Genomic DNA, 57,671 nt, shown 5'->3' with positions numbered 1-57,671 from the left:
ATGATGTTTTTTATTTCTATTCTTACTATACTCGGTCTTTGAGAAATTTACAAGAAAAAAGCGAACGTTCATTCGTTTATTTTTTATAACTATTTAATTTTGAGTGTGAAAAACGACTCAAAATTAAATTTTGGGCCGTTTTTATAAATCAAAATTAAATTCCTGATAATTTTAGTTCCCGCAACAAACGTATCAAATAATAGATTGTAAACTTCACTGTTCTAATTCTATTCGTGTTTCGTAAACCTGATAGATTAAGCTTATATGTTACTGGCTTAGTATCGCCTAATGCGATTCCAATCCAAATTGTACCTGCCGGTTGACCCCCATGACCATCAGGACCCGCTGCCCCGGTAATGCCCACACCGATATCCGTCTGAAACTTTTCTTTAACTCGAAGAGCCATTTGCTCAGCACACTGACTAGAAACAACGCTGTATTTCTCAATAATATCAGCATCAACACCTAATTGGTTAATCTTCACATCTTCTGTGTAGGTAATCATTCCACCCACCAATGCTTCTCCCATTCCTGGTACTGCAGCAAGCTCCGATTGGAAAAGTCCCGCCGTCATACTCTCTGCTGCTGAAATAGTTAGGCTATATTCAATAAGGATTTCTCTCAATTTCGATGGTAGAGAGTCATTATTATAACCATAAACAAATTTACCTACACGGTTGAGGATTTCAGCTTGTAACATTTCTATCTTTTTCCAAGCTTCTTCTTCAGAATTACTTTTTGAGGTTAAACGAAGGGTAACCTCACCATCAGATGCAAGTGGAGCAAGTGTTGGATTCGTTTGGTTCTCTAAGAGATCCTGCACTTCTGTTTCCAATTCTGCTTCTCCAATTCCATAGAAACGGATAACATGGGACAAAATAACATTTTCATCCAAAAGGAGTTGAGGTAATAATGGCTTCGCTTCGAATTGGAACATTGGCTCCATCTCTTTCGGCGGTCCAGGAAGTAGCATATATGAATGACTATCCGTAGAAAGTAACATCCCTGGTGCCATACCATGTTTGTTTTCCAGCACGGTGCATCCTTCTAAAACAAGTGCTTGTTTTTTATTGTTTTCCGTCATTTTACGATCCATACGCTTAAAGAAATCTTCAATATACATGATTGCATGATTATCTAGCACTAAGTTCATACCTAGATGCTTTGCAATAGTTTCTTTCGTCAAATCATCTTTTGTCGGACCTAATCCCCCTGTGAAAATAATAAGGTCTGCTCGTTTCTCTGCAATTTTAATCGATTCTAACAGCCGATTCGCATTATCTCCAACAACCGTGTGATAGTAAACGTCCAGACCAATCTCTGCTAATTGAGTGGAAATAAAACGGGCATTTGTATTAGAAATCTGCCCTAGTAATAACTCTGATCCTACTGCAATAATTTCTGCCTTCATGAAGAACTTCCTTCCTACTTAGAATCTAGTAACACTTTGCGGTTCAAATAAAAATAATCCCATCCAGACCAGACCGTAAAGAATAGACATACATACAGCATGATCATATCAAATGGTATATGGAACATTTCAAAGAATATATTACCCAATAAAAGGGAGGAAATCGCAACAATTTGTGTCCACATTTTTATTTTACCTAATTGATTGGCAGCTACTACCTCGCCTTCATTCGCTAATATCAATCGAAGACCAGTAACTGCAAACTCACGGCTGATAATTAATATTACTACCCATGATGGTGCCATTCCAAACTCAACTAAAATGATTAAAGCAGCTGAAACTAATAACTTGTCTGCTAAAGGGTCAAGAAATTTCCCCATATTCGTAACTAAGTTATATTTTCTAGCGTAGTACCCATCGATAAAGTCTGTAATCGAAGCAATTATAAAAATAATAGCACCAACTAGATGTCCAACCGGAATAGTTGCTCCCAATAAAGTAATATCTCCCCAATTGAAGTCTACAAGCATAAAAAACATAAAAACAGGTATTAAAAATATACGAAACAAAGAAATTTGGTTTGGTATATTCATTTTCATGGAAAAAACTCCTTTCAATTTCAAATAAAATAGCCATCACTAAGATGACTATTTGTTGAACTGTATTACTACATTTTGAGCAACTTCTGTGCTTTTAAACTCTACCACTTCTTCATTTATTGTAACAGTATTCCCAGGCGCATGCCCAAGACGTATACGGATTTTAGAAAATGCATTTGCATCAAATTCGAAGGTTTCTCCAGCCTTCACCGATTGATCCACAAGAATTTTGTCATTTTCATCCCTAATATTCAACCATGTAGTATTTGCTGCGACCAATTTTACTGCATAATTTTCTGCATTGGTTAAATTATACGTTGAAGTTACACCTTGTATATCTACGAATGATAACTGCTGTGCAGGTGGTTCTGGCTCTTCCACAACTTCTTCTACAGGTTCTTCCTCAACTGGCTCTTCTTCAGAATCAGGTTGTATATTTTCATTGTCCTCAAAAGTTGGTTTATTCTCTTGCGTTAACTCGTCGTTAGTAACTTCTGTATCCGGATCATCGGCTCTATTTTGGTATAAAAACCAAAACATTACGATAATTGCAATAACAAAAACTACAACCATAACCATTGGGAAAATCTCCATCAATTTACTTGACGATCGTCCTCCTAATGCTCGTCTAGATGGTGTTGTAGGAATATTTTTTGTTACTTCCTCATTTGATGGAGAAGGGATTTCTGATTTATACGTTTCTAATAATTCGTCTCCATTCAATCCAACTGCCTCTGCATATTGTTTAATAAATGCACGAACATAAAATGCACCTGGCATAGTTGCATAATTACCTTCTTCAATACCTGCTAAGTACCGTTTTTGAATTTTTGTTATTTCTTGCAAATCGTCAATACTATAACCCTTTGCTGTTCTCGCTTCTTTTAAGCGAGCCCCAAGTTCAGTCAATTAAAACACCTGCCCATTAAAAATTGAATCCACCAAATCCCGTCATTCCTTTGTCAGACATTCCGTGGTTTTTTTCCATCATTTCATATGTGATTTGCTCGTCCGGACTATGACGAAGCTCGATAATATAGTCAAAATCATCAAGAGAATACTCAGAATGCTGGATGAACATATCAGGATGTTCCACAACCTTGATAGTCGGCATCCGCATCATTTCCCTTACTAACTGTAAATGCTTTTCATCATTTGATTTTCTTGTTACAATACCATCTAATATAAAAATATTACGATCACTAAACTCGTCTCCTGCCAATTGACTTCTAATTGTTTGTTTGATCATCGTAGAGGACAAGAATATCCATTTTTTATTTGCACATACACTTGCTGCTACGACTGATTCCGTCTTCCCTACTCTTGGCATTCCTCTAATTCCAATAAGTTTATGTCCTTCTTGCTTAAAGATTTCAGCCATAAAATCTACTAAAAGACCAAGCTCATTACGAACAAATGTAAATGTTTTTTTGTCGTCTGCATCACGTTGAATATATCTACCATGACGAACTGCAAGACGATCTCTTAGCTTAGGTTCCCTAAATTTAGTCAATTGAATCGTTTCCATTGTTGAAGCGATATGTTCAAAACGTTCAATGTTTTCTTTTTTCTCTGCTTTTATAAGCATACCCCGTCTGCCTTCATCTACACCATTAATCGTTACAATATTAACTCGAAGCATACCAAGTAAAGAAGCAATGTCACCTAAAAGTCCTGGACGATTAACTTGAATTTCATATTCAAAAAACCATTCACTAGCCATGTTATATCTTTCCCTTCTCTATAGATGACGTTTCACTTCATGATTAGTTCTATCATATATGATTTTGTAGTCGAATAAAAGAAAAAAAGAAAAGAGCGTGTAATACTCTCTTTTCTTTTTCTATTTGGTTTCACTATTGTATTTGCGACATGAAGTAGGATATTAAATATACCATCCACCATTAACCCGAATGATTTGACCTGTTATGTATTTGGCCTTTTCACTCGTTAAAAATTCGACGGCATCCGCTATATCTTGTGTGGATCCCAAAAAACCGGCAGGAATTTCTTCAAGAATCAGCTGACGAGCTTCCTCTTCAATATGAGCGTTCATTTTTGTATCGATAAATCCTGGTGCGACCGCGTTTACCCTTGTTCGTTGTAGTGCAACCTCTTTAGCATATGCCTTTACAAAGGCATGCTGAGCTCCTTTTGCAGCAGAGTAGGCAACTTCAAAAGAGGCACCTGTATCTCCCCATATACTGCCAACAAAAATAACTGAACTACTAGACTGCTGACGAAGCTTACTATTTAGTATTCCTAATAATGCCATAGGATGCTCCACATGCACTTGAAATAATAGACGAATATCATCTAAGCTAGTGTCCTCTAAACCTTTGTACAGACTATGTCCCTGGGCAAATACTATCGCTTGAAGTGTAAATATAGAAGCAACTATTTTTTCAATACAATTCGGATTACTCATATCTGCTTGTACTACGATAAACTCTTGTTCAGGATAAGACTTGTTGAGTTCTGTTACTAATGTTACTATGCTTCCTTTATTATTTGCATAGTGTAGGTACATGGACCAACCGGCTTCCGCGAGATTACGACATATTGCGTGACCAATTTCACCGGATGCACCTAACACCAATGCAAACTTTTTACTCATTACTTTTCTCATAAGGCAAGATTGTAAAGACAGTATGAGCATTATCGTCTATTAACGATTGGAATGCTGCTTTCACCTGATCCATTGTTAGTTTCTCTAAAGCAGGAACAACATCAAATAAATTCATGTCATTGAAGGAGTATCGTGTAAATTGATTTGCTATATATTCTATGGAATTTAGTGCTCTTAAGAAAAAGCCAATTTTCTTACGGACGATACGTTGTAAATCTTCATCCTCCACATTCCAATTAGAAGCATAATTTTTAATGGTTTCCTTTATTTTCTCGGTTAGTTCAGTCGGGTTAACGGTATCTGAACCAATCATTGTAAAACCATAGCCTTGCTCCATTGAGAAATCTGCTGAATAAGATTCATCAATCCATCCATTCTCATATATTTCTTGATAAAATGCCGAACTTCTACCGAATATCATTTCAATTGCTACTTGCATCGCTAGTTCATAATTTAACATTTCATCGCCAGAGATGTCGGTATTACTTGCTTTAATTCCAAATAATACCTTAGGTTTTTGAACATCCATCTGAAGAGTACGTTCTTTTTTATCGACTGCTTTTTGCTCCTCAGGGTAGAAACGTTTGATCTCCTGTGGTTCCTCAAATGTTTTTGCCGCTTGATCTGCTTTGATGAAGTCCATCATCTCTTCTGGATCAACTGCCCCCACTACGAATAAAACCATATTTGATGGATGATAGAAAGTGTTGTAGCACTCATATAAATGTTCTGCTGTAATATGGCTAATAGTATCAATTGTCCCTGCAATATCAATCTTTACTGGGTGTTCTTTATACATATTTTCGATTGTCCCAAAGTACAAACGCCAATCTGGCTGATCGTCATACATCGTAATTTCCTGACCAATAATACCTTTTTCCTTCTCTACAGTTTGTTCTGTAAAATAAGGCTGTTGAACAAAATCCAACAAAGTTTTCGTATTATCTAATACATGGTCTGTCGAGGAAAACAAGTACGCCGTTCTTGTAAAAGAAGTAAATGCATTTGCAGATGCACCTTTCTCACTGAACTTTTGAAATACATCCCCTTCTTCTTTTTCAAACATTTTATGTTCGAGAAAATGAGCAATGCCATCAGGAACAATAACAGGTTCATCTTTACCTAAAGGAATAAATTCACGGTCTATAGAACCATATTTTGTAGTAAAAGTGACAAATGTCTTCGAAAACCCTCTCTTCGGCAAAATATAAACATCTAAACCATTCGGAAGTGTTTCGTTGTATAATGTTTCTTCTAATTGTTGAAAATAAGTTTTATTCATTTGCTGCACCTTCCTTGCCTGAAAGGAAATAAACAAATTCCTTTTCAATAGTTAATGCCATTTGTTGTATTTGTTCTTTTGTAACATTCATCCATTTTCCGACCCAATCTTCTACGGTAAAGGATGCGTTCAATTCTTTATATTGGTCGTATATTTCAATTTGAGCACGTGCGGAATCTAAAGCTTCTTTCAGTTGATTGGTAAGCATAGATTTCGTTTGGTTTAATTCTAAGTCGGAAATATCACCTGCTTGCATTGCTTTTAGTTGTTCATCTATTAATGCGACCGCTTTTTTCTGCAAATTAGAATCTATTCCTGCTAACACGAATATTAATCCATAGAGTGAAGAGTAGCTACTCGATGCATAATAGGCCATACTTTCTTTTTCACGCACGTTCATAAAAATTTTAGAATGCGAAAATCCACCTAAAATACCATTTGTAAGCTGCATAACCGGAAATTCTTCCGAGAAAAAAGTGATAGGTGTTTGATAGGCAATATGAAGTTTACCTTGTTTCATATCTTGTATTTCATGAAGAAATTTCTTATCAGTTGTTTCGCTTGGTATATCAACTGGCTTTTCAATCTTTTCTGTTCGATCTACAAAGGAAAAATGACTCTGCATTTTTTCTTTTATTTCCTGTATATTTACATCCCCAACTACATAGATAGATAAATCGTCTTTTGTTAGTAAATCATGATGCATTTCAATTAGTTGCTCGTTTGTAATCGCTTTAACAGCCTCCACTGTACCATTAGATGTAATAGAAGCTGGATTATTTGGGCGAATGTTCTCTAACAAACGTTGCTGCGCATATCTGGTTTTGTCATCATACATGGATTGAATTCGTTCAATTACCTGTTCTTTTTCTCTTTTTACAATTGATTCACCAAATTTGCCATTCTCCAAATTTGGTTTAAAAATAACGGTATGTAATAAAGAAAATACTTCATCGACAATTTTTTCATTGGATAAGTATGCATCGTTTACGGTTTCTGCGTTCAGTGAAAAAATATGGTGGCTCCCTTTTTTCGTTGTATCAAAGTATAAAGCAGTTCCATACAAGTCGTCTAAGCGCTTTCTAAAAGCTGCATTTGTAGGGTATACTTCATTGCTGAATTGTAATATATTCGCTAAAACTGCACGAATAGATGCTTTTTCTACTGTTAAAGGTTGTTTCCATTTGAACGAGATATTGATCGTTTTGAATTGTTCTGTAGGTCTCACAAAAAGCTTAACGCCACTTGCAAGTTCGAATTGTTGAAACATAAGTGATCCCCCTTTTTCTTTCTAGTGTATCTCAGTTAGTGATTCACTATACATTTTCTAATTATATCAGTCCAAACAAAAAGGGACCAATTAATTGGTCCCTCTTCCATTTTCTATTTAGTTTGGTTAAGTATAGACTGGCTTAACTACAAAACTTTAAATTATCGTTTTCCTTTAATATAAGGTATTCCACTCGCTTTTGGTGCGTGTGCTTTTCCTATAAATCCGGCTACTGCCAATATAGTTAGAGCATAAGGCAAGATGTGTAAGAAATAAGTTGGTACTTGATCTACATAAGGAATTTGCCCACCAACAATACTTAGTGCTTGAGCAAACCCAAAGAACAAAGCTGCTCCAAGTGCTCCAAGTGGATGCCATTTACCAAAAATCATTGCTGCAAGAGCCATGAACCCTTGTCCATTAATAGTAGTATGACTAAATTCTCCAGAAATAGACTGAGAGTAAACTGCACCACCTAATCCTGCAAGCGCACCAGAAAGGATAACAGCAATATAACGCATTTTAGTTACATTAACACCCATTGTATCTGCAGCCATCGGATGTTCCCCTACAGCGCGTAGACGTAATCCAAATGGAGTTTTGTAAATAACGAACCAAGCCAACACTGCAACTCCGATTGCTAAAATTGAAGTTCCATATACATCTTTAAATAGCATTGGTCCAATTATCGGAATATCACTTAATAGTGGTATATCAAAGCGAATAAATCGCTCTTGAATATAATCTGTTTGACCTTTATCATAGATCATTTTCACAGAGAAAAGAGCAATTGCAACACCTAGCATATTGATCGCAACCCCAGATATTGTTTGGTCCGCACGGAAGGAAATCGATGCTACTGCATGCATAACTGAGAATAGCCCAGAAACAACCATTGCTGCGATTAACGAAACCCACGGAGTCATCGCTCCAAATGTATCTATAAACATTAAGTTAAATAGAATACCGATAAAAGCACCCATAACCATTAAACCTTCTAATCCGATGTTGATAACACCAGATCGTTCTGAGAAAACCCCACCGATAGCTACGAAGATTAAAGGAGCTGCATAGAAAATCGCAGAAGGGATAATAAAATATAATACATCTAAGAAGCTCATATTATTTCGCCTCCTTTTTCTTGTTCGCTTTTTCAAGGAAATAGCGAATAACGTAACCACATGCTACGAAGAATATAATAATAGCTATTACAATTGAAACTATTTCTACTGGAATACCAGCTTCGTTTGGCATATTGAGAGCTCCATATTTTAATGATCCAAATAGCACCGCACCAAAAATTACTCCCAGTGGAGTATTCGCTCCTAATAAGGCAACTGCGATTCCATCAAAACCAATACCAGTAAATCCACCTTTAACATTTGCGTATTGGAACGTACCTAACGCTTCCATCGCACCAGCTAGTCCAGCAAATGCACCGGAAATTACCATAGAAAGAATAATATTTTTGTTCACATTCATACCTGCGTACTCAGACGCATGTTTGTTAAAACCAACTGCTTTTAACTCGTAACCAGTTGTTGTTTTTTCTAATAAAAACCACATCAATAACACCATTGCTAATGCTATGAAAATACCATAATGCAAACGGGAATAATCTGTAATACTTTCGAAAAATGCAGACTTTAAGGAAGCCGTTGCATTAATCGTTCCTGTATTGTCTCCGCCATCCGATACAACTTTTATCAATGCATTTGTTGTATGTAAAGCAATATAGTTCATCATGATTGTTACTATTACTTCATGGACCTGTAATTTTGCCTTTAAAAGACCCGGAATGAAAGCCCATAATGCTCCAGCTAAAGCTGCTGCGATAATTGCAAATGGTAAATGGATATACATAGGTAGATCAAATGCAATCCCAACATAAGCTGCTGCAAACCATCCTACTAATAATTGTCCTTCAACCCCAATGTTAAATAATCCTGTACGGAAAGCAAATGCTACTGATAAACCTGCAAGTAAATACGGAGTAATTTGACGAATAGTCTCTCCAATTGCATAAGTATCCCCGAAAATACCATTCCAAAGTGCAGCATAACCTTGCACCGGATCATATCCACTTACTAGCATGACAATGGCTCCTACGAGCAATCCTAAAATAACAGAAATTACAGGGACAAGTATATTGACTACTCTATTCGACATGAGTTGTTTCCCCCTGTTTATCTATGTTTGAATTCTTTTTTTGACCTGCCATCAATAATCCTAACTCTTGTTCAGAGGTTTCTTTAGGCAATAATGTATCTACAATTTGTCCATCATAGATAACTGCAATGCGGTCGGATACATTCATAACCTCATCTAATTCAAATGAAAGTAAAAGTACCGCTTTACCCTTATCTCGTTGTTCAATAAGACGCTGATGAATAAATTCAATAGCTCCTACATCGAGTCCACGTGTTGGTAATGCCGCGATTAACAATTCTGGATCACGTATAACTTCTCGTCCAATAATTGCTTTTTGCTGATTTCCACCAGAAAGTGCACGAGCAGGTGTGTGTTCCCCTTGTGTGCGAACATCAAAGTCGTTAATAATTTTTTGAGCTAGCTCGGAAACTTTTGAATAATTCATAATCCCATTTTTCGAAATAGGATCTTGATAGTAAGTTTGTAATGCAATATTATGACCGATAGAGAAGTCTAAAACTAAACCATGCTTATGACGATCCTGCGGAATATGACCTACACCAGACTCTGTAATTTTACGTGGTTTTTTATTGGTCAAGTTGGTTCCATTTATCATTATTGAACCAGACTTTGATTTCCGTAGACCAGTGATTGCCTCGATTAATTCACTTTGCCCATTGCCATCAATTCCTGCAATCCCTAGTATTTCACCCTTACGGACAGTTAAGTTTAATCCTTTAACTTTATCGATTCCACGATAATCTGCTACGACTAGGTCCTTTATAACGAGTGTATCATCTGTAGGATGTGCTTCACTTTTGACAGTCTTAAATTCTACTTGTCTACCAACCATTAATGATGCCAATTCATTTGGATTTGTTTCCGCGGTAACCACAGTACCAATTCCTTCACCTTTACGAATAACGGTAACTCGATCAGATACATCCATAATTTCTTTTAACTTATGCGTGATCAAAATAATTGATTTACCCTCTTGTATTAAGCGCTTCATAATTTGGATAAGCTCATTAATCTCTTGAGGAGTAAGCGAAGCAGTCGGCTCATCAAATATCAGTATATCTGCACCGCGATAAAGCGTTTTCAATATTTCAACTCGCTGCTGCATGCCAACAGAAATATCTTCAATCTTTGCATTAGGGTCTACATCTAATCCATACATTTCTGAAAGCTTTTGAATTTTCTTTGCTGCATCTTTAATATTGACAATGCCTGCTTTTGTTAGCTCATTTCCTAATATTATATTTTCTGTTACTGTAAAATTCTCAACAAGCATGAAATGCTGATGGACCATCCCAATACCTAACTCATTCGCAACATTTGGGTCCGTAACTTTAACAGTCTTTCCTTTTACTTTTATCTCGCCGGCCTCAGGTTGATATAACCCAAATAATACGTTCATAAGGGTGGATTTACCAGCTCCATTTTCTCCTAAAAGAGCATGTATTTCGCCCTTTTTTAACTGAAGGGTAATGTTATCATTTGCAACAAACGATCCAAACTCTTTCCGTATGCCAAGCATCTCTATTACATATTCCAATGAATTCACTCCCCACTATAATACTAGTACTAAATTAATACAGGAAAGACTTTATACTTTGAAAAGTTAAAATCTTTCATCTATTAATTTAAAATATCATAAAGACCGAGAAAATTCGGTCTTTATGATGTTTGGTAATACTATTATTCTACTGTTTCAGGAACAACGATTTCCCCAGCAGCAATTTTGTCTGAGTATTCTTGAACTTGATCTAAAATTTCTTGTGGGATAGCTCCGCGAGAATCAGCAAGCTGAACTCCTTTTTCTGCTAAACCATAAGTTACTGTTTTCCCGCCAGGGAAGTTTCCAGCCATTGCTTCTTTTGCAATTGTTTGAACTGCAATGTCTACACGTTTTTGCATAGATGTAAGAGTTATATTTTTATCGCCAACTGCACCTTCTTCGTATTGGTCAGAGTCAACTCCGATAACCCATACGTTTGCATTAGCATCTTTTGTTTTACGTTCTTTTGCTTCTGCGAATACACCGTTACCAGTACCACCAGCAGCATGGAAAATAATATCTACGCCTGAAGAATACATACGGTTTGCAGTTGTTTTACCAAGTGCAGCGTCATCAAATTTACCAGTGTATTGTACATCTACTTTAATAGATGGGTCTACAGCTTTAACACCTTCTAAGAATCCAGCTTCAAAACGTTCGATTACTGGAATTTCCATTCCACCAACAAAACCGATTTGTTTAGATTCAGACATTAGAGCAGCAGCAACACCTGCAAGGAATGAACCCTCTTGCTCTTTAAACATTACAGATGCAACGTTTGGTTTATCTACGATAGCATCGATAATTGCAAGTTGTGCTTCTGGTTGTTGGTCTGCAATAGTACCAATCGGTTTTTCCATTAAGAAACCAATCCCATAAACTACATCAAAGTCACGACGTACTAAGCTATTTAAGTTTGTGATATAGTCAGCGTCACCAGTTGATTGAAGGTAGTCATATCCACCATCGCCTTTTTCAAGACCATTTTCTTTACCGAAAGCTTCAATACCTTCCCAAGCTAGTTGGTTGAAAGATTTGTCATCAACTCCACCAACGTCAGTTACCATTGCTAAAGAAAAATCTACTGCTTCAGTAGTACCCTCAGAACCTGTACCCTCTGAATCTTTTGGTTTAGTTGTTTCTTCATCTTTAGATCCACATGCTCCTAGAATTGTTCCAGCAGCTAGTACTAGTGATAGACCTAATCCAAATTTACGTTTTGTCAACTTGAAAACCCCCATTATTTTTCTTATTAGCAGGAATTATTACATTTTACACCCTTTTCCGAACAACGTGAAAGCTAAATTTATCTGCTCGAAAATAATTTTTCGAGTACAAAACCACACGATCGTTTTCATCGTAATGGAGTTGTTTTAAAACAAGCAATGAAGTTTCTGGCTCACAATTCAAAGTTGGTGATGCAATCTCGTGGTAACCCACAGGATCTATAAACGTCACCGCGTACGAAATATGTATTTCCCCAGACTCCTCTAATGCAGTAAAAATAGAGCCTTCTTCTCTAATGAGAAAATCATTAGGTAAATAATTTTTCGGAACCTTATCGACACAATATACAACTGGTTCGCCATTTGCAGTACGGACACGTTCCATCGTAACAATCGATTGCTCATCACCGCATTGAAATCTTAAAATATCATCCTCAGATGGAATCGCTTGCATAGAACTCAAGTAAATAGTACCTGGCTCCATCCCAGCTTTACGAATCATAGAAGAAACGCTTGAAAGCTGTTCGATACCTGATGTGAAAATTGGCTTAGAATTTACAAAGGTACCCACACCATGCCGTCTGATTATTACATTTTCTTCTTCCAATAAGCGAAGAGCCTCTCTTAAAGTTGCACGACTTACTCCTAGCGACTTGGCTAATTCAAATTCAGAAGGAAGTTTTTCCTTTTCTTTAAATATGCCCTTATCGATGTCTTGTTTAAGACGATCAATCACTTGCAGATATAAATGACGATGGTCTACTTTTATTGTCATCTAAAACACCACCATTTTGAAGAGATCAGACCTCTGATGTAAAACTTTCCTACTAATCAGTCATACTATACCATTTTTAAAACGTGAAATAAATACTTTTATTTATATTAGGTTAAAAGTCGTTACAAAAACTTTATTGTTTTGTAATGATTTTGTCATACTTTTTTTAGAAAGTGTTATACTATTAAACCTTTTGACTCAAATAAATTCATCATCTACTGAGTGTTTGGAGACTAGAACCTGTCTTGGCTTACTTCCTTCATAAGGTCCGACAACTCCACTAAGTTCAAGCTGATCAATAATTCTGGCTGCTCTAGAATAACCGATTCTAAATCTTCTTTGAAGTAATGACACCGACGCAGTTTGCATTTCTGTTACAAGTTGAACAACCTCATCATATAATTCATCTCTATCTATTTGCCCTTCAGATTCTTCCACTTCGTCAGGAATCATTTCATCTTGATAATTTGCTTTTTGTTGTTCAATAACAAAATCTACAATTCTTTCAACTTCTGCATCTGACAAATATGCTCCCTGTACTCGCACCGGTTTGGAGCTACCAGCTGGGAGAAATAACATGTCGCCTCTACCTAATAGTTTTTCTGCTCCGCCCATGTCTAAAATAGTTCTAGAATCAATAGCTGAGGAAACTGCAAACGCAATTCTAGAAGGTATATTTGCTTTAATAATTCCTGTGATAACATCTACACTTGGTCTCTGTGTAGCAATAATTAAATGAATACCCGCAGCACGAGCCATTTGGGCTAAACGAGTGATAGAATCTTCTACATCATTAGAAGCTACCATCATTAAATCCGCTAACTCATCTACAATTACAACTATAAATGGAAGTTTTGGATGTTTTTCTTCATTTTCTTCATTCCATCTATCAATATGCTCATTATAACCTTCCATGTTTCGGGTTCCAGTATGTGAAAATAGTTCATATCTTCTTTCCATTTCAGATACGATTTTTTTCAAAGCTTGTGATGCCTTTCGTGGATCTGTTACCACCGGCGCAAGTAAATGTGGAATTCCATTATACATATTAAGCTCTACCATTTTTGGATCAATCATCATCATTTTTACTTCATGAGGTTTTGCACGCATCATAATACTTGTAATTATGCCATTGATACATACGCTCTTCCCACTACCTGTGGAACCTGCAACAAGTAAATGCGGCATTTTATTTAATTGTGCAAGAACAGCTTGTCCAGTAACGTCTCGACCAAAACCTATTAGTAGCTTCAGATTCGGTTTATTATTTTCTTCTGATTCTAGGACCTCTCGTAAGCTTACAATTGCTACTTCTTTGTTAGGTACCTCAATACCTATTGCCGATTTCCCAGGAATAGGTGCCTCGATCCTAATATCTCTAGCAGCTAAAGCTAGTGCAAGATCATCATGTAAACTAACGATTCTGCTAACCTTTACCCCAACGTCAGGTAGAACTTCATATTTAGTTACTGCTGGCCCTAAGTGAACTTGAGTAACCTTAGCTTTTACTCCGAAACTTAAAAATGTTTGCTCTAACTTTTTGGCATTTGCTTGAATTGCGTTTAGTTCTCCACTTTGGTCACTATAACCAGGGGAATCTAATAAGCTAATAGAAGGCAATTGATAATCTTCATTTTCAACTGTCACATTTTCCATATTAATCTCTAATGGTTCAACAGCTTCAGATGGTTCCTCAACCACTTCTTTTCTAGCTATTCGTTCAGTGAATGCTGAAATGATTGGCGACGAAGATTGTTCTACTTCTTCTGTTTCAACTGGAATTGCCTCTATTACAGTAACTGCTTCTTCTTGAGCAGCCTGTTTCTTGTTTCGACGGGACTGGCCCTTCGGTGGTGCTGGTGCTGGTTTTACTTTCTTTTTTTTCGTTCTATTTAGGAAACTTTCTTTTAGCTTCGGAAATGTCTCTACTAAGAATGGAACAAGTGCTTTTCCAGTCAGCAGAACGATCCCTATAAATAACATAAGCCAGCCTGCTACTTTTGCTCCTGCCGAATCGAAGAGAACATGGAATGTCGCAAAAAGAATGGCTCCTATTATTCCCCCACCTAACGAACTATTTCTATCGGTAATCCCACCACTTTCAACTAGAACACGATAACTTTCTCTTAGAACGGAATTTGTCACCAATGCTTTTCCTTCAAATAATTGCTGAAATAAAGCGATGTGACTAAACAATAGTAAACTGCTTAATATAAATGCACAGCCTAATAGTAGTCGATGATTCCATGCTGGAACTGATTGTTTAATCATAATTATAAGTGCATAAACGATGAGCATAAACGGAACCGCAATATGCCAATTACCAAATAAGAAATAACTTATATAAGCCAAGAATTCCCCAACAAGCCCATATTCAAAAAAAGAAATGATGGATAATCCAATAATTAGAAGTCCAATAATTTCATAAAGGAGCGGATGCATTGTTTTTTTTACTGGCTTTTTTGTCGGTCTTTTTTTCTTCCTTGCCAAAGTGTCACCTACTTTCTACATTTTATTGATATCACTTATAAAAAACACCCGGTCCTCTCAGAACAGAAACCCAGATATGCCCGTTGATCTCCGCTCCGAGCGGATGCTTTCCATGGGCACGGCTTCAGCCGCTTCCTTTGCTCCTGCGCAAGCTCGTCGCAAAAAAGATTTTCGCTACGCTCAGTCCAGGGTCTTCAGCTCGCGCTGTTCCCACTGGAGTCACCTCTCTGCGCTCCATCAACTAGGTCCACTTTATTTAAACGAATAATTGGATATAAAACCGCCTAAATATACGTGTTTTAGCTTTAAGTAAGTAAGGATGAAGTGAATTCAGATAAAAGAAAATCTATTTTCTTCCTTCATAATAAAATAACATACCTACGGGCAGTCGGTTTTTATCCCTATAATTGCTTTAAATAACCTTGTTATTTCAGCGATATACTTTGCTAAATCTTAAAGTGCAGTACTACCCATTATATTGATTGTAGTGAAATGTGGCGACTCTGAAAGCCCCGCAGGAACGTAGGGACGAGGAGATTGAAGCCATGCTCGCGGAAAGCTTCGACCTGTTTTTACATTGCTGCGCTTGCTTCGAAACATGAAAGTACGTTGTAACGGAAATAACAGTATTATTCATTCTTTCAAATTCCATGAATCCAGTCTTCACACTACATTTTTAAATACTTCCTTTAAGATAAAAAGGATTTCCTTTCGTATTCGGAAAGGAAATCCTTAATTCACATTAATATTCCATAATAATCGGGATGATCATTGGACGTCTTTTTGTTTGCTGGAATAAATATGAATTTAGCGTATCACGGATTTCTTGTTTTATGTTTGTCCATTCAAACGTTTCTTTATTCACATATTTTTCAACAACTGTTCTTACTAAGTTAGCAGACTCGTCCATTAGCTCTTCAGACTCACGAACATAGACAAATCCTCTCGAAAGAATTTCTGGCCCGGAAGCAATTTTCTTCTGTGCTCTGTTTAGCGTTACAACTACAATAAATATACCATCTTGTGAAAGTAGCTTACGATCGCGCAGAACAATATTGCCTACATCACCAACACCAATTCCATCGATTAAAATGTTTCCAGCTTGAACTCGACCACTCATTCTCATTTTACCGCTCTTATATTCAACAATATCGCCTTTATCGGCAATGAAAATTTCCGATTTGGACATTCCAGTTGCTTGAGCCAATTTCGAATGGGCCATCAACATGCGATATTCCCCTTGGATCGGTATAAAGTATTTAGGCTTTGTTAAGTTAAGCATCATTTTCAAATCTTCTTGACTTCCATGACCGGAAACATGGACATTTTTTTCAGAAGTTAGTACTTTCGCTCCAACTTTTGCAATTTGGTTCATCGTGTTATACATCCCTACCTCCATACCAGGAGAAGGAGTAAAAGTGATTAAGACTGTATCTGTATCTTTTATTTTAATATCTTTATGGTGTTTACGAATCATTTTTTCTAAAGCTTCTAATGGTTCTCCTTGCGTACCAGATACAATGATTACAATATTTTCATCATTTTGTTTAGAGATTTCTTTAATAGAAATCATTGTATCCTCTTCTACATTGAAATACCCTAGATCTAAACCAATTTCAAAAATATTTTCTAAGCTTTTCCCTGCAATCGCAACTTTTTTCCCGGTTTCAATTGCTTTGTCAATTACTTGTTGAATACGGATAAAGTTTGATGCATATAGAGCAACAAGTATACGTCCTTTAGCAGCGTGGAATGTTTCTGATAATTGGTTTTCAATTACCGCTTCTGATGTGGTATAACCCGGTCTTTCTGCTTCAGTTGAATCAGATAGAAGAATAAATACACCATCTTCACCTAAACCAGCTATTTTTGCTATGTCCGGTCGATATTTTCCTTTAGCCGATTGATCAAACTTAAATTCCCCTGTGTGAACAATTGCACCTTCAGACGTATGGAAAACAATTCCCAGCGAATCCGGTATACTATGCGTTGTATGGAAAAAGGTTACATATGTACCTTGGAAATTCATCCGACTTTTGTTTGTTACTTCGAAAAACTTGACTGGTTGCTTTGTCGGCAACGCTTTTAAATGTGTTTTTGCCAGAGCTATAGTCAATTTAGAACCATAAACTGGTGCTTGTACCTTCTGTAGTAAATAAGAAATAGAACCAATCGCATCCTCGTGACCATGCGTTAAAAAGATTCCTTTTACACGTTCTTTGTTTTCCACCAAATACGTAATGTCTGGTATAACGATATCTATTCCTAGCATTTCATTTTCCGGGAACATTAATCCACTGTCTACGATAAATATTTCTTCATCTATTTCTACTACATACATTGCTTTTCCGATTTCCCCAACTCCACCGAGCGGTATAATTCGAATAAGTTCATTTTTTACTTTTACCAAATCTTTTCCTCCTATAAATCAATTACGCCTCGATATTACGTCCAGATTTTGAATTGTACTTAGGCCTGCTTAATGCAGGTCAGTTAGCTACTATCGCATGAATACGACGATTTTATATCAGCAACTTCTAAGAGTCTGTTCAAATTCTGTGAGATCCGCCAGAGGCTTAAATTATCAGCAAGTGCTAATACTCACCGAGTTGTTATAACATTTTAGTATTCATCTCTACGCTTTCTCCAGAAGTGAGAGACATCTATTCCTACGTTTGCTTGTTAAATTTTTACTGAAGAAGGTAACCCGACCAACATCCACTAATCTTCATTATATCGGACGTCAACGATTCACACAAATAAAAAAAAGGCTGAAATAGGAAATTTTCAGCCTTTCCACTAAATTATTTAGTATTCAAGTATTGTTCCCATACTACATCAAATTCCCTTTTTTCGCTTTCCGCCATTTCAATAAGCGGTAGGCGTAAACTTCCTGCATCTATCCCTACCTTCGAAAGTGCATATTTTACAACAATCGGATTGGGATGTTTGAATAACGCTTGTATTAGCGGCAATAAGGATTGATGAATTCGTGAAGCTTCCTTATGATTACCAGTTCTAAAAGCTTCAATCATTTCATGCATTTCATTCCCCACAATATGAGAAGCAACTGAAATAATTCCGGAGCCCCCTATCGCTAGTAAAGGAAGAGTTAATGAATCATCTCCACTATATACTTCCAAATTACCTTTTGTTTCTGACAGAATTCTGGTCATCTGTTCTAAATTTCCATTAGCTTCTTTTAGAAATTTAATAGATGGAATTTGACTCAACGTTACCATTGTCTCCAACTCCATATTTATAACTGAACGGCTTGGAATATTGTAAACGACAATTGGTAAAGTAGTTGCATTTGCGATTGCAGTAAAGTGGGCAATTAACCCTCGTTGATTTGGCTTATTATAATATGGTGTAACGATCATAAGACCATTTACTCCAAGAGCCTCCGCCTTTATAGACAAGTCAATAGATGCTATTGTACTATTACTTCCTGTACCTGCAATAACAGGAACTCTATTATTCACTTTCTCTACAACGAATTTCAGTAAACTTAGCTTTTCTTCGGTTGATAGGGTAGGAGATTCCCCTGTTGTACCGGTAATGACAAGGGAGTCAGTCCCTGTCGCAAGTAAATGTTCGATTAATAGTTCTGCCTGTTCATAATTGATAGAACCGTCTGACCGAAATGGGGTAACCATTGCCGTAGCAATAGAACCTATATTCATTTTTACACCTCTTTTAATATACCTTCAGAAATAAGTGCTTCTGCAATTTGTATAGAGTTCAGAGCTGCACCCTTCAATAAATTATCTGATACAATCCACATATGAAATCCTTTATCATTCGATGGGTCTTTTCTTAAACGGCCTACAAATACACCGTCCTTATCCTCAGCGTAGTACGGCATAGGGTATAATTGTTGATCAGGAGCATCCTGTAACGTAATACCCTCAGAATCTGCAAGAAGTTGCCTTACCTGATCAAGAGTGACGTTATCTTGTTCTACTTCTATATATACAGATTCGGAATGCCCCGTCACAACTGGTACCCTTACACATGTAGCTGCGATTGAAAGATTCGGTAAAGACATAATTTTTTTCGTTTCATTCATCATTTTATGTTCCTCAAATGTGAAACCATCTTCGGTGAATACATCAATTTGTGGAATAACATTTCCGGCAATAGGATAATGCTTTTCAGCACTTTTCACTGGTAAAATTTCTGGTTTTACTTGTTTATCTTTTATACTTTTGGATTGTGTAGTTAGTTCGTTAATAGCAGCTGCACCTGCACCAGACACTGCTTGATAAGTAGACACTATAACTTTGTTCAAACCAAATTTCTGTCTAATAGGTTCAAGTGCGCAAACCATCTGAATAGTAGAACAATTCGGGTTAGCAATAATCCCTGTTTGTTCATGCAACGCTTGTTTATTCACTTCTGGAACTACTAGTGGCGTATCTTTATCCATCCGGAAGGCGCTTGTATTGTCGATAACTATTGCTCCTCTATTAGTAGCTTCTTTTGCTAAAGCTTTCGATATAGAACCACCAGCAGAGAAAAATGCTACGTCAACACCTTCAAAAGCCTCCGGCGTCGCCTCTTCAATTGTATAAGTGCTCCCATTTACTTCTACTTTTTTTCCAGCTGATTTTTTGGAAGCTAATAATTTTAAAGTTGTATATGGAAAACTTCTTTCTACCAATTTTTCGATAATCTTTTGACCGACTGCACCCGTCGCTCCAACTATTGCTACTGTATACCCCTGTGACATGAAAAGCTCTCCTCCTAGAACAATGCTATTTTTCGATATTGTATTATATTATACATGAAAATACATCGTCATCAATATTTATAATTCGTGAGAAATTAGTAAAGGCTGTAATTGTTTAAATTGAATTGCATGTTCTACTGTTGGGACTATTTTCGTAAAATCAGCAATAAGTGAGTTTGGTTTGTTATGAGGGCTATCTTGGCCGAAGGGGATAAAGTATATATTTTTGGTAGAAAGTAGTTTCATAATATTCATACCATTCAATCCTAATGCATCATTTGTTGATATTCCGAGCACTACTGGTTTTCCATTTCGTAATGTAGCCTTTGCTGCCATTAACACCGGAGAATCTGTTTGAGCATTGGCCAGTTTACTAATAGAGTTCCCAGTCATGGGAGCGATTACCATACAATCCAATGGGTTTGTCGGTCCAAATGGTTCTGCTTCTACTATTTTTGATACTACTTTACTACCACTTGCCTGTTCAATTTTCTGTATCCATTCCTCACCTGTTCCAAAACGTGTTGCCGCAGTCAGTACAGAATAGGTAATAATAGGAACTACAGTTGCTCCTAAATCCGTAAACTGTTTAATCATTGGAATTACTTCCTCATAAGTACAATGAGAAGCAGTAATCCCTAATCCAATTCGAAGATCCTTTAACACTATTTTTCCCCCTCCAGTAAAGCCAATTGAGTTTGCACAGCCTTTGCTATTAAATATCCTGCATCCTTCGGAAAATACAAGCCTGGTAAGCTAGTGGAGTGTATATAATTTGTAGGGATTGAATTGGCTGACTCGAGTAGACATCCTGGATTTGAAGCTAGATCATAAACTTTTTTAAATCTAGTCGTATCGGACGGGCTGAGCCATCTATTTGGAATGGTATTAATTAGATAGGTTGAGAGGCCACCTTGTTTTTTAACTGCATGCTCCAATTGCTCTATTTGGTACCCATAACTTTTTGCTTCAAATAACTGATGATCAGAACGTACCGAGATAATTACCTCGGCACCTAAATGATGCAGGGCAAAAGCCAGTCTTTTTCCTACTCTTCCGTAGCCTGTAATGATGAATTTTTTGTTATATATTGATTCTTTTTCGCTTCTATAGAAGTCATTTATGAATCCCTCTGCTGTCAGATTTGCATTTTCCCAAATCCACTGTTCATCCTCTAAATAATTAAAAGCATGGACTTGGCTATTTTGTATTTCCTGTTCAATCTGTTTATTCTTTTTTCCAACGAAAAGGAGAAGACATGACTCTGGCAAAACGAAAGAACTTTCAATTTGTAATGGTGGTATAGGTAAAAAGATTATGTTAGGTTGAAAATCGTTTATTTCAGCTTTGAGTTCTTCCGTCCAAATCATCGTTGGAAATATTTTCACATCTAGTAAGTTATCTAATGTTTCTTGTAAAAACGGTAGACGGGCATCTGTACCTATGATTGCACATTTTTTTTTCACGAATATTCACTATTTCCAATTTCATAGTTTGCTTCATTAAACAGGATTCTGTCTTTTCCAATGAGAATAATTTCTTCCCATGCAATAAATTCTTTTTTCTTACCAGATTTATTCCCTTGAAAAAATGAACCTGTTGTTCTTTGAAAAACTTCAAAACCTTCAATTTTTCCATTCTCAGGATTGAAGAGTAATTCAGTATCTGCTAGCTTGCCATACCTTGCGCCGTCCTTAACTTGGATAAGTTCTTTTTCTGCAAGTTCCGAAAGTAACAATCATTCTCCCCCTTATTGATTTCTATTTATATATATGCCATTTCACAGTACAAAGTGAATAAAAGAAAACCTGGGCTCTAAGACGCACGGTTCTTAAAGTACAAAACCTGCTTCTAGCTTTTTCAGTAGGCTTTAGTCAGACTTGCTATATTATTACCGTATAAATTTTTAGGGATGCTGATCGGTAATTTTATGGCGTTTGTCTGTCCCTTGCACTCCTACAACTCTTAGAAACAGGTTAGTTCGTTTTTGGATAACTAGAGAAAAGATGTTACATATTCATAGAGTAAGCTCTCGAAGATGCAATTTCGTTCGCTATTTTGCTTCTTTAATTAGTGAACACTCACTATTTCCTTTTATTTCTACTAGTTCTAAAGAATATCTACTTTCTTCATCCTTCATGACAAAATAGTATCTCTAATTCAACAGACGGTTTTATCCCTATATTAACATTTACTACTCTTATCATCTAAGCGATAGGCTATTCTATATCTTATAGTATAGTACTACATATTTTATATTGATTGTAGCGGAAGGCGGCGACTCCAGCGGGATTAGCTTGAGCTGAAGACCCCGCAGGGAGCGCAGCTAACGAGGAGGCTGAAGCCAAGCCCGCGGAAAGCGTCCGCCTAGAGCGAAAATCAGCAGTATTATCCATCATTCCAATTCCCATTACCCCAGTGTTCAATGACCATTTTTATATATTTCCCATATAAAAAAAGCCGATCAGTTTTGATCGACTTTTGGTTTGATGATGGAAATAGCTGGTTTGTGAGAAAATGTTTCTGCAGCAAGGTCCATTACTGATTGTAATGTAACTTCATCAATTGATTCACTTACTTCATCTAATGAACGATGTTCTCCGTAGAGTAATTCATTTTTTCCGTTACGGCTCATTCTAGCATTAGAACTCTCTAATCCAAGAAGTAAATTACCTTTTAGTTGCTCTTTAGCATTAGAAACTTCTGTTTCAGTAAATCCCTTTTCAAGGACGGATTGTATCGTTTGCTGAATAGACTCTGATAGTTCTTCTAGTTGGTTGTTTGAAGTACCACCATATATAGCAAGTGCCCCTGTGTCTTCATAGGAAGAATGATAAGAATAAATAGAGTACGCGAGACCTTTTTCTTCTCTGATTTCTTGGAAAAGCCTAGAGGACATGCTACCACCCAAAATATTATTCATCACGACTAAACTATAAATATTATCAGCTTTTACGCTTAAACTTGGATAAGCTAAACAAAGATGTGCTTGCTCTGTCTCTCTAAAGTTTTCCACATGCACTGCTTTCAAATTAGGGGTTGCTACATGTATTTTCTCATTACTATTTTGATCTAATTGACTAAATAATGTTTCAATATGCTGTATTAGTCCTTCAGGAATATTTCCCGCAACAGAAATGACTACATTTTCTGGCGTATAATGTTTTTTCATATAAGCCAAAATCTTTTCTTTTGTGAAACTATTCAATGTTTCCTCTGTTCCAAGAATAGGAGATCCTAGAGGATCATTTTTGTACATCGCTTGCCATAAATATTCGTGAACGATATCATCTGGTGTATCCTCTACCATATTAATCTCTTCAAGAACAACCTGTCTTTCTTTCTCTATTTCATTTGCATCAAATTGAGAATGAAAAAACATGTCTGCAAGTATTTCTACTGCATGTTCGGCATGATGATCCAATACCTTTGCATAGTAGCACGTATTTTCTTTTGAAGTGAAGGCATTGATATTTCCACCAATACGATCGAATTCTTCTGCAATTTGCTTTGCTGTTCTCTTTTCAGTTCCTTTAAATAACATATGTTCAATGAAATGAGTTAAGCCATTTTCTTCTGGCAGCTCATATCTTGACCCAGCTTGCACCCAAATCCCTACAGCTACAGAACGTACATATGGGATGTGCTCAGACACAATCCGAAGCCCATTCTTACATGTAATTTTGTTTATCAAATTAACACCTCTGTTTATTCTATTCAGCTATTTAAAAAGGTTGCCGTAGCTACATGTCTACGGTCAACCTTTTATGTCGTGCTGATATTGTTGATTATTTGTTTTCTTGTTGCTCAGCGCGTTCTTTTTCTTCCTTAATTACAACTTTACGAGATAAGTTGACACGACCTTGGTTGTCGATCTCGATTACTTTCACTAAAAGCTCATCACCTAATTTAAGGACGTCCTCTACATTTTTCGTACGTTCCTCTTGAATTTCCGAAATATGCAATAAACCATCTTTTCCTGAGAAAATCTCTACGAAAGCACCGAATTTTTCAATTCGTTTTACTTTTCCTAAGTAATATTCGCCAACCTGGGCAACTCGCACGATGTTTTCGATAATTTCTTTTGCACGTGCAATCATCTCTTCATCAGCTGAAGCGATATAAATTGTACCATCTTGCTCTGTATCAATTTTCACGCCTGTTTCATCGATAATTTTATTAATTTGTTTACCACCTGGTCCAATTACATCACGGATTTTATCCGGATTAATCTTGATAACAACAATTTTAGGCGCATATTTAGACAATTTCTCACGTGGGTCAGAAATTGTTGCAAGCATACTTTCTAAAATTTGCATACGGCCAATTTTAGCTTGTTCTAACGCTTCTTCAAGAATTGTTCTTGATAACCCATCAATTTTAATGTCCATTTGAAGTGCTGTGATTCCTTTAGATGTACCAGCTACTTTAAAGTCCATATCTCCTAGATGATCTTCCATCCCTTGAATATCCGTTAAAATTGTATAATGTTCGCCTTTTTTCACAAGTCCCATTGCAATACCCGCAACAGGTGCTTTTAAAGGAACACCTGCGTCCATCATCGCAAGAGTAGACGCACAAATACTTGCTTGTGATGTAGAACCATTAGATTCTAATACTTCAGCTACTAAACGAAGTGTATATGGAAAATCAGCTTCATCTGGAATAACTGCTTCTAAAGCACGTTCTCCTAATGCACCGTGTCCAATTTCACGGCGACCTGGAGCACGAATAGGACCAGTTTCTCCAACACTAAATTGTGGGAAGTTGTAATGGTGCATGAAGCGTTTAGTTTCTTCTAGACCGATACCATCAATAATTTGAACATCACCTAGAGGTCCTAAAGTACATATACTCAAAGCTTGTGTTTGACCACGTGTAAACAATCCAGAACCATGTGTTCTAGGTAATACGCCAACTTCTGAAGAAAGAGGACGGATTTCCGCTACTCCACGGCCATCAGGACGAATTTTATCTTCTGTAATCAAACGACGAACTTCGTCTTTTACCATTGCGTCTAAAATTTCACGCACTTGTTTCAACGTTTCGTCTGTAGCTTCTTTTTCTGTGTATTGTTCTAAAACTTCTGTTTTTACTTCAGTAATAGCATCTTCACGAGCGTGCTTTTCTTGTACTTGAATTGCTTGTACAAGTTTTACTTCGCAAATGCCCTTCACTTCTTCGAAAAGCTCTTTATCCAACTCAAACAGAGGAATATCTTTTTTCGCTTTTCCAACTTCAGCTACTACTTTTTCTTGGAATTCGATTAACTTGATAATTTCATTATGACCAAACATAATTGCTTCAAGAACCGTTTCCTCTGAAACTTCTTTTGCTCCAGCTTCAACCATGTTGATAGCGTCTTTCGTTCCAGCAACAGTTAGATCTAAAGTGCTCTTCTCCATTTGCTCAACTGTAGGATTAATAATTAGTTCTTCGCCAATTAACCCAACTTGTGCACCTGCAATTGGTCCATCAAATGGAATGTCTGAAACGCTAAGAGCTAAAGAAGACCCTAACATTGCTGCCATCTCTGAAGAACAGTTTTGGTCAACAGACATAACGATTGAAATAACTTGTACCTCGTTACGGAATCCATCAGGGAATAAAGGACGAATTGGACGGTCAATTAAACGACTTGTTAAGATTGCACGTTCCGATGGACGCCCTTCACGCTTAATAAATCCACCTGGTATTTTCCCTACAGCGTAAAGTTTTTCCTCATAGTTAACTGTTAATGGGAAGAAGTCTAAATTCTTAGGGTTTTTCGATGCAGTTGCTACAGATAATACAGTAGTATCCCCGTATCTTACTAAAACTGCTCCGTTCGCTTGTTTTGCAAGTTGTCCTATTTCTACTTGCAACGGGCGTCCTGCCCATTCGTACGTAAATACTTTCTTTTCACTCATGTAATCTGGACTCCTCTCGACTTCAAAAACTCCTTAAAAAAAGGGTATATAATGGTTATATGTATCATAAGTAGTGTATCAAAAATCTTTCAACTATGCGAAGTTTTTTATGCAAAAGAAAAAGCGGGATAAATCCCGCTTTCCTAAATCGAATCTTATCGACGTAATCCAAGTTTTGCGATTAGATCACGGTAACGTGATACTTCGTTTTCACGTAAGTATTTTAACAAATTACGACGACGTCCAACCATTTTGAATAGACCACGACGTGAGTGATGATCTTTCTTATGAGTACGTAAATGTTCGTTTAAAGAGTTAATCTCTTCAGTAAGAATTGCGATTTGAATATCAGCAGATCCAGTATCACTTTCGTGAGTTCTGTACTCAGCGATTAGTTCATTTTTGCGTTCTTGTGTAATTGCCATGTTGTTTTCCTCCTAAATTCTAGTTATCCCCTAATCCTGAGCAATCGTTGGAGAATCGAAAAAGCCAAGGAAAGGTTAAGTACGGTATTGTACTTATAAAGATTATCATAAAAAGATTAGTGAAGCAACTAATTAGTAATAGAGAAAATTAATGATTCTTGTAAAAATCTGAGAAATTTTTATGTCATTGCACTAAAAATCTATATATTAATTCTCTGATTTCCGTTCCATACGGACGCTTTCCGCGGGCGAGGTTGAGCCTCCTCGCTTCACTCGCTGTGGGGTCTCGACTTACTCGCTGTTCCCGCTGGAGTAGCCGTATTGCACTCCAATCATTATGTGAGTAGTACTAATTATGGAGATTGAATACAGACTTATAATAAAAACTATCACTATCATTTTGACAAGCGTATTGAAAACTTCAAATTATAAAATAGAAATTTAACTCTATTAAAGGACGTAACTTCTGAGTAGACCAACCAGGAGTGCACAAAATAATACGTAAATTTTACCAGAACTTTCCGATCCATAAATAATGATTATATCATGGGATTTTTAACTACACTAAATTAGACCAATTTCTATGATCTATTCGATAGACTGTGCTATATCATATGTTGAATGCTACTCACTTCCTTGATTGTAGCGGAAGGCGGCGACTCCAGTGGGATTAGCTTGAGCTGAAGACCCCGCAGGAGTGCAGCAACGAGGAGGCTGAAGCCAAGTCCACGGAAAGCGTCCGCGTGAAGCCAAAATCCGTTTTTTTTCATTCTTTTAAGTCCCTTAAAACCAATTTTCACATGACTGTTTTAAAAAAGCTACCGAAATTAAACTTCGGTAGCAAATCTATTATCAGTCATCTTCTTTTTTAAAGAACTCAATTGCAACTTGCTTGTCTTTTCCGATTTGTTCTTTTAATTCTTCAATTCCATTGAATTTTTGTTCTGATCTAATGCGCTTATACCAAAGTACCGTTACTTCTTCACCGTAAATAGATTGATCAAAGTTAAAAATATGTACTTCAATTGAAAGCTTTTTCTCTTCGGGATTATTAAATGTTGGTTTATAGCCTACATTACATACACCTTCATGCCAAGTCTCCTGAACACAAATTTTAACTGCATAAACCCCAATTGCTGGTGTAAATTGCCCCTCAGATGGATCGACATTTGCCGTTGGGAAGTTAATAGTTCTTCCTCTTTTGTCTCCATGTATAACTACCCCTGTTAACTTAAAGGGTCTCCCTAATAATTCCTTTACTTGCTCCATATTACCAACAGTTAGCTCTGATCTAATACGAGTTGAGCTAATCTTGTCACCAACTAACTCCTTTTTATCTACAACCGATACTTTAAATCTACCATCAGAAAGAAGCTCCATATCTTTCATAGTTCCTTTTCCAAAAGCTCCAAATGAGAAATCAAAACCTGCTGTAACATGCTTTACATTTGCTTGTACAATAAAAAATTCGATAAATTGCTCAGGTGTTAATTTTGCAAAGTCGGAAGTAAACCGAACAACAAAAACCGCGTCCACTCCCAAGTTTTTCAAAATTTCTAGTTTTTCTTGAAGAGGTGTTATATAGAATACTTTTTCTTTTCTACCGCCTAATACTAATGAAGGATGGGGATCAAAGGTCATAACTGCCGTTTTAATATTTAACTCTTTTCCTCTATTAAGCGCTTCTTGAATTACTGCTTGGTGACCATTATGCACACCATCGAAAAATCCAATAGCCATAGAATATGCTTCGTTTGATTTATTGTTAAATAAATGATTGGGATAAGCTAAGTGATGTACGTCCATATTAATCTCCTTTTTCAGATGAAAACATTTTTTCTGGTTTCATCATACCATTTTTTGTTGGATGTTTAATATAAACTGCAATCGGATTCTCCAGCAATAAAAATACTACTTTCTCATTTTCAGCTAGTAATGGATGGATTTCTACTACTTGTCCATTCGTAATACTCTTTATGTTTTCATCATTCACTTCAATTGTTGGCCAACCCGATAATGCATCTTTTAAAGGGAGTAATGTATCTGACAAAGTTTGTCCATTAACAGCTTCCTGTACATTGGTTAAAGTTAGGCATTGAGCTTTAGTAAAGCTTCCTGAAGAAGTTCTAACCAAAGACGACATATGTGCAGGATAACCAAGAAGTTCACCAATTTGAACAGCAAGTGTTCGGATATAGGTTCCTTTTCCACAGTCAATTTCTATGTTAAAGGTAACCTCCTTGCCTGAAAAAGTACCTGCATCATCCAATAAGTTAATATTATGAATCATCACTTTCCTACTTGGACGTTCTACTTCTTTTCCTTCACGGGCATATTCATACAACTTTTTCCCGTTCACTTTGACTGCTGAATACATAGGAGGAATTTGAGTAATTTCTCCAGTCAACTCTTCTAATACTCCTAAAATTTGTTCACGGGAAAAAGATTTTAGGCTAGAGTCATTTTCTACAATATCTCCATCTGCATCTTCAGTCGTCGTTGATGTACCAATAGAAATAGTAGCTACATACGTTTTTCCTTGATCCATTATGTATTCAGACACCTTAGTAGCTTGCCCTAAACAGATGGGTAAAACTCCCTCAACACTAGGATCCAATGTTCCAGTATGTCCAATTCGTTTCATTTTTAGTATTTTTCTAAGTTTAAATACACAATCATGTGAAGTCATTCCTTTTTCTTTCCATAAAGGCAATATTCCTTCGTACATGCAGTTCACCCCCGGTATATAACAAAGAAGTCTGCTTCAATAAAATAAGCAGACTTCTTTGTTTGTTTTATTACTCAGATGGTTTATTAATTTGTCTTAATAAATCATCGATACGATTACCATAAGCTGCAGATTCATCATATTCAAAGATTAGTTCAGGCGTAATACGTAAGCGAATACGCTGCCCAATTTCCGAACGAATAAATCCTTTCGCTTTTTCTAATGCTTTTAAAGTATCAGCACGGTTTCCTTCAAGGACTGTAATGTAAATAGTCGCTTGTTGTAAATCACCAGTAACAGCTACATCCGTTACTGTGATAAAACCGATACGTGGGTCCTTTAACTTACGTCCGATTATTTCGCCCAACTCTTTTTTCATTTGTTCAGCAACTCGGTTAGCACGCATTGACATGATCGCTACACCTCATTTTCATTTATAAATATTCTTTACTTATATTAATGCATTCCCATTCAGGATTAGATTCGAGAAAACGGATGGCGTTCATAAGCTCTCGTTCAGCTGCATCTTTTTGTGAGGCAATTGAAACGATTCCTATAGTAGTACGCTGCCATGTATCTTGATGATCTAATTCTGAAATAGAAACATTATACTTCTGTTTTGTTCTAGTGAGCATTCGTTGAAGGACTGCTCGCTTTTCTTTTAAAGAATGTGCAGTAGGAATGAGAAATTCGCAATCTGCATATACAATCATTATCGTTTAATTTCTTCCATGATATACGCCTCTACGATATCGCCTTCTTTGATATCATTAAAGCCTTTAATAGTAATACCACATTCATATCCTTTAGCAACCTCTTTTGCATCATCCTTGAAGCGTTTTAGTGTATCAAGTTCACCTTCAAAAATAACGATTCCGTCACGAATGACACGAACACCACTATCTCTAGAAATTTTACCCTCTGTAACGTAGGAACCAGCAATCGTACCAACTTTAGATACTTTGAAAGTTTCACGAACTTCCGCTTGACCGATGATTTTTTCTTGGAATTCTGGGTCAAGAAGTCCCTTCATCGCATATTCAATTTCTTCGATTACTTTATAGATAATACGGTGCAGACGAATATCTACGCCTTCTTGATCTGCCATACGTTTAGCATTTGTATCTGGACGTACGTTAAATCCAATAACAATTGCATTCGATGCAGCTGCTAAGCTAATATCTGATTCTGTAATAGCTCCTGCTCCAGTGTGAATGATGCGGACATTAACACCTTCAACATCAATTTTCATAAGGGAAGCAGCCATAGCTTCAACAGTACCTTGAACGTCTGCTTTAACGATTAAGTTTAACTCTTTCATTTCACCTTGTTTCATTTGATCAAATAAATTGTCTAATGTCACACGAGTTTTTTCTGAACGTTGAGTTACTTGAGCTTCTGATGCACGGGATTCTCCAACTTGACGAGCTGTTTTTTCATCTTCAAATACGACAAAACGATCACCCGCTTGAGGGACTTCGTTTAAACCAGTAATCTCTACTGGAGTAGATGGACCTGCTTCTTTCACACGACGACCAAGATCATTAACCATTGCTCTTACACGGCCAAATGCATGACCAACAACGATAGGATCTCCAACTTTTAACGTACCATCTTGAACTAACAATGTAGCAACAGAACCTCTACCCTTGTCAAGTTGTGCTTCAATTACAGTTCCTAATGCAAGGCGATTTGGATTTGCTTTTAACTCTCCAACCTCAGACACAAGTAATACCATTTCTAATAGATTTTCGATTCCTTCACCTTTAAGGGCTGAAATTGGCACGAAGATTGTTTCTCCACCCCATGCTTCTGGAACTAATCCATGCTCTGTTAACTCCTGCATAACACGGTCAGGGTTAGCAGATGGTTTATCCATCTTATTAACTGCAACGATAATTGGAACCTCAGCTGCTTTAGCATGGTTAATGGCTTCTACAGTTTGAGGCATAACACCATCATCTGCTGCAACTACCAGAATCGTAATATCCGTAATTTTCGCACCACGTGCACGCATTGTTGTAAATGCAGCATGTCCTGGTGTATCTAAGAACGTAATCTTTTTGTCATTATCAATAATCTGGTAGGCACCGATATGTTGAGTAATACCGCCTGCTTCCCCTGCAGTTACTTTTGTATTACGGATTGAGTCAAGAAGGGTTGTTTTACCATGGTCAACGTGCCCCATAATTGTAACCACTGGTGGACGCTCCGATTGCTTAGTACTGTCTTCTGGAGTAGGATCGAAGTGAACTTCTAAATCAGTAATATCGATTCGAATTTCTTCTTCCACTTCTACACCATAGTCTGCACAAATAAGTTCGATTGCATCCTTATCTAACACTTGATTTATTGTCGCCATTACGCCAAGTAGGAATAACTTTTTGATGATTTCTGCTGGTTCACGACCAATTTTTTTCGAAAGTTCTAGAACAGTTAAAGAATCGGTAAACGTAATTTTCTCTGGAAGTTCGCGTTCTTTTCTTGGTACTGGTGGTTGAACTGGTGTAGTAGGACCTTTTCTACGTTTTTGGAATTTTTGACCAGGTCTATTACCACCTGGACGATTTTGACCACCCGGACGATAAGCACCAGCTGGAGCTTTGTTGTTAGTAAATGTCTTTTTGGGTTGGTTATTACTTCCTTGTGTGCTACTAGCTTGAGTATTAGTACCTGATGTACCAGGTTTTGTATTCGATTGGTTAGCCGGTCTAGATTGTCCCTGTGAAGCTGGTCTTTGTTGACCTTGGTTAGCTGGTCTCGACTGTCCTTGTGATGTTGGTCTTTGTTGACCTTGGTTAGACGGTCTCGACTGTCCTTGTGATGAAGACCTTTGCTGTTGACCTTGATTAGTTGGTCTTGATTGATTTTGTTGTACTGGTTTTGAAGATGTTTGAGCAGGTTTAGTTGTTTGCTGTGTAGACTTTTTATAAATACCATCAAGTTTTTTGATAGCTTCACCTTCAAGTGTTGACATATGATTCGTTACTTGAATATTCATCTTTCCTAGTTGCTCAATAACTTCTTTACTTGATTTATCTATTTGTTTCGCGTATTCATGAACTCTGATTTTAGTCATTAGCTCACCCCCGGTTATATTCGTTGAGAAGGCCGGACAGTTTTTTAGCGAAACCGTCATCCATAATGGCTATTGCCACCCTGGCCTCTTTTCCCGTCGCATGTCCGAGATCGTGCCGGTCTCCAAAGACATGCAGCTCAACGTTAAAAGATGCACATTTATCGTTAATTTTTTTTGCTGTATTTTTAGAAGCATCATTCGATAAAACAACTAGTTTTGCCTTTTGGCTTCTTATTTCTTTAACTACTAATTCTTCACCAGTTATTGTCTTTCTTGCTCGAGTTGCTAAACCCAATAGATTAGATATTTGTTCTCCTAAAGTCATTTGAGTTTTTCTCTTTCAATAATGACAATTAACTGATCGTATATTTCATTTGGAATTGGTGCTTCTAAATGAGTGCCTAATGAATTTTTCTTTTTCGCTTGGTTTACCGCTTCGATAGATTTAGATACATAAGCTCCACGACCTGATTTTTTACCAGTTAGGTCCACAGATACTTCTCCTTCTTTCGAACGGACGATACGAATCATTTCTTTTTTCGGAAACATTTCACCAGTAGCAACACATTTACGTAACGGTATTTTCTTTTGAACCGCCATACAAAATCACCATCCTTGCTTATTCTTCTTCTTTATAAAAATCGAAATCATCCAATTCTTCTTCATCCAAGTTTTCTATTATAAGTTGTGGAGAATTTTCATTTGGATAAATTCCAAGTTCTCTTGCATCTGTTTCACTTTTAATATCAATCTTCCATCCAGTTAGTTTTGCTGCAAGACGAGCATTTTGACCTCTTTTGCCAATTGCAAGAGATAACTGATAATCTGGAACTACAACAGTTGTAGATTTTTCTTCTTCATTTACTTGAACGTCAATAACTTTAGAAGGACTTAGTGCATTTGCTACAAACACTACCGGATCTTCAGACCATTCAACTATGTCAATTTTCTCTCCACTTAGCTCATTTACAATTGTTTGTACTCGAGCTCCTTTTGCACCAACACAAGAACCAACTGGATCTATTTCATCATTATGTGCAAAAACAGAAATTTTAGAGCGGTCCCCTGCTTCACGAGCAATAGACTTAATCTCGACAATACCTTCAAAGATTTCTGGTACTTCCATTTCAAACAGGCGACGAAGTAAGCCTGGGTGTGTTCTAGAAACGAATACTTGAGGACCACGTGTTGTGCGTTCTACTTTTGTAATATACACTTTTATGCGTTCATGAGGTCGGTATGTCTCTGTTTGAATTTGTTCATTCGCAGGTAGTACTGCCTCTACTTTTCCTAATCCCACGTATATATTTCGTGCATCTAATCGTTCCACAATACCATTTACGATATCATCTTCACGATCCACATATTCTTCGTAAATAAGACCACGTTCAGCTTCACGGACACGTTGAGTTACAACTTGTTTAGCTGTTTGAGCAGCAATACGACCAAAATTACGTGGAGTTACTTCCTCTTCCACTACATCACCAATTGCATAATGTGGGTTTATAACTCGAGCATCCTCTAAAGAAATTTGCAAGCGATCGTCCGCAACTTCTTCTACTACATCTTTTCTTGAATAAACCAGCATAGTACCAGTAGCTAAGTTAATATCCACTCGAACATTTTGGGCTTGGTTAAAATTTCTTTTGTAAGCTGTTACTAAAGCAGCTTCTATTGCTTCTATTAAAACATCTCTTGAAATTCCCTTTTGTTGTTCGAGCGCTGTTAACGCGTCTAATAATTCACTACTCACTGCTTTCACTCCTCCATATACGTTATGCAGAGAAATCAATTGCTAAACGAGCAAGCGCAATTTTCTCTTTTTCAATTTGAATTTTAACTCTTCTAGTTTTAACTCGTACTTCAATTAATGCGCCTTCTTCTATTGAATATGAAAGTAATGTCCCTTCAAATTCCTTTGCCCCGTTCACTGGTTCGTATGTTTTGATGTAAACATATTTACCAATTGCCTTCGTAAAGTCAGCATCTTTTTTCAAAGGTCGTTCTGCTCCTGGAGAAGAAACCTCTAAAAAGTAATTTTCCGATATCGGATCTTCTACATCTAGCTTTTCACTTAACTTTTCACTAACTTGAGCGCATTGTTCAATATCTATACCGCCAGTTGGAGTATCGATATAAATACGTAAAAACCAATCTCGGCCTTCTTTTACATATTCTATATCTACAAGATCTAAATTTAACTCTTGTAAAATAGGCGATACAAGCTCTTCAATTTTACTTGTAATATTACTCATATAAGCCTCCTACACAACAATGATTTTCTATATAACAACAGAAAAGAGCGGGAAATCCCACTCTTTCGTCACAGAACTATGAAACATTGGTAGTTTTATATTACCATACATCATGTAGCCTTGCAAATTTCCTACTAAAACAGTGAAAGCTGATTGGCATCTGGTAACCCTTCTAAACAGCCCATCGTATCCATATAATCGATGATTGTCTTCGACACTTTACCTCTCTGCTGAAGGTCTTCCTTCGATAAAAATTCACCATCAATTCTTGCTTTAGCAATTTGGAAAGCAACATTTGTGCCTAATCCTGGTATCGAATTAAAAGGAGGAATTAACGTATTTCCTTCAATTTTAAATTCATTGGCATGCGATTTGTATAAATCCACTTTTTGGATTTTAATACCTCTTTCGGACATTTCAAGCGCAATTTCTAACACCGTTGATAAACTCTTTTCCTTTGGAGATGCTTCCAAACCCTTCGCATTTATTTCATCTAATTTAGCACGAATTGTATGAGATCCATTAACCATAGAGATTAAGTCAAAATCAGATGCTCTTACTGTCAAATACGCTGCATAATATAGTATGGGGTAATGAACTTTAAAATATGCAATACGAACTGCCATTAAAACATACGCGGCAGCATGGGCTTTCGGGAACATGTATTTAATTTTTTTACAGGATTCAATATACCAATTGGCAACTCCCTGTTTCTTCATCTCTGCTTCAAATTCTGGAGTAAGTCCTTTCCCTTTCCGGACGGACTCCATGATCTTAAACGCTAAAGAAGGCTCTAACCCTTGATAGATCAAATAAACCATAATATCATCTCGGCATCCAATTACGTCCGAAAGCTGACAGGTGCCAGCTTGGATCAGTTCCTGAGCATTTCCAAGCCATACATCTGTACCGTGAGATAACCCAGATATTTGGACTAACTCAGAAAATGTAGATGGCTTTGTTTCTTCTAGCATTTGACGAACAAAACGAGTTCCGAATTCCGGAATTCCTAATGTACCTGTTTTACAGTCAATTTGCTCTTCGGTTACACCTAACGATGCCGTTCCACTAAATATCTTCATTACTTCTGGATCATCAGTTGGAATTGTTTTTGGATCAATACCAGATAGATCTTGAAGCATACGTATAACAGTTGGATCATCGTGCCCCAGAATATCTAGTTTTAACAAATTATCATGAATGGAATGGAAATCAAAATGAGTTGTTTTCCATTCGGAGTCTTGGGCATCTGCAGGAAACTGTATTGGTGTAAAGTCATATATATCCATATAGTCTGGAACAACAATTATACCACCTGGATGCTGACCAGTGTTTCGCTTAACTCCAGTACAGCCCTGTACTAAACGATCGATTTCCGCACCACGAAGAGCTATATTATTATCATTCATATAGCCTCTGACATATCCATAGGCTGTTTTTTCAGCTACTGTTCCAATTGTACCAGCACGAAATACATAATCCTCGCCGAATAATTCCTTCGTATAGTTATGTGCAATAGGTTGATACTCACCGCTAAAGTTTAAATCTATGTCGGGTACTTTATCTCCTTTGAATCCTAGGAAAGTTTCAAACGGAATATCTTGTCCATCTTTTACATAAGGAGTATCACATTTAATACAATTTTTGTTTGGTAAGTCGAAGCCAGAACCAACTGACCCGTCCTGGAAAAACTCTGAATGCTGACAACTAGGACATACATAATGAGGTGGTAACGGGTTTACTTCTGTAATTTCAGTCATTGTTGCTACAAGAGAAGAACCTACCGAACCCCTTGAACCAACCAAATAACCATCATTTAATGATTTTTTTACTAATTTATGAGATATCAAATAAATAACAGCAAAACCATGACCTATAATGGATTTTAGCTCTTTCTCAATTCGTGCTTCAACTATTTCAGGCAGTTCTTCCCCATAGATTTCTTTAGCTTTAGAATAAGTAAGAGTTCTTACTTCCTCATCTGCTCCTTCAATCTTGGGTGTATATAAATCATCTTTTATTGGTTTAATGTCTTCAAGTGAATCTGCTATTTTTTGAGGATTAGTAATTACAATCTCTTTTGCCAGGTCTTCTCCAAGAAACGCAAAGGCATCTAACATTTCATTGGTCGTACGGAAATGTACTTTAGGTAGCCCATGACGATTTAGTGGATTGGCCCCACCTTGTGAGTTTACTAATATTTTTCTAAAAATAGCGTCATTTTCATGCAAGTAATGCACATTACCGGTTGCTGCAACTGGTAAATTTAGTTTTTTACCAAGTTTAATCATTTTACGGATGATATCTTCTAAATTCCATTCATCTCTAACTAATTCTGCTTCGATTAAATGTGCGTATACCTCTTTAGGATGTATTTCTAAATAATCATAGAACTGAGCAATCTCTTCTACTTGTTCTAATGGTTTTTGCATGAGTCCCTCAAAAACCTCTCCTTTATCGCATCCCGATCCAATGATTAGACCTTCTCTATGTTTTTGAAGCACAGATCTTTTTAATCTTGGTACACGATAGAATGTAGTAGTATGAGCAAGGGACACTAATTTAAACAGGTTTTTTAAACCTATTTCATTTTTAGCTAAAATTGTACAATGAGTTGGCCTAGCTCGTTTATAAGAGTCACCTTGTCCAATATGCTTGTTAAAATCATCGTGGTACACTATTTTGTGTTCTTCTGCTTCTTTTAATAAATGAAGCAATAAATAACCTGTTGCTTCACAGTCAAAGATTGCACGGTGGGCTTGTGTGAGCTCAATATTGAATTTTTTAGTTAGAGTTCCAAGTCGATGGGACTTCATCTCTGGATGTAAAAAACGAGCAAGCTCCAAAGTGTCTATAACTGGGTGATTGAAATGTTCTATTCCTGTTCTACGATATCCCTCGTACAAGAATCCCATATCAAAAGATGCATTATGTGCAACAATAATGCCATCTCCAATAAACTCATAGAAGTCTTTAATAACCTGTTCTATCTCAGGTGCATTTCGAACCATTTCATCTGTAATTCCAGTTAACTCAATGGTTGTTGCAGAAAGTGCATGATGCGGATTTACAAATCGTTCAAACTTATCTATTATATTGCCGTTTTGCATTTTTACAGCGGCCAATTCAATTATTTTATCGTAAGTTGCAGATAACCCTGTAGTTTCAACGTCAAATACAATATAGACAGCATCTTCTAATGCAGTATGTTGCTCATCATAAGCAATAGGAACCCCATCGTGTACAAGATTCGCTTCTAATCCATATAGAATTTTAATGCCATTCTTTTTCCCTGCAGCATACGCCTCTGGAAATGACTGCAAATTAGCATGATCTGTAATAGCTATAGCCTTATGCCCCCACTTAGCTGCTTGCGAAACTAGTGATGAAACTGAAGAAACAGCATCCATTTGACTCATCGGTGTATGAAGATGTAATTCTACTCGTTTTTCTTTCGCTGTATCCATTCGGACCATCGGATTTATCTCGTTCATATCTTGTGCCATAATGATTAAATCTCGTACAAATGTATCGTTTTGCACTGAACCTCTAACCTTTATCCACATACCTCTCTGCAGTCGTTCCATCATTTGAGCATCTTCTTTATCTCTAGAGAACATCTTCACTAATATGGAGTCTGTATAATCGGTAACTTTTGCAGTTAGAAGTGAACGGCCACTTCGCAACTCTTTAACTTCTACATCGAATACAAATCCTTCAATCGTCACTCTACGTTCTTCATCCTGGATTGTTTTTATATCGATAATAGGCTCATCTTTTTTAAGCGGTACCCCCAGTTGGAAAGGTCCGTCTGTATTTTGGTTTCCATTTTCCTGTCTATTTTGATCGCGTTTTTGCATATCTTCTAACGCTTTTTGACCAAGCATCTCTTCTTCTAAACGTCGCTGTTCTAGAAACTCCAACTGCGCTTTAGCAATTGCTTCAGTATCTTCTACTAATCGGAAGTCGAAGGCTATTTTAGGAAATCCAAACCCGACATATACATCCGATAATTGTTCGATATATTTCTTTTTAAAAGTACGTAATTCAATCTCCTGTCCACAGGTTAAATGAATCATCTGACCGTTCCATTCAGGTTGTTGTTTTAATAAGCGTTCTTTTAAAGGTGGAGCCATATCACTTAACTCTTTAAGAACTAACGGCCAATATTGATTGATCAACTCCTGTGAAACTTGATTTCCATTACTTTTAATAGTTAGCAATATATTAGCTATACCAGAAAACTTTTCTATTAGCCTTGTTTGGAGTATCGTAAATACATCTATAGGTAGTATAGCCTCTAATTGAATTTGAAAATCCCATTGCCTATTTTTCTTATGTACAGTGAATCGATCAATCGAAGCATGTTCAAAATGCTTTACGAAAGAATCCTCTGTTAAATCCAGCTGTTGCAATAACAAATGCATCCTCATTTTCCCGTCATCCATAACTCTTACCCCTCCTTACTCCAAAGATAAAGGAAGGAAGTTCAGATAGTTGAACTTCCCCCCTTTAGAATTTTTACCCATTAAAGAAAAACCTTTGTATGTCATTCCATGTAACGACAACCATTAATACCATGAGCAGCATAATCCCTACAAAGTGGACCATACCTTCTTTTTGTTTATCTACCGGTTTCCCTCGTAAAGCTTCAAACAAGAAGAATAACAATCTACCTCCATCTAATGCTGGTAATGGCAACAGGTTCATAATACCAAGATTTATACTAAGTATTGCAGCCCAGTGCATTAAATTGTATACACCATATTGAGCAACTTTTTCTGTCGCTTTATATATACCTACTGGCCCTGATAAATCATCAATGGAGAAATTACCAGTTATTAATGTACCGAGTATCGTAAATATACGTTTAGTCCATTCATATGTCTGTTCTGCTCCAAAAACAACTGCCTTGGCTGGATTTTTTTCCATAGGACTAGTGTATTGAACACCAATTTGCCCAACTTTTTCTTTCTCTACTACCGCTTCATTTGGTGTCATAGATAGATTTACTTCTTGTCCATCACGTTCAACTGTAAATTCCATCAGTTCATTTGAACTAACCTTCACTTTTTCTGATAGTTCGTCCCATGTAGTAATTGAGATTCCATCTATTTTGGTAACTAAATCACCATCTTGCATACCTGCTTGTGCAGCAGGACTGTCTTTAACTACAGTTGTTATGACAGGTTCATATGTTGGAACTCCTTGGAATAAACCAAGTGCTAAGAAAATGAAAAAGGATAGGATAAAGTTAAAAAGTGGTCCTGCAAAAATAGTCATCGTACGTTGTCCGACTGACTTGGAACCGAATTGACGATCCGCAGGTGCAATTATTGTTTCATTGCCCTTTTCATTGATGATAGCATTTCGTGCTACCTTATATCGCACTAACTTTTCTTCTTCATTGTATCCTTCGATAAACATTTGATCTGTTAAATTAGATCTTTCTACTTCTAAAAATAACATATCTGGAAACTGTTTGTTTTGATTTAATAAAATTTGATCGATTTCATCTAAATCATTCAAATGTATTCCTAAACGAAAACCTGGCTGTAGTTCAACGGAGTCCATATCTTCACCGGCCATACGGACATATCCACCAATTGGCAATAAGCGTAGTGTATAAAGAGTCTCGCCTTTTGTATATCCAAAGATTTTAGGTCCCATACCAATCGCAAACTCACGGACCATAATTCCTGCTCTTTTAGCAAAGATAAAATGCCCTAGCTCATGGAAAAATACAATACTTCCAAATATAATTATAAACGCAATGGCTGTCTCCATTATATCCCACCTTTAGTTTCTAGCTGATTATGCTTTCACATCTCATCATTTTACCATGTTCTCAACGGATTTTCTTGTTTTTGCATCTACATGTAGAATTGTTTCCAAATCTGGATCTGAAAGGTTCTCATGCTCATTCATTGCTCGTTCAATTAACTCATCAATTGTTAAGAAGCCAATTTTTTGTTGTAAAAACAAAGATACAGCTGCTTCATTTGCAGCATTTAGCACAGTTGTCATTGTACCACCTGCTCGTCCTGCATCGATGGCCAATTTCAATGCATGATAACGCGTGTAATCCATCTCTTCAAAATGTAATTTCCCTATTTGAGCTAGATTAAGACGCGGTGCGTTTTGTCTTGTCAATCTCTCTGGATAAGACAATGCATATTGAATTGGTACACGCATATCCGGTGTTCCTAGCTGTGCAATAACACTAGTATCTTGGAATTCAACCATCGAATGGATAATACTTTCTCGGTGAAGCAACACTTCAATGTCATCATAAGCAATATCAAAAAGTACTTTCGCCTCGATTACTTCCAGACCTTTGTTCATCATCGTGGCTGAATCAATCGTAATTTTCGAACCCATCGACCAGTTCGGATGATTAAGTGCATCCTGTACTGTTACATTTTTCAGCTCTTCCCGAGTACGGTCACGAAAACTTCCACCAGATGCAGTAATTATTAGCTTTGCAATTTCCGATCGTTTTTCTCCGTTCATTGCCTGAAATAATGCTGAATGCTCACTGTCTACTGGTAGAATAGGTACATTATATTCCTTTGCAGCTTTCATTACTAAATGACCTGCAGTTACTAGTGTCTCTTTATTAGCAATTGCAATTGTTATTCCTTGTTTGATAGCTTCTAATGTTGGTCTTAAACCCACACTACCTAAAACTGCATTCACTAAAACATCCGCATCAGCATGGGCAGCAACTTGTACTAATCCATGGTCACCAAAAACTATTTCGATTTGAGGAAACTCTTTTCCCAATTGAATAGCATCCTCTTCAGATAAAACAGAAACTAAAGGGACAGCAAAGTCTCGAATTATTTGCTTTGTAGTTTCTATATTTTTCCCCGCTGAAAATGCTACTAGTTGGAACTGATCTGGATGTTCTTTTATTATATCCAGTGTTTGTATCCCGATAGAACCAGTGGCTCCTAATAAACTTATTCTTTTCACCATGAAATAATGTCGTCTCCTTATATAAAATGTAAAAAGTGAAGAAGCGGTAAGACAAATAAAATACTGTCAAAACGATCCAAAATTCCACCGTGACCTGGCAACAGATTACCAGAATCTTTCACATTATAATGTCTTTTTATCGCTGATTCCACTAGGTCTCCCAGTTGTCCGAATATAGATGCAACAATAGTAATTCCTATTAAAACTAGTATCGATGAAGTAAGTGGGCTGATCCATTGAATGATAAAAGCAGTAATTAACGCCCATATGATTCCTCCAACAAATCCTTCTACCGTCTTATTTGGAGAAATTTCAGGCCATAATTTCCTTTTCCCGATTTTTCGACCTGTAAAATAAGCACCAGAATCTGTTGTCCATACAATAAGCAATGCAAAGATAACGTATGCCAAGCCTTCATTTCTTGTTTCAATAAAATAATAAAAACCAATTCCAACGTAAAGTGTACTCAAAATTACAAATGCAGCATCATCAAAAGTAAAACGATTTTTTACTAATACTGTATAGATTAACACTAAGAAAACTCCAACAAACAACCATTCTAATTTCGTGTGACCTGTATATGTTAATATCTCTTCCGCAAAGGATGACGGCAATAATAATAGAAACAGGAGTAGAAACGAAACTAAACCAGCAAATGAAAATATACTTATACCCTTCATACGCAGCATTTCATGCAAGCCAACTGCTGCTATTATGTATACTAATATCGTGAAAACAGACCCGCCTAATAAAACAATCGGGAGGAATAGTGCTAACGCAATAGCACCAGTTATAATTCGTTGTTTCAATTCACTTCTTCCCCCTTAAGTCCACCGTATCTTCTATTTCTTTTTTGATAGCTTTCGATAGCCTCTAACAGACAAGCTTCATCAAAGTCAGGCCATAACGTATCTGTAAACCAAAACTCAGTGTAAGCAAGCTGCCATAGCATGAAATTGCTCAGTCGCACCTCGCCACTCGTTCGAATAAGAAGGTCAGGTTCAGACAAGTCTTTAGTCATTAAATGACTGTTCAATAACTCTTCCGTAATTTCTTCTTCGGAAATTTCATCTTGCTCTATTTGCTTGGCAATACGTTTGACCGCTTGAACAATTTCATTTCTACTTCCATAGTTCAAAGCAAAATTAAGTATAAGACCATCATTTTTTGCGGTTTCCTCAACCGCTTTGTTAATAGCTCTTTTAGTATGCTCAGGTAGCACATCTAAATTCCCCATCATTCGGACTTGAACATTTTGCTCGATTAGCTCTGGTAAATACGTCCCTAAAAATTCTTCGGGGAGCCGCATTAAAAAGTCGACTTCCATTTTCGGACGCTTCCAATTTTCTGTTGAAAAAGCATACAAAGTTAACGTGTCGATTCCTACTTCATTGGCGAATCGAGTTATTTTTTTCACAGTCTTCATACCTTCATGATGTCCAGCAATACGGGGAAGAGACCTCTTTTTTGCCCATCTCCCGTTCCCATCCATAATAATCGCAATATGGCATGGCAATTGTTCTTTTTGGGCATTTTCTTTTCGTTCATCTAAATGAATATCGATTCTTTTATCATTTTTACGAATAAGTTTTTTAAACATTTAGAAACCCCCAATCTAAACCAAGTCGAACGTCTATACCTATCATATCAAAAAAACGTACATATAAAAAGACGTCCCCTTCAAAGGACGCCTTTTTTAAATAAAAGTTCAAAGGTGCTTAACCAAAGTACTTCAGTAAAAAAGATATTGGTATTCTTTACTGCTTTAATCCCAAACTCATCTTCTTATAGATTAAACATCTAAGATTTCTTTTTCTTTTTCTTTTGTAATTGCATCGATTTTTTCAATATTAGCATCTGTTAGTTTTTGAATTTCATCTGTATAGTTTCTTAACTCGTCTTCTGTTATTTCACCAGATTTTTCAAGTTTTTTCAAGTCGTCATTGCCGTCGCGGCGAACATTACGAACATTTACTTTTGCTTCTTCCGCTTCTTTTTTCACTTGTTTAACTAATTCTTTACGACGCTCTTCCGTTAATGCTGGGATTGCAATACGAATTAATGTTCCATCATTAGTTGGAGTAATCCCTAAATCAGATTTCATTATCGCTTTTTCAATATCCCCTAGAATTGTTTTATCATAAGGTAGAATTGTTATTAAGCGGGCTTCAGGTACAGAAATACCAGCCATTTGATTGATTGGCGTAGGTGCTCCATAATAATCTACTGAAATTTTATCAAGTAAAGAAGCACTAGCACGACCAGCACGGATAGTAGATAACTCTCTACTATAAACTGATATCGTTTTTGCCATTTTATCTGTTGTTTGCTCTATCACTTTTTTCGGCATTATGAATTCCTCCTAACGACTGTACCTATGGTCTCCCCTAGCACAGCCTTTTTAATATTACCTTTTTCCATTATTGAGAATACAATAAGAGCTATGTCATTATCCATACATAAAGTAGAAGCAGTAGAATCCATAACTTGCAGACCTTGTTGAATCACTTCGATAAATGAAAGATTATCATATTTTACTGCTGTACTATCCGTCTTAGGATCAGCAGAATATACACCATCTACATTATTTTTGGCCATTAAAATAACATCTGCTTCTATTTCAGCAGCTCTTAAAGCTGCTGTTGTATCTGTTGAGAAGTATGGATTTCCGGTACCTGCTGCAAAAATAACTACACGCTTTTTTTCTAAATGACGAATGGCTCTTCTACGTATGTAAGGCTCTGCAACTTGTCGCATTTCAATAGATGTCTGAACGCGTGTTTCGACACCTGCTTTTTCAAGAGAATCTTGTAGTGCAAGTGAGTTCATAACTGTAGCAAGCATACCCATATAGTCAGCAGTGGCACGATCCATGCCCATCTCGCTTCCTACTTTACCTCGCCATATATTTCCACCACCAACAACTACCGCAACCTCTACACCAAGATCTACAACTTCTTTCACTTGTTCGGCTACAGATTTAATAATGTCAGGAGATAAACCGAAACCTTGTTCTCCAGCTAATGCCTCGCCACTTAATTTTAAAACGATTCTTTCGTATTGTGGTCTGCTCATAGGTATCCTCCATCTCTATCTTGAAAAATAGGGAACACAAGTTACGTGTTCCCTGGTTGTTATTGTATATTATTTCGAGCAAAAACGCTTATAAGGCGCCTGCGCTTTTCTTACTGTTTACTGTCTAGCTTCAGACGCCAGCTGCTCAATCGCTTCAAACTTGCAAATAAAGGCAAAAAACGCCTTTATTGCAAATTTTCCAGCGCTGATCGCAGCTAAACGGCGTCTGCCACTTTTCTATATTGTCCAGCTCCGGCGCCTAGCATCTCGAGTCGCTTCAGAATTTCAGCAAAGGCAAAGTACGCCTTTACGTGAAATTCTTCCAGCGCTTTTCGATGCTAGATTAGGCGCCTACGCTTTTCTATATTAGTTTCCTTTAACCTGGCTCATTACTTCTTCTGCGAAGTTGTCTTCACGTTTTTCGATTCCTTCACCAACAGCATAGCGAGTGAATGAAACTAGTTTACCACCAGTTGATTCAACAAATACTTTTACTTTTTGGTCTGAGTTTTTAACAAATGATTGCTCTAATACACAAACTTCTTCAAAGTATTTTCCAAGGCGACCTTCTACCATTTTAGCAACGATATTTTCAGGTTTTCCTTCATTTAAAGCTTGTTCTGTTAATATTTTACGTTCACGTTCTACTTCATCAGCAGAAACCTCATCGCGTGAAATATAAGCAGGGTTTAAAGCTGCAATATGCATAGCAACATCTTTAGCTGCTTGCTCATCTGTTGAACCTTCTAATAATGTAAGAACGCCGATACGTCCTCCCATGTGTAGGTATGGACCAAATGCATCTGCATCTGTTTTAGTTTCGATTACGAAACGACGTAGTGTAATTTTTTCTCCAATTTTAGCAACTGCGTTAGAGATTAAGTTTTCTACTGTAACTCCTTCTTCAACAGTTGAAGCTAAAGCTTCTTCTACTGAAGCTGGTTCTGTAGCTAATAAATGAGAAGCTACTGTTTGTACTAATTGTTGGAAAGACTCGTTTTTTGAAACAAAATCAGTTTCTGCATTCATTTCTAATAATACAGCTTTGTTTCCTTCAACTTGAATATAAGTTGTTCCTTCAGCAGCAATACGATCTGCCTTTTTAGCTGCAGATGAAAGACCTTTTTCACGTAAAAAGTCGATTGCTGCTTCTAAATTACCATCTGATTCAACTAAAGCTTTTTTACAATCCATCATACCTGCACCAGTTTTTTCACGCAATTCTTTTACCATTTGTGCTGTAACTGCCATTATAAATTCCTCCTAGTACATTTAATATCATTTTCTCAAAAAAAGGTGATAAGAGGTTTGGCCGCTTATCACCTGTTAATTACAATTTGTATTACTCAGGTCTTACTCAGCTGCAACTTCAGCAGAAGTTACTTCTTCGTCTTCACCTTGTCTTGCTTCAAGTAATGCATCCGCCATTTTAGCTGTTAATAGTTTAACCGCACGAATTGCATCATCATTTGCAGGAATTACATAGTCGATTTCATCTGGATCACAGTTTGTATCAACGATTCCTACTAATGGAATGTTTAATTTGCGAGCTTCTGCAACTGCAATACGCTCTTTACGTGGATCAACAACAAACATTACATCCGGAACAGCTTTCATATCACGGATACCGCCTAAGAATTTAACAAGACGCTCATGTTGTTTTTTAAGTTGAACAACTTCTTTTTTAGGAAGCACTTCAAAAGTACCGTCTTCTTCCATTTTTTCAATTGCTTTTAGACGAGCTACACGTTTTTGAATAGTACCGAAGTTTGTTAAAGTACCACCTAACCAACGTTGGTTAATGTAATAGTTACCAGAACGTTCAGCTTCTTCTTTAATAGCTTCTTGAGCTTGTTTTTTAGTTCCTACGAAAAGAACTTTCCCACCGTCTTGACCTACTTGACGCATGAAATCATAAGCTTCTTCTAATTTCTTTACCGTTTTTTGAAGATCGATAATGTAGATTCCGTTACGTTCAACAAAAATGTATTTTTTCATTTTTGGATTCCAACGGCGAGTTTGGTGACCGAAGTGTACACCAGCCTCTAATAATTGCTTCATTGAGATTACTGACATGATTTGTTTCCTCCTGGTTTGGTTTAGTCTTCCGCATTCATCATTTTTCTTTAGCTACTCTATAAATAGAGCACCTGCTAAATCCATCCGAAATGCGTGTGTATTCATACCGTTTTCTAATATAACATATGATTTTTATACTTTCAACTATTTAGTCGTTAAATTTTAGAAAAAGCTCCACTTCCGTCTTCCCTATTTGTAACATTTTTGCTATTTCGTCCGGATTTTTTCCTTCTTCATAATGAAATAACACTTTTTCTCTCACAGTTTCAGGAACTTTTTTCGTTGTCGCTTGAGCAGTTTTCAAATAACTACTTGCAGCTATTTGTTTAGATACAAATGAAGTCTGCGGTTCAAAAGCTGTAGCCTCTTTTATTGATGGTTTTTCTAAAACTTTCGTAGGTGTTGTTCTAGGTACTTCTGTATTTTGCAGTTCCTTCAAAAGTCGATTATTTTCATCTGTAATTTCAGCGATATAGGCACTAAAAGAATCTTCAATGTCGCTCAAAACTTGTTGTTGCTTTTCTTCCATCTTACTAAACTTTGAAATTTTGGCATTTAATAGAGCAATAAAGTAAAAACTCATTACTTGCAATAAGAATAATATTATTAAAATAGTCGTTATCATAACTGCTCCTAACCACTAAAATCTACAAAGTTCCCCTTGAAAGGATGCTTTGTCTCTTTTATTTCCTGTTCTCTCTTTTTTCTATTTTGACGCTCTTGCTCCATTCTTTCTTTTTCATCATCTTGGGAACTTGTCTTCGATGCTTCAGTAGACTTTGTCACCGTTTCTCTATTTTTTTCTAACTGTCTTTCAGAAGCTGCTTGCGCATTAGATTGTTGTATTGCACTTTGTTGTTGGATTTGATCGGCTACTTTACCAGCATCAAACGTTTTAGGAATAGCTATTTGAAGTTCTGCTAACTTTAAGCTCATGGTAGTATCCCCTTTTTCTATATATACCAATTTAATAATTTAATAGTAATATCCGAAAGGTTGATTTTCGCTCCAACGCACTTTATGGATAATTGAATATCACATCACTATTCACGTTTTATATTGAAGTAAGTAATTATGCATTTAACTTATACATTCATCATTTCATTCATTAATAGTTTTCTAAGTTTAAAAAGTGCTTTCGAATGAATTTGAGATATTCTAGAAGTAGACAAACCTAGCATTTCTCCAATAACTGTAAGCGTCAATTCTTCTGTATAAAACAAATTTAATACTAATTGTTCATTTTCATTTAGTTGTTGAATTTGATTTGCTAAATCTTCAATTAGCTCTCGTTTAACCATTTGTTGTTCTGGAGTTTTCTGAGAGTCATCTCGAATGACATATGATTTGTGTTCAGGTTCTTCACTTTCTTGTAGCTGCTCATCAATTGACAATACATTCGAGAAAAAATGCTCCTGTACTGTATGATATACATCCTCTACAGGCATTTCGACAAATTCTGCTATTTCTTCTGCAGATGCATGTCTCATCAACTTTTGCTCGAGTTCCTCAATTTTAGATTCTAATTTCTTCGCTTTTTCTCGCGAAGAGCGTGGAAGCCAATCTTCTTTCCTCAATCCATCAATGATAGCCCCTCTTACCCGAAACGAAGCATAAGTATCAAATTTTAACTCTCTACTATAATCAAATTTATTAAGAGCATCAAATAATCCCATCATTCCTAAACTTTTAAGCTCTTCTCTAGATATATTTTTAGGGATACCTGCACCGATTCTTTGCACATGATAGTTAACTAGCGGTATATATTTTTTCATGAGTAAATCTCCGGCCTGAGGATCTTTGCTTTCAGTCCAACTCTTCCAAAGAAGTTGCTCATCTGTCGAATCTTGATTTATCAAAATTATCCCCCTTTCCAATATATCTAATCATTATTGTTATTATAACAAAAATCTCACTAAAAAGGGGAGTCGAAACTATCGACTCCCCCGATTTTTAATACATTTTGCGATATTAGTGCTGTGAATTAGGTTGTTCCTCTTCGTTTAGCATTGTCTTTACTAGCTCTGCATAATCTTCTGGAGAAATTTCAGATTTAAAAATTTCAGTATCATTATCTATCGGCATACCTTCCATTTCTTCCGGGGGATTACTTATTATATATCTAATAATCGCTCTACCCAGAAATGTTAGAAGAAAAAATACAACAGCAACAATACACGCATCAAAAATAATTCCCATACCTTCTATAAAAGGATAAGAAAATAAAAAATATACACTAAAAGCAATAAGCGCTACCCAAAAGTTAGAAAGAATAGTTCCTACCATCATATATCTCTCACTCCTTGGTTCACTGTTCTAATATTTAATAGTTTTGTAGTAGGATCAAACTCTATTGTTCTACCACTGTTCCCCCCCGTATCTTCTGCGATAATAGGAATAGAAAACTTTTTTAAATACTCTTTGACTGCCTCGACATTACGCGGCCCAATTCTCATCGTCTCACTAGTAGTAGAGAACTGAAACATTTGAGCCCCACCAGCTATTTTAGCTTTTAACTTATAAGGTTGAATACCTTCAATTTTTAACTGCTCCACCATCGCTGGAATACCAGTATCTGCAAATTTCGCAATATTTATCGCTTCCGCTCTTCCTAGACTCGAATCAGGTAGCATAACATGGATCATACCTACCGTCGTTGATCTCTCGTCATATAGAACAACTCCTACACACGATCCAAGTCCGGAAGTACGTATTTTATCTGGAGCTTTTGCAATATTCATATCTGCAATACCGACTTTGACTATTTGACCTTGTGCGTTCATATTAGTTAACTCCTAAAGCTTTAAAAATAGCTTCAAATGATTCTGGATCTGGTAATAAAAAGAAATGTCCTTTCACACTCTCTTCGTTCGGAACATCCTCTTCATTGATAGCTGTATCTATTACAATGACATAATCACTTATATGAGATAACTCCACCAATCCAAAACTTATAATAGCACCAACCATATCTACGCTTAGGGCAGGTACAGTAGGGTATATTTTTAAACGGGTAAAGTCTGATAATGCAGATAGATAGGAACCAGAAAGTATATTACCAAGCTCTTGCATGGCAGAGGCCCCTATTTCAGATACTTCACCTGTTTGAAAATCGAAAGTTTCATCTTGTACCAATCTTCGTATAAATCGATTCGCCTGTTCCACTGGTAGAACAAAAAACATACTACCAGTAACGTCACCTTCTATACGAAGATAAATACCGGCAACTACACTCTCTGGGCCTCCAGCTAAATCCATCATATCGTCAAATGATACCATTTCCACCTTTGGTACCTTCATATCAATTTTTTTATTTAATAACGTCGACAATGCTGTCGCCGCATGAGCAGCGCCAATGTTTCCTATTTCCTTTAAGACATCTAAATGCATGGAAGTTATTTTACTGTCATACATCATTTAAACTCCTGACTTAATAGGATTTAATACATGATTTAAGTGAAGAAGGATTAACAAACGGCTATCGATTTTCGCAACTCCAGCTATAAAGTCTTGTTCCATACCTCCAACTACCTCTGGCTGTGGTTCAATTGAACCTATTGGTATATCCAATACATCATTAGCAGAGTCAACAATTACTCCAACATCCATATCATCCAACGTTATTATAATAATACGAGTAGATTCGTTTAAACTACTCTCTCCTAATCCAAAACGATTTTTCAAATCAATAATAGGAGTAACTACTCCACGTAAGTTGATAACTCCCTTCACAAATGAAGGGGTTTTAGGGACACGTGTAATATATATAAGTTTCTCAATACCTTGAACCTGACTAACAGGTATAACATATTCTTTATCTGCCAATTGGAAAACTACTACTTTTAAATTATCATAATCTACTGCTGTTTCTGTCATAATGCTCTCTCATCCTTTCTAGTAGATGCTATTTAACTGATTAATGCATTACAATCTACAATTAGTGCTACCTTACCATTACCTAAAATAGTTGCACCGGAGATTGCGAATACACTTGATAAATATGCACCAAGTGATTTTAAGACAATCTCTTGTTGACCGATAAACGAATCTACTACAAGACCAGCCATTTTGTCTCCTTTTCGAACAAGAACAACAGAGTGAAATTCATCATCAGTACTTTCTCTAGGAACATCAAATACATTTTCTAAGAATACTAACGGAACGACCTTGCCACGGAAATCTATTACTTTTTGATTGTGAGCATTTAATATATCAGAGGAACGGATAATCGCAGTCTCAATAATAGAAGAAAGAGGTATAGCATAAATTTCCTCACCAAGTTCTACTAACATTACAGAAATAATAGAAAGCGTCAACGGTAATTGAATAGAGAATAATGAACCTTGCCCTTCCGTTGAAGATATATCAATAGAACCACCAAGGGATTCAATCGTCGTTTTTACTACGTCTAATCCAACGCCTCTACCTGAGACATCCGAAATAACATCAGCAGTAGAGAATCCAGAAGAAAGAATTAGCTCTGCCACTTGTTTATCACTCATTGCTTGAGCACTTTCTTTTGAAACAATTCCTTTTGATATAGCTTTTTTCAAGACTTTTTCACGGTTAATGCCCGCACCATCGTCCTCAATCTCGATAAACACATGATTACCGCTATGGTATGCACGAAGTACTACTGTACCTTCCTCTGGTTTACCTTTAGCTAAACGGATTTCAGGGCTTTCTACTCCATGGTCTAAGGAATTTCTAATTAAATGTACAAGTGGATCCCCAATTTCATCAATTACTGTTCGGTCTAATTCTGTTTCAGCACCGATCACTTCTAAATTGATTTTTTTATTTAAATCACGTGCTAACTGACGTACCATTCTTGGGAATCTATTAAATACTGTTTCTACTGGAACCATACGCATATTTAATATAATATTTTGTAGGTCACCGGTTATGCGGGACATACGTTCTACAGTTTCATCTAACTCACTGTTATGTAAATCTTCCGAGATTGACTGAAGACGTCCGCGATCAATTACTAACTCCTCAAATAAATTCATCAATATATCTAATCTTTCAATATTCACACGAATAGTTTTACTAGATTGGACTTGATTGTTTTTAGATGTTGGCGATTTTTCAGGAGACTTTACTTCCACTATTTGTTTGTTATCTTCAGTAACATCTGTCATTTCCACCACTGAAGTCTCTTCAACTTTGTCTACCTCAAAACTATTACGTTTTTTTAGTTGTTCTAATGTTACTGAGTTTACTAGTACTTCAGTTACTTCAGAAACTTTCATCAATTTCTTTTGCACATCGTCTGAAGGTTCATTTGTAACTAAAGCTACATAGAAAATCTCATCAAAATCTTCTCCCTCTAACTTTTCAACAGATGGGGAAGATTTAATAACGTCTCCCATTTTTTCTAATAATTCAAAAACCATGTATACTCTAGCAGCTTTTAGTAAACAATCTTCACGCAGTTTGACAGAAATTTCATACGTAAAGAAATCCTGTTCGACTGACTGCTGAATGACTGTCATTTCATAATCGTCATAAGTTAACCAGTTCTCTTGAGTAGGTGTGGTATCTTCTACAATAGTGGGTTCTACTGTAGTAGCAGCAACTGGAATTACTTCTCCAGTTTCTATTTTATGGAGCTTTTGTACAGTATCTGTTACATCTAGCTTTCCTTTTCCTCCCGCTGCAATGTCCAATACCATTTCTTCCAATTGATCGACTGCAACGAAAACGACATCTAATAATTCAGCAGTGACATGCAGACGGCTATTTCTAATTTCATCTAAAACATTTTCCATCTTATGCGTTAAATTTGCGATATCTTCATAACCCATTGTTGCCGACATACCTTTTAAAGTATGCGCAGAGCGGAATACTTCATTAACAATTGCTATATTCTCAGGATTTTTTTCTAATTCTAATAAATGTTCATTACAGGCTTGTAAATGTTCCTTACTTTCTTCTATAAACATTTCCAAATATTGATTTGTATCCATTGATTAACACCCCTTTAAGGTAGATATTGTATGATGGTTTTTGCTATTTGATCTAAATCCACTACTTCATTTACTAAATTTGTTTCTACAGCAGCCTTTGGCATTCCATAAACAATGCAAGTACTCGCTGCTTCTGCAATGGCCACAACGTTTCCGCTATTTTTCAACTGTTTAAGACCAAGAGAACCGTCAGATCCCATTCCTGTCATAATAACGGCAATCTTATCAAAATCATTAAACTGGCTATTATCTTCAAAAAGTACATCTACTGCTGGTCTATGTCCAGATCGTGGTGCTTCTTTGTCATCTAGTACTATGTAGTATGATGACCCTCTTTTCTGGATGCGCATATGATAGCCGCCAGGTGCAATATACGCATGTCCATTTTGAAGCACATCGCCATCTTCCGCTTCTTTTACCTCTATTGCTGATAATTGATTGAGCCTTTGTGCCAATGATTTTGTAAATCCAGCAGGCATATGTTGAACAATTAATACTGGAGCCTTTATATTGCTTGGTAGTTTTGTAATCACTTCTTGAAGTGCTCTTGGACCTCCTGTTGAAGTTCCAATTAAGACCATTTTCTTACTCATCTTGTCCCATTTGATAACATTTGGTGAGTCGGTCATTTTCTTTACTTCGACATTTTTTGTAACTCTATTATTTAATGGTAATGGTGAACGTTTCTTCATTTTGTTTATTGATACTTGAGCTGCATTTTCTACTTTTTCTACTAATTCCTCTTTAATCTTATGTAAATCTAAAGAAATAGTGCCACTTGGCTTCGCGATGAAATCAACGGCGCCATATTCCATCGCTTGCATCGTACTTTCCGCTCCACTTTTTGTTGTACTAGATAGCATTACAACAGGAACTGGCATATCGGACATTATCTGACGTAATGCCTCCAAACCATTCATCACTGGCATTTCAACATCCATCGTGATGACATTTGGTTGTAGAGTTTTTATCTTTTCAATTGCGTCTTTTCCATTCCTAGCGATACCTATTACTTCTATCGATTTGTGATCAATAAAAAAGTCACTAATAAGTTTACGCATGAAAGCGGAGTCATCTACTATTAACAATTTCTTTTTTGGTTTCACGTCCATCATCTCACGCCCCTATGCGAAAAAAGACTTTTTAATCGAGATATGAATTTATTGTGCTTAGGAATAACTTCTTCCGCATCTTCAAAATCAGTAAATGCAGAAGCTATTTTTTTTAACTTTTTTGTTATTTCTGCTTGTGGATATAAAATAGAAAATGGTATTTGTTCTCTTACTGCTTTACGAACAACTGAATCCTCAGGCAGAACACCTAGTACCGTAATTTCTTTTGATAGAAATTTGGACATTGCTAATTTTAATCTACCGGTTGTGTCTGAACCTTCTTCATCGGTAAATGCTCGATTGCAAATAAGGAAAAAGTTTTTCTCAGAATCTTTATAGTAAATATATTTCATCATCGAATAGGCATCTGTAATGGATGTTGGCTCTGCCGTTGTTATAACAATAATATCGTCAACTGATACTAACAAATCCAATGTCTGACTTGTGGCACCAGCCCCCATGTCAAATACAATATAATCAAAGTTCTTCTGTAAATATTCAAAAGCTTCTATTAATCGATCAAACATATCTTCCGTCCATTCCATTACACCACTTAACCCTGAACCACCAGATATATATTGTAAATCGTTTGGACCTTCGAACATCACTGATTCTAATGACTGATCTCCCACTAAGTAATCCTTTAAGTTAGAGGGAACTGATTTACCCAGTAAAATATGAATATTCCCCATTCCAATATCCATATCAATTAATACAACTTTTTTACCTTGTCCACTTAAAGTTGTAGTGAAATTTATAGAAAAATTACTTTTTCCAACTCCACCTTTACCACTAACAACTGCTATTGATCGCCCAAGCCTATTTTGGTTCCGAAGCATTTTCATTCTAAGTTCTTCAGCTTGATCTCTCATATTGAATCCCCTTTAAGAACAATTTGAGTAATTCTTCAAGACTAGCTTCCATAATATCCTCCGGGACTTCTTGACCATCCGTATAGTAAGCAAGTCCCTTATTATATTTAACCATTAAATTGATAATTGAGCCAATAGTATTTGTTTCATCTACCTTAGTAAAGATGAATTTTTCTATGGGAAATTCACTAAATTGTTCTATTATTACTTCCATGTCCTTTTGTTTGGATGTAGACGAGAGTACTAGGAAGGTTTCTGTATTCACTTCGAATTCTATTAACTTTTGCAGATCTCTAACAAATTTAGTTTCCTTATAGTTCCTACCAGCTGTATCTATAAATACGATATCTAAATTATCAAATTTAACCATCGCTTCCTGCAAGTCCTTTTCGTTGTACACAATTTCAAGAGGAGCTTGAAGTAAACCAGCGTATGTTTTAAGTTGTTCAATTGCTGCAATCCGATATGTATCCGTTGTTATAAAGCCGACTTTTTTCTTCTTTTCTAAAACTGCTCGCGCTGCCATTTTAGCTATTGTCGTCGTTTTACCAACACCTGTTGGCCCTAGAACATTTATATATTTCTTCGAATACGAAATCCCACCGAACGGAAGGAGCTCCATTTGTGTTTCAAGTATATTTTTCGTTATCGTAATTTGCTCTTCCATTTCAAGAACTCCTGTATTACTTTTCAGATGCACAAAAAGCTCATCACTAACAGGTGTGATAAGCTCCTCTGACAATTCTTGCTCTTGTAAATAGTCTATAAGAGTCTTCATTTCTGTTGGATATGAACTTAACATTTCTGGGCGCCCGATGTTCTTTACCATTAGTTTTAAGTCTTCTAATTCCTTTTTTATCTCTACAGAAACATTTTGATGTTCTTGAGGTACCATCGTTGGCACCTCAAATGTATTACTCGATTGTTCGAATGTGTCCATACCAGCTACTACTTCGATAGATTTTTTCTTAAACAAGCCTAAAAACCCTTTTGAAAAGACTACCTTTGAACTTAAAATAACTGCGTCATCACCAAGTTCTTTACGTATTAACTTCATAGCTTCTGGCATTGAACTCGCTACATATTTTTTCATCTTCAATCTACATTCACCACCCCGACACTTTGTACCTCAATGGAGGATTCTAGTTCATTATAAGAAAGAATTGGTACATGTGGGAAATATCTTTCTGTCATTTGTCTTACATACATTCTAACTGCGGGTGAACAAAGAATAATTGGAGATTGCTCCATCATTGAAGCACGCTCAATCTCTTTAGCCATAGATTCTAGTATCGCTTGAGAATCACTTGGATCTATAGATAAATAGTTCCCATGTTCTGTTTGTTGAATACTATCAGCAATTAGTTTTTCCACTTTACCAGAGACCGTTAACACTTTTAACACATTACTATTTCCAGCATATTGCGTCGTAATTTGCTTCGCTAAAGATTGTCTTGAGTATTCAGTTAATACATCGGCATCAGAGGTCATTTTTGAATAGTCCGCTAGGGTTTCAAATATGATTGGCAAATTCCGAATTGATACATGCTCTCTTAATAGATTGCTTAATATTTTTTGAATCTCTCCTACTGTCAATGGAGTAGGTGTTAACTCATCTACTAAGATTGGGTATGTCTCCCTAATATGATCGATTAATTGTTTCGTTTCCTGGCGTCCTAATAACTCATGTGCGTTATTACGTATAATTTCAGTCATATGTGTTGAAACAACACTTGGTGGATCGACAACCGTATATCCAAGTATTTCGGCTTCTTCCTTCACAGATTCCGTAATCCATTTAGCTGGTAAGCCAAAGGAAGGTTCTACTGTATCAATACCCTCAATTGAGTCATCGTCTCCAGGACTCATAGCTAAATAATGATCTAAAAGAAGCTCTCCTCTTGCCATTTCATTACCTTTAATTTTAATGCGATATTCGTTTGGTTGTAGCTGAATATTATCACGTATTCGAACTACCGGAATAACTACTCCTAATTCAAGTGCAAGTTGTCTACGAATCATTACGACACGATCAAGCAAATCTCCACCCTGAGCAGCATCCACTAAAGGAATCAATCCGTAACCAAACTCGAATTCGATTGGATCCACGTTTAACAAATTAATAACATTTTCTGGACTTTTCATATTATCAGTTGTTACTTCCTCTTCAAATTCTTCCATCTCATCTGGATCTTCTTTACTAGCCTTGCTCATCATATAAGCTCCAACAGCAAGTACAATTGCGACAGGCAAAGTTAAAACTAATCCAATTGGTGTTACGATACCTAGAAGAGTAATTGTTGCAGCAGCAACATAAAGAAGTTTCGGCTGATTAAAGAGTTGACCCGTAATATCTCCACCAAGGTTCCCTTTAGATGCAGCTCTTGTAACAACTATCCCAGTTGCTGTGGAAATTAACAATGCTGGAATTTGGGACACTAGACCGTCCCCTACAGTTAATGTTGAAAATTTAACTGCAGCTTCACCAAATGGAAGTCCAAATTGCACAACTCCGATAATAATACCGAATAATAAATTGATAATAACGATGATGATACCTGCAATGGCATCCCCTTTTACAAATTTTGTTGCCCCGTCCATAGCACCATAAAAGTCTGCTTCACCGCCAACCTTTTCACGTCTTTCACGCGCCTCTTTCTCGGAGATCATCCCAGCATTTAAATCCGCATCGATACTCATCTGTTTACCCGGCATTGCATCTAATGTAAAACGAGCTGCCACTTCAGCAACACGCTCGGCACCCTTTGTAATTACGATAAAGTTAATAATTACTAAAATAGAAAATACAACTAAACCAACGAGCATATTCCCACCTGTTACAAATGTACCAAAAGTTTCAACTACTTTACCCGCGTCACCTTCTGCTAAAATTGCTCTTGTTGTGGAAATATTTAACGCAAGCCTAAACAATGTAATAAGTAAAACGATTGTTGGAAATACTGAGAACTCTAAAGCTTCTTTCATATTCATAGCTGTCATCAATATTAATAACGCTATTGTAATGTTTATAATAATAAGAAAACTTATTAACCAA

At 36.6% G+C, this 57,671-nt stretch carries 52 protein-coding genes (1 of these 52 cut by a window edge); all 52 read right to left on the bottom strand.

Annotation, left to right across the window (positions count from 1 at the left end; all coding sequences use genetic code 11):
* Nucleotides 1–154: 154 nt before the first annotated feature.
* Complete coding sequence (locus MKY60_RS07250; protein ID WP_340929284.1) at nucleotides 155–1,411, bottom strand: competence/damage-inducible protein A; 1,257 nt, start codon at nucleotides 1,409–1,411, stop codon at nucleotides 155–157.
* 14 nt (nucleotides 1,412–1,425) lie between these two features.
* Nucleotides 1,426–2,004 (bottom strand): CDP-diacylglycerol--glycerol-3-phosphate 3-phosphatidyltransferase, encoded by a 579-nt coding sequence (gene pgsA / locus MKY60_RS07245; protein ID WP_090563557.1) that lies wholly within the window; start codon nucleotides 2,002–2,004, stop codon nucleotides 1,426–1,428.
* 54 nt (nucleotides 2,005–2,058) lie between these two features.
* Entirely contained in the window at nucleotides 2,059–2,919 is an 861-nt protein-coding gene (locus MKY60_RS07240; RefSeq protein WP_093494501.1) for a helix-turn-helix domain-containing protein, read from the bottom strand.
* Between the two features lie 16 nt (nucleotides 2,920–2,935).
* Nucleotides 2,936–3,733 (bottom strand): DUF3388 domain-containing protein, encoded by a 798-nt coding sequence (locus tag MKY60_RS07235; RefSeq protein ID WP_340929279.1) that lies wholly within the window; start codon nucleotides 3,731–3,733, stop codon nucleotides 2,936–2,938.
* A 162-nt stretch (nucleotides 3,734–3,895) separates the two neighbouring features.
* Nucleotides 3,896–4,627: an elongation factor P 5-aminopentanone reductase gene (gene ymfI / locus MKY60_RS07230; protein WP_093494500.1), complete on the bottom strand. Its 732-nt coding sequence runs from the start codon at nucleotides 4,625–4,627 to the stop codon at nucleotides 3,896–3,898.
* Nucleotides 4,620–5,921, bottom strand: a complete 1,302-nt coding sequence (gene yfmH, locus MKY60_RS07225; RefSeq protein WP_093494499.1) for an EF-P 5-aminopentanol modification-associated protein YfmH — start codon at nucleotides 5,919–5,921, stop codon at nucleotides 4,620–4,622. The genes ymfI and yfmH overlap by 8 nt, the downstream gene beginning before the upstream one ends.
* Complete coding sequence (yfmF, locus tag MKY60_RS07220) at nucleotides 5,914–7,191, bottom strand: EF-P 5-aminopentanol modification-associated protein YfmF (protein ID WP_241595831.1); 1,278 nt, start codon at nucleotides 7,189–7,191, stop codon at nucleotides 5,914–5,916. The genes yfmH and yfmF overlap by 8 nt, the downstream gene beginning before the upstream one ends.
* A 161-nt stretch (nucleotides 7,192–7,352) precedes the next feature.
* Nucleotides 7,353–8,312 carry an ABC transporter permease gene (locus MKY60_RS07215; RefSeq protein WP_241595834.1) on the bottom strand — a complete coding sequence of 320 codons (960 nt, stop codon included), beginning with the start codon at nucleotides 8,310–8,312 and terminating at the stop codon, nucleotides 7,353–7,355.
* A 1-nt stretch (nucleotide 8,313) separates the two neighbouring features.
* Nucleotides 8,314–9,360, bottom strand: a complete 1,047-nt coding sequence (locus MKY60_RS07210; RefSeq protein WP_093494496.1) for an ABC transporter permease — start codon at nucleotides 9,358–9,360, stop codon at nucleotides 8,314–8,316.
* Nucleotides 9,350–10,900 carry an ABC transporter ATP-binding protein gene (locus tag MKY60_RS07205; protein WP_241595837.1) on the bottom strand — a complete coding sequence of 517 codons (1,551 nt, stop codon included), beginning with the start codon at nucleotides 10,898–10,900 and terminating at the stop codon, nucleotides 9,350–9,352. The genes MKY60_RS07210 and MKY60_RS07205 overlap by 11 nt, the downstream gene beginning before the upstream one ends.
* A 143-nt stretch (nucleotides 10,901–11,043) precedes the next feature.
* Nucleotides 11,044–12,129 (bottom strand): BMP family lipoprotein, encoded by a 1,086-nt coding sequence (locus MKY60_RS07200; RefSeq protein WP_241595840.1) that lies wholly within the window; start codon nucleotides 12,127–12,129, stop codon nucleotides 11,044–11,046.
* Between the two features lie 46 nt (nucleotides 12,130–12,175).
* Entirely contained in the window at nucleotides 12,176–12,904 is a 729-nt protein-coding gene (locus MKY60_RS07195; RefSeq protein ID WP_093494493.1) for a GntR family transcriptional regulator, read from the bottom strand.
* 198 nt (nucleotides 12,905–13,102) lie between these two features.
* Nucleotides 13,103–15,346, bottom strand: a complete 2,244-nt coding sequence (locus MKY60_RS07190) for a DNA translocase FtsK (RefSeq protein ID WP_090563559.1) — start codon at nucleotides 15,344–15,346, stop codon at nucleotides 13,103–13,105.
* Nucleotides 15,347–16,136: 790 nt separating this feature from the next.
* Nucleotides 16,137–17,804 carry a ribonuclease J gene (locus MKY60_RS07185; protein ID WP_241595847.1) on the bottom strand — a complete coding sequence of 556 codons (1,668 nt, stop codon included), beginning with the start codon at nucleotides 17,802–17,804 and terminating at the stop codon, nucleotides 16,137–16,139.
* A 394-nt stretch (nucleotides 17,805–18,198) separates the two neighbouring features.
* A complete protein-coding gene (gene dapA / locus MKY60_RS07180; protein WP_340879402.1) occupies nucleotides 18,199–19,080 on the bottom strand; it encodes a 4-hydroxy-tetrahydrodipicolinate synthase in 882 nt (293 codons plus the stop codon).
* Between the two features lie 2 nt (nucleotides 19,081–19,082).
* Nucleotides 19,083–20,129, bottom strand: a complete 1,047-nt coding sequence (locus MKY60_RS07175; protein WP_340929275.1) for an aspartate-semialdehyde dehydrogenase — start codon at nucleotides 20,127–20,129, stop codon at nucleotides 19,083–19,085.
* Between the two features lie 78 nt (nucleotides 20,130–20,207).
* Nucleotides 20,208–20,795, bottom strand: coding sequence for a dipicolinate synthase subunit B (locus tag MKY60_RS07170; RefSeq protein ID WP_090562436.1), 588 nt, complete (start codon nucleotides 20,793–20,795; stop codon nucleotides 20,208–20,210).
* Complete coding sequence (locus tag MKY60_RS07165) at nucleotides 20,795–21,595, bottom strand: NAD(P)-dependent oxidoreductase (RefSeq protein ID WP_340929274.1); 801 nt, start codon at nucleotides 21,593–21,595, stop codon at nucleotides 20,795–20,797. The genes MKY60_RS07170 and MKY60_RS07165 overlap by 1 nt, the downstream gene beginning before the upstream one ends.
* On the bottom strand, nucleotides 21,592–21,867 hold the full coding sequence (locus tag MKY60_RS07160) for a YlmC/YmxH family sporulation protein (RefSeq protein WP_090562440.1): 276 nt from the start codon (nucleotides 21,865–21,867) through the stop codon (nucleotides 21,592–21,594). Before MKY60_RS07160 ends, MKY60_RS07165 begins: the two co-directional genes overlap by 4 nt.
* A 726-nt stretch (nucleotides 21,868–22,593) precedes the next feature.
* Nucleotides 22,594–23,823 carry a M16 family metallopeptidase gene (locus MKY60_RS07155; RefSeq protein WP_340929271.1) on the bottom strand — a complete coding sequence of 410 codons (1,230 nt, stop codon included), beginning with the start codon at nucleotides 23,821–23,823 and terminating at the stop codon, nucleotides 22,594–22,596.
* Between the two features lie 94 nt (nucleotides 23,824–23,917).
* The gene (gene pnp, locus MKY60_RS07150; RefSeq protein WP_090562448.1) at nucleotides 23,918–26,038 is read right to left on the bottom strand and encodes a polyribonucleotide nucleotidyltransferase; all 2,121 of its coding nucleotides are present in this window, start codon (nucleotides 26,036–26,038) and stop codon (nucleotides 23,918–23,920) included.
* Between the two features lie 155 nt (nucleotides 26,039–26,193).
* Nucleotides 26,194–26,463: a 30S ribosomal protein S15 gene (gene rpsO / locus MKY60_RS07145; RefSeq protein WP_090562453.1), complete on the bottom strand. Its 270-nt coding sequence runs from the start codon at nucleotides 26,461–26,463 to the stop codon at nucleotides 26,194–26,196.
* An 852-nt stretch (nucleotides 26,464–27,315) separates the two neighbouring features.
* Complete coding sequence (ribF, locus tag MKY60_RS07140) at nucleotides 27,316–28,269, bottom strand: riboflavin biosynthesis protein RibF (RefSeq protein ID WP_340929269.1); 954 nt, start codon at nucleotides 28,267–28,269, stop codon at nucleotides 27,316–27,318.
* 1 nt (nucleotide 28,270) lies between these two features.
* The gene (gene truB, locus MKY60_RS07135) at nucleotides 28,271–29,191 is read right to left on the bottom strand and encodes a tRNA pseudouridine(55) synthase TruB (protein ID WP_340929267.1); all 921 of its coding nucleotides are present in this window, start codon (nucleotides 29,189–29,191) and stop codon (nucleotides 28,271–28,273) included.
* A gap of 70 nt (nucleotides 29,192–29,261) precedes the next feature.
* Nucleotides 29,262–29,603 carry a 30S ribosome-binding factor RbfA gene (gene rbfA / locus MKY60_RS07130; RefSeq protein ID WP_090562463.1) on the bottom strand — a complete coding sequence of 114 codons (342 nt, stop codon included), beginning with the start codon at nucleotides 29,601–29,603 and terminating at the stop codon, nucleotides 29,262–29,264.
* A 22-nt stretch (nucleotides 29,604–29,625) separates the two neighbouring features.
* Nucleotides 29,626–29,904, bottom strand: coding sequence for a DUF503 domain-containing protein (locus MKY60_RS07125; RefSeq protein WP_090562467.1), 279 nt, complete (start codon nucleotides 29,902–29,904; stop codon nucleotides 29,626–29,628).
* Nucleotides 29,904–32,270 carry a translation initiation factor IF-2 gene (gene infB, locus MKY60_RS07120; protein ID WP_090562470.1) on the bottom strand — a complete coding sequence of 789 codons (2,367 nt, stop codon included), beginning with the start codon at nucleotides 32,268–32,270 and terminating at the stop codon, nucleotides 29,904–29,906. The genes MKY60_RS07125 and infB overlap by 1 nt, the downstream gene beginning before the upstream one ends.
* A 4-nt stretch (nucleotides 32,271–32,274) precedes the next feature.
* A complete protein-coding gene (locus tag MKY60_RS07115) occupies nucleotides 32,275–32,595 on the bottom strand; it encodes a YlxQ family RNA-binding protein (RefSeq protein WP_090562473.1) in 321 nt (106 codons plus the stop codon).
* The gene (gene rnpM, locus MKY60_RS07110; RefSeq protein WP_090562476.1) at nucleotides 32,592–32,870 is read right to left on the bottom strand and encodes an RNase P modulator RnpM; all 279 of its coding nucleotides are present in this window, start codon (nucleotides 32,868–32,870) and stop codon (nucleotides 32,592–32,594) included. Before rnpM ends, MKY60_RS07115 begins: the two co-directional genes overlap by 4 nt.
* Nucleotides 32,871–32,889: 19 nt before the next feature.
* Entirely contained in the window at nucleotides 32,890–34,023 is a 1,134-nt protein-coding gene (gene nusA, locus MKY60_RS07105) for a transcription termination factor NusA (protein WP_090562479.1), read from the bottom strand.
* A 22-nt stretch (nucleotides 34,024–34,045) separates the two neighbouring features.
* Nucleotides 34,046–34,525 (bottom strand): ribosome maturation factor RimP, encoded by a 480-nt coding sequence (rimP, locus tag MKY60_RS07100; protein ID WP_090562482.1) that lies wholly within the window; start codon nucleotides 34,523–34,525, stop codon nucleotides 34,046–34,048.
* A 134-nt stretch (nucleotides 34,526–34,659) separates the two neighbouring features.
* Nucleotides 34,660–38,973 (bottom strand): PolC-type DNA polymerase III, encoded by a 4,314-nt coding sequence (locus MKY60_RS07095; protein ID WP_340929263.1) that lies wholly within the window; start codon nucleotides 38,971–38,973, stop codon nucleotides 34,660–34,662.
* Between the two features lie 73 nt (nucleotides 38,974–39,046).
* Complete coding sequence (rseP, locus tag MKY60_RS07090; protein WP_340929261.1) at nucleotides 39,047–40,312, bottom strand: RIP metalloprotease RseP; 1,266 nt, start codon at nucleotides 40,310–40,312, stop codon at nucleotides 39,047–39,049.
* A 45-nt stretch (nucleotides 40,313–40,357) separates the two neighbouring features.
* On the bottom strand, nucleotides 40,358–41,506 hold the full coding sequence (gene dxr, locus MKY60_RS07085) for a 1-deoxy-D-xylulose-5-phosphate reductoisomerase (RefSeq protein WP_340929259.1): 1,149 nt from the start codon (nucleotides 41,504–41,506) through the stop codon (nucleotides 40,358–40,360).
* A gap of 17 nt (nucleotides 41,507–41,523) precedes the next feature.
* Nucleotides 41,524–42,315 carry a phosphatidate cytidylyltransferase gene (locus MKY60_RS07080; protein ID WP_340929257.1) on the bottom strand — a complete coding sequence of 264 codons (792 nt, stop codon included), beginning with the start codon at nucleotides 42,313–42,315 and terminating at the stop codon, nucleotides 41,524–41,526.
* A complete protein-coding gene (locus MKY60_RS07075) occupies nucleotides 42,312–43,106 on the bottom strand; it encodes an isoprenyl transferase (protein WP_340929255.1) in 795 nt (264 codons plus the stop codon). The genes MKY60_RS07080 and MKY60_RS07075 overlap by 4 nt, the downstream gene beginning before the upstream one ends.
* 192 nt (nucleotides 43,107–43,298) lie before the next feature.
* Entirely contained in the window at nucleotides 43,299–43,856 is a 558-nt protein-coding gene (frr, locus tag MKY60_RS07070) for a ribosome recycling factor (RefSeq protein WP_090562503.1), read from the bottom strand.
* A complete protein-coding gene (gene pyrH, locus MKY60_RS07065; protein WP_340929253.1) occupies nucleotides 43,856–44,581 on the bottom strand; it encodes a UMP kinase in 726 nt (241 codons plus the stop codon). The genes frr and pyrH overlap by 1 nt, the downstream gene beginning before the upstream one ends.
* Before the next feature lie 366 nt (nucleotides 44,582–44,947).
* Complete coding sequence (gene tsf / locus MKY60_RS07060) at nucleotides 44,948–45,832, bottom strand: translation elongation factor Ts (protein WP_090562510.1); 885 nt, start codon at nucleotides 45,830–45,832, stop codon at nucleotides 44,948–44,950.
* A 102-nt stretch (nucleotides 45,833–45,934) separates the two neighbouring features.
* Nucleotides 45,935–46,657: a 30S ribosomal protein S2 gene (rpsB, locus tag MKY60_RS07055; RefSeq protein WP_090562513.1), complete on the bottom strand. Its 723-nt coding sequence runs from the start codon at nucleotides 46,655–46,657 to the stop codon at nucleotides 45,935–45,937.
* A gap of 151 nt (nucleotides 46,658–46,808) precedes the next feature.
* Entirely contained in the window at nucleotides 46,809–47,285 is a 477-nt protein-coding gene (locus MKY60_RS07050) for a DUF6115 domain-containing protein (RefSeq protein ID WP_093494476.1), read from the bottom strand.
* Nucleotides 47,286–47,293: 8 nt separating this feature from the next.
* Nucleotides 47,294–47,596: a hypothetical protein gene (locus MKY60_RS07045; RefSeq protein ID WP_093494475.1), complete on the bottom strand. Its 303-nt coding sequence runs from the start codon at nucleotides 47,594–47,596 to the stop codon at nucleotides 47,294–47,296.
* A gap of 149 nt (nucleotides 47,597–47,745) precedes the next feature.
* Nucleotides 47,746–48,516 (bottom strand): FliA/WhiG family RNA polymerase sigma factor, encoded by a 771-nt coding sequence (locus tag MKY60_RS07040; protein WP_090563561.1) that lies wholly within the window; start codon nucleotides 48,514–48,516, stop codon nucleotides 47,746–47,748.
* A 115-nt stretch (nucleotides 48,517–48,631) separates the two neighbouring features.
* Complete coding sequence (locus tag MKY60_RS07035) at nucleotides 48,632–48,949, bottom strand: hypothetical protein (RefSeq protein ID WP_340929248.1); 318 nt, start codon at nucleotides 48,947–48,949, stop codon at nucleotides 48,632–48,634.
* Complete coding sequence (locus tag MKY60_RS07030) at nucleotides 48,946–49,443, bottom strand: chemotaxis protein CheD (RefSeq protein ID WP_090562523.1); 498 nt, start codon at nucleotides 49,441–49,443, stop codon at nucleotides 48,946–48,948. Before MKY60_RS07030 ends, MKY60_RS07035 begins: the two co-directional genes overlap by 4 nt.
* A 1-nt stretch (nucleotide 49,444) precedes the next feature.
* Complete coding sequence (locus MKY60_RS07025) at nucleotides 49,445–50,077, bottom strand: chemotaxis protein CheC (RefSeq protein ID WP_093494473.1); 633 nt, start codon at nucleotides 50,075–50,077, stop codon at nucleotides 49,445–49,447.
* Entirely contained in the window at nucleotides 50,078–50,536 is a 459-nt protein-coding gene (locus MKY60_RS07020) for a chemotaxis protein CheW (RefSeq protein ID WP_340929244.1), read from the bottom strand.
* Nucleotides 50,537–50,568: 32 nt separating this feature from the next.
* The gene (locus MKY60_RS07015; RefSeq protein ID WP_340929242.1) at nucleotides 50,569–52,632 is read right to left on the bottom strand and encodes a chemotaxis protein CheA; all 2,064 of its coding nucleotides are present in this window, start codon (nucleotides 52,630–52,632) and stop codon (nucleotides 50,569–50,571) included.
* A 14-nt stretch (nucleotides 52,633–52,646) separates the two neighbouring features.
* The gene (locus tag MKY60_RS07010; protein WP_340931073.1) at nucleotides 52,647–53,744 is read right to left on the bottom strand and encodes a protein-glutamate methylesterase/protein-glutamine glutaminase; all 1,098 of its coding nucleotides are present in this window, start codon (nucleotides 53,742–53,744) and stop codon (nucleotides 52,647–52,649) included.
* Nucleotides 53,744–54,616, bottom strand: coding sequence for a MinD/ParA family protein (locus tag MKY60_RS07005; RefSeq protein ID WP_093494470.1), 873 nt, complete (start codon nucleotides 54,614–54,616; stop codon nucleotides 53,744–53,746). The genes MKY60_RS07010 and MKY60_RS07005 overlap by 1 nt, the downstream gene beginning before the upstream one ends.
* On the bottom strand, nucleotides 54,600–55,715 hold the full coding sequence (flhF, locus tag MKY60_RS07000) for a flagellar biosynthesis protein FlhF (protein WP_093494469.1): 1,116 nt from the start codon (nucleotides 55,713–55,715) through the stop codon (nucleotides 54,600–54,602). Before flhF ends, MKY60_RS07005 begins: the two co-directional genes overlap by 17 nt.
* Nucleotides 55,712–57,671 carry the 3' portion of a flagellar biosynthesis protein FlhA gene (flhA, locus tag MKY60_RS06995; RefSeq protein WP_093494468.1) on the bottom strand. The gene runs 74 nt beyond the window's last position, so only the last 1,960 of its 2,034 coding nucleotides appear in the window; its start codon lies beyond the right edge, outside the window — the gene reads right to left on this strand; the stop codon is at nucleotides 55,712–55,714. The genes flhF and flhA overlap by 4 nt, the downstream gene beginning before the upstream one ends.

Source organism: Psychrobacillus sp. FSL K6-1415, from assembly GCF_038003185.1.
Classification (GTDB): Bacteria; Bacillota; Bacilli; order Bacillales_A; family Planococcaceae; genus Psychrobacillus; species Psychrobacillus psychrodurans.
This window is presented reverse-complemented; position numbering and strand designations above follow the sequence as displayed.

Coding starts and splice junctions, on each gene's coding strand:
- rseP (WP_340929261.1), bottom strand. CDS start 40,312: ATGGAGACAGCCATTGCGTTTATAATTATATTTGGAAGTATTGTATTT.
- rimP (WP_090562482.1), bottom strand. CDS start 34,525: ATGAGTAATATTACAAGTAAAATTGAAGAGCTTGTATCGCCTATTTTA.
- truB (WP_340929267.1), bottom strand. CDS start 29,191: ATGTACGAAGGAATATTGCCTTTATGGAAAGAAAAAGGAATGACTTCA.
- MKY60_RS07010 (WP_340931073.1), bottom strand. CDS start 53,744: ATGGACGTGAAACCAAAAAAGAAATTGTTAATAGTAGATGACTCCGCT.
- MKY60_RS07075 (WP_340929255.1), bottom strand. CDS start 43,106: ATGTTTAAAAAACTTATTCGTAAAAATGATAAAAGAATCGATATTCAT.
- MKY60_RS07025 (WP_093494473.1), bottom strand. CDS start 50,077: ATGATGTATGACAGTAAAATAACTTCCATGCATTTAGATGTCTTAAAG.
- MKY60_RS07030 (WP_090562523.1), bottom strand. CDS start 49,443: ATGAACGCACAAGGTCAAATAGTCAAAGTCGGTATTGCAGATATGAAT.
- pgsA (WP_090563557.1), bottom strand. CDS start 2,004: ATGAATATACCAAACCAAATTTCTTTGTTTCGTATATTTTTAATACCT.
- infB (WP_090562470.1), bottom strand. CDS start 32,270: ATGACTAAAATCAGAGTTCATGAATACGCGAAACAAATAGATAAATCA.
- MKY60_RS07045 (WP_093494475.1), bottom strand. CDS start 47,596: ATGAGCTTAAAGTTAGCAGAACTTCAAATAGCTATTCCTAAAACGTTT.
- yfmF (WP_241595831.1), bottom strand. CDS start 7,191: ATGTTTCAACAATTCGAACTTGCAAGTGGCGTTAAGCTTTTTGTGAGA.
- MKY60_RS07215 (WP_241595834.1), bottom strand. CDS start 8,312: ATGAGCTTCTTAGATGTATTATATTTTATTATCCCTTCTGCGATTTTC.
- MKY60_RS07005 (WP_093494470.1), bottom strand. CDS start 54,616: ATGAGAGATCAAGCTGAAGAACTTAGAATGAAAATGCTTCGGAACCAA.
- MKY60_RS07095 (WP_340929263.1), bottom strand. CDS start 38,973: ATGGATGACGGGAAAATGAGGATGCATTTGTTATTGCAACAGCTGGAT.
- rbfA (WP_090562463.1), bottom strand. CDS start 29,603: ATGTCAATGCGTGCTAACCGAGTTGCTGAACAAATGAAAAAAGAGTTG.
- MKY60_RS07035 (WP_340929248.1), bottom strand. CDS start 48,949: ATGATGGTAGGAACTATTCTTTCTAACTTTTGGGTAGCGCTTATTGCT.
- yfmH (WP_093494499.1), bottom strand. CDS start 5,921: ATGAATAAAACTTATTTTCAACAATTAGAAGAAACATTATACAACGAA.
- MKY60_RS07015 (WP_340929242.1), bottom strand. CDS start 52,632: ATGGATACAAATCAATATTTGGAAATGTTTATAGAAGAAAGTAAGGAA.
- MKY60_RS07050 (WP_093494476.1), bottom strand. CDS start 47,285: ATGATAACGACTATTTTAATAATATTATTCTTATTGCAAGTAATGAGT.
- rnpM (WP_090562476.1), bottom strand. CDS start 32,870: ATGGCGGTTCAAAAGAAAATACCGTTACGTAAATGTGTTGCTACTGGT.
- MKY60_RS07235 (WP_340929279.1), bottom strand. CDS start 3,733: ATGGCTAGTGAATGGTTTTTTGAATATGAAATTCAAGTTAATCGTCCA.
- pyrH (WP_340929253.1), bottom strand. CDS start 44,581: ATGAGCAGACCACAATACGAAAGAATCGTTTTAAAATTAAGTGGCGAG.
- dxr (WP_340929259.1), bottom strand. CDS start 41,506: ATGGTGAAAAGAATAAGTTTATTAGGAGCCACTGGTTCTATCGGGATA.
- dapA (WP_340879402.1), bottom strand. CDS start 19,080: ATGAATATAGGTTCTATTGCTACGGCAATGGTTACCCCATTTCGGTCA.
- tsf (WP_090562510.1), bottom strand. CDS start 45,832: ATGGCAGTTACAGCACAAATGGTAAAAGAATTGCGTGAAAAAACTGGT.
- MKY60_RS07175 (WP_340929275.1), bottom strand. CDS start 20,129: ATGTCACAGGGGTATACAGTAGCAATAGTTGGAGCGACGGGTGCAGTC.
- frr (WP_090562503.1), bottom strand. CDS start 43,856: ATGCCGAAAAAAGTGATAGAGCAAACAACAGATAAAATGGCAAAAACG.
- MKY60_RS07250 (WP_340929284.1), bottom strand. CDS start 1,411: ATGAAGGCAGAAATTATTGCAGTAGGATCAGAGTTATTACTAGGGCAG.
- rpsO (WP_090562453.1), bottom strand. CDS start 26,463: ATGGCAATTACACAAGAACGCAAAAATGAACTAATCGCTGAGTACAGA.
- MKY60_RS07125 (WP_090562467.1), bottom strand. CDS start 29,904: ATGATTGTATATGCAGATTGCGAATTTCTCATTCCTACTGCACATTCT.
- MKY60_RS07210 (WP_093494496.1), bottom strand. CDS start 9,360: ATGTCGAATAGAGTAGTCAATATACTTGTCCCTGTAATTTCTGTTATT.
- MKY60_RS07195 (WP_093494493.1), bottom strand. CDS start 12,904: ATGACAATAAAAGTAGACCATCGTCATTTATATCTGCAAGTGATTGAT.
- ymfI (WP_093494500.1), bottom strand. CDS start 4,627: ATGAGTAAAAAGTTTGCATTGGTGTTAGGTGCATCCGGTGAAATTGGT.
- rpsB (WP_090562513.1), bottom strand. CDS start 46,657: ATGTCAGTAATCTCAATGAAGCAATTATTAGAGGCTGGTGTACACTTC.
- MKY60_RS07190 (WP_090563559.1), bottom strand. CDS start 15,346: ATGCATCCGCTCCTTTATGAAATTATTGGACTTCTAATTATTGGATTA.
- pnp (WP_090562448.1), bottom strand. CDS start 26,038: ATGAGTGAAAAGAAAGTATTTACGTACGAATGGGCAGGACGCCCGTTG.
- MKY60_RS07020 (WP_340929244.1), bottom strand. CDS start 50,536: ATGACAGAAACAGCAGTAGATTATGATAATTTAAAAGTAGTAGTTTTC.
- MKY60_RS07115 (WP_090562473.1), bottom strand. CDS start 32,595: ATGACTTTAGGAGAACAAATATCTAATCTATTGGGTTTAGCAACTCGA.
- ribF (WP_340929269.1), bottom strand. CDS start 28,269: ATGGACGTACATCACTTAGCTTATCCCAATCATTTATTTAACAATAAA.